The sequence below is a fragment of the Belliella pelovolcani genome (genome assembly GCF_900156785.1).
GTDB classification, from domain to species: Bacteria; Bacteroidota; Bacteroidia; order Cytophagales; family Cyclobacteriaceae; genus Belliella; species Belliella pelovolcani.
On record NZ_FTOP01000004.1, the window covers coordinates 115,343 to 173,013 of the forward strand.

General features: G+C 38.3%; 51 protein-coding genes (2 of these 51 running past the window's edge). 26 read left to right on the top strand and 25 right to left on the bottom strand.

The genetic code is table 11. From position 1 onward, the window contains the following. From BW935_RS06435 to BW935_RS06445, 3 genes are all read left to right on the top strand, one after another. Positions 1-274, top strand: partial view of a tetratricopeptide repeat protein gene (locus BW935_RS06435; protein ID WP_076499677.1) — the 3' end only. The gene continues 389 nt to the left of window position 1, outside the view; 274 of the gene's 663 nt are visible here — the last part of the coding sequence; the start codon falls outside the window, past its left edge; its stop codon occupies positions 272-274. 74 nt (positions 275-348) lie between these two features. Continuing rightward, complete coding sequence (gene trkA / locus BW935_RS06440) at positions 349-1,695, top strand: Trk system potassium transporter TrkA (RefSeq protein ID WP_076499679.1); 1,347 nt, start codon at positions 349-351, stop codon at positions 1,693-1,695. A 3-nt stretch (positions 1,696-1,698) separates the two neighbouring features. Continuing rightward, positions 1,699-3,150 carry a TrkH family potassium uptake protein gene (locus tag BW935_RS06445; RefSeq protein WP_076499681.1) on the top strand — a complete coding sequence of 484 codons (1,452 nt, stop codon included), beginning with the start codon at positions 1,699-1,701 and terminating at the stop codon, positions 3,148-3,150. On the opposite strand, the gene BW935_RS06450 is transcribed toward BW935_RS06445, so the two are convergent. From BW935_RS06450 to BW935_RS06460, 3 genes are all read right to left on the bottom strand, one after another. Continuing rightward, on the bottom strand, positions 3,147-5,078 hold the full coding sequence (locus BW935_RS06450; protein WP_076499683.1) for a sensor histidine kinase: 1,932 nt from the start codon (positions 5,076-5,078) through the stop codon (positions 3,147-3,149). The two genes, BW935_RS06445 and BW935_RS06450, sit on opposite strands and share 4 nt — an antisense overlap. Positions 5,079-5,144: 66 nt before the next feature. Continuing rightward, entirely contained in the window at positions 5,145-7,595 is a 2,451-nt protein-coding gene (locus BW935_RS06455) for a ligase-associated DNA damage response DEXH box helicase (RefSeq protein WP_076499685.1), read from the bottom strand. Then, complete coding sequence (locus BW935_RS06460) at positions 7,585-9,177, bottom strand: ATP-dependent DNA ligase (protein WP_076499687.1); 1,593 nt, start codon at positions 9,175-9,177, stop codon at positions 7,585-7,587. The genes BW935_RS06455 and BW935_RS06460 overlap by 11 nt, the downstream gene beginning before the upstream one ends. A gap of 123 nt (positions 9,178-9,300) precedes the next feature. Between BW935_RS06460 and BW935_RS06465 the strand changes: the two genes are divergently transcribed. Continuing rightward, positions 9,301-9,813, top strand: coding sequence for a hypothetical protein (locus tag BW935_RS06465; protein ID WP_076499689.1), 513 nt, complete (start codon positions 9,301-9,303; stop codon positions 9,811-9,813). A gap of 41 nt (positions 9,814-9,854) precedes the next feature. Here BW935_RS06465 and BW935_RS06470 read toward each other — a convergent pair whose 3' ends face one another. The 3 genes from BW935_RS06470 to BW935_RS06480 all read right to left on the bottom strand — a co-directional run bounded on the left by BW935_RS06470 (position 9,855) and on the right by BW935_RS06480 (position 13,332). Further along, positions 9,855-10,304 (bottom strand): hypothetical protein, encoded by a 450-nt coding sequence (locus tag BW935_RS06470; RefSeq protein ID WP_076499691.1) that lies wholly within the window; start codon positions 10,302-10,304, stop codon positions 9,855-9,857. A gap of 86 nt (positions 10,305-10,390) precedes the next feature. Next, positions 10,391-11,002 carry a hypothetical protein gene (locus BW935_RS06475; protein WP_076499693.1) on the bottom strand — a complete coding sequence of 204 codons (612 nt, stop codon included), beginning with the start codon at positions 11,000-11,002 and terminating at the stop codon, positions 10,391-10,393. 23 nt (positions 11,003-11,025) lie between these two features. After that, on the bottom strand, positions 11,026-13,332 hold the full coding sequence (locus BW935_RS06480; protein ID WP_076499695.1) for a TonB-dependent receptor: 2,307 nt from the start codon (positions 13,330-13,332) through the stop codon (positions 11,026-11,028). A gap of 256 nt (positions 13,333-13,588) precedes the next feature. Here BW935_RS06480 and BW935_RS06485 point away from each other — a divergent pair, with 256 nt between their 5' ends. After that, on the top strand, positions 13,589-14,815 hold the full coding sequence (locus BW935_RS06485) for a S8 family peptidase (RefSeq protein ID WP_076499697.1): 1,227 nt from the start codon (positions 13,589-13,591) through the stop codon (positions 14,813-14,815). 55 nt (positions 14,816-14,870) lie between these two features. Here BW935_RS06485 and BW935_RS06490 read toward each other — a convergent pair whose 3' ends face one another. Then, a complete protein-coding gene (locus tag BW935_RS06490) occupies positions 14,871-15,089 on the bottom strand; it encodes a DUF3820 family protein (RefSeq protein ID WP_076499699.1) in 219 nt (72 codons plus the stop codon). A gap of 68 nt (positions 15,090-15,157) precedes the next feature. Here BW935_RS06490 and BW935_RS06495 point away from each other — a divergent pair, with 68 nt between their 5' ends. Then, entirely contained in the window at positions 15,158-16,564 is a 1,407-nt protein-coding gene (locus BW935_RS06495; RefSeq protein ID WP_076499701.1) for an alpha/beta hydrolase family protein, read from the top strand. 124 nt (positions 16,565-16,688) lie between these two features. Here BW935_RS06495 and ggt read toward each other — a convergent pair whose 3' ends face one another. From ggt to BW935_RS06510, 3 genes are all read right to left on the bottom strand, one after another. Further along, entirely contained in the window at positions 16,689-18,389 is a 1,701-nt protein-coding gene (gene ggt, locus BW935_RS06500) for a gamma-glutamyltransferase (protein ID WP_076499703.1), read from the bottom strand. A gap of 1 nt (position 18,390) precedes the next feature. Then, positions 18,391-20,754 (bottom strand): S9 family peptidase, encoded by a 2,364-nt coding sequence (locus BW935_RS06505; protein ID WP_076499705.1) that lies wholly within the window; start codon positions 20,752-20,754, stop codon positions 18,391-18,393. An 87-nt stretch (positions 20,755-20,841) separates the two neighbouring features. Further along, on the bottom strand, positions 20,842-21,174 hold the full coding sequence (locus BW935_RS06510) for an Hpt domain-containing protein (protein WP_076499707.1): 333 nt from the start codon (positions 21,172-21,174) through the stop codon (positions 20,842-20,844). A gap of 107 nt (positions 21,175-21,281) precedes the next feature. On the opposite strand from BW935_RS06510, the gene BW935_RS06515 reads away from it, so the two are divergent. The 4 genes from BW935_RS06515 (at position 21,282) to BW935_RS06525 (ending at position 23,210) form a co-directional block, all read left to right on the top strand. Continuing rightward, positions 21,282-21,866, top strand: coding sequence for a rhomboid family intramembrane serine protease (locus tag BW935_RS06515; protein WP_084565849.1), 585 nt, complete (start codon positions 21,282-21,284; stop codon positions 21,864-21,866). Positions 21,867-21,935: 69 nt separating this feature from the next. Continuing rightward, positions 21,936-22,106: a hypothetical protein gene (locus BW935_RS18330; RefSeq protein WP_175606645.1), complete on the top strand. Its 171-nt coding sequence runs from the start codon at positions 21,936-21,938 to the stop codon at positions 22,104-22,106. Next, positions 22,090-22,548 carry a DUF2452 domain-containing protein gene (locus tag BW935_RS06520; RefSeq protein ID WP_076499709.1) on the top strand — a complete coding sequence of 153 codons (459 nt, stop codon included), beginning with the start codon at positions 22,090-22,092 and terminating at the stop codon, positions 22,546-22,548. The genes BW935_RS18330 and BW935_RS06520 overlap by 17 nt, the downstream gene beginning before the upstream one ends. Positions 22,549-22,559: 11 nt before the next feature. Then, positions 22,560-23,210 carry a DUF7255 family protein gene (locus BW935_RS06525; RefSeq protein ID WP_076499711.1) on the top strand — a complete coding sequence of 217 codons (651 nt, stop codon included), beginning with the start codon at positions 22,560-22,562 and terminating at the stop codon, positions 23,208-23,210. Positions 23,211-23,255: 45 nt separating this feature from the next. On the opposite strand, the gene BW935_RS06530 is transcribed toward BW935_RS06525, so the two are convergent. Continuing rightward, complete coding sequence (locus BW935_RS06530) at positions 23,256-23,873, bottom strand: deoxynucleoside kinase (protein WP_076499713.1); 618 nt, start codon at positions 23,871-23,873, stop codon at positions 23,256-23,258. Positions 23,874-23,940: 67 nt separating this feature from the next. Next, positions 23,941-24,831 (bottom strand): 3-hydroxybutyryl-CoA dehydrogenase, encoded by an 891-nt coding sequence (locus BW935_RS06535; RefSeq protein ID WP_076499715.1) that lies wholly within the window; start codon positions 24,829-24,831, stop codon positions 23,941-23,943. 154 nt (positions 24,832-24,985) lie between these two features. On the opposite strand from BW935_RS06535, the gene BW935_RS06540 reads away from it, so the two are divergent. After that, complete coding sequence (locus BW935_RS06540) at positions 24,986-25,813, top strand: CvfB family protein (protein WP_076499717.1); 828 nt, start codon at positions 24,986-24,988, stop codon at positions 25,811-25,813. On the opposite strand, the gene BW935_RS06545 is transcribed toward BW935_RS06540, so the two are convergent. Beyond that, positions 25,810-26,169, bottom strand: a complete 360-nt coding sequence (locus BW935_RS06545; RefSeq protein ID WP_076499719.1) for an arsenate reductase family protein — start codon at positions 26,167-26,169, stop codon at positions 25,810-25,812. The two genes, BW935_RS06540 and BW935_RS06545, sit on opposite strands and share 4 nt — an antisense overlap. A 107-nt stretch (positions 26,170-26,276) precedes the next feature. Between BW935_RS06545 and BW935_RS06550 the strand changes: the two genes are divergently transcribed. Both BW935_RS06550 and BW935_RS06555 read left to right on the top strand, forming a co-directional pair. Then, the gene (locus BW935_RS06550; RefSeq protein ID WP_076499721.1) at positions 26,277-26,765 is read left to right on the top strand and encodes a YkgJ family cysteine cluster protein; all 489 of its coding nucleotides are present in this window, start codon (positions 26,277-26,279) and stop codon (positions 26,763-26,765) included. Between the two features lie 48 nt (positions 26,766-26,813). Then, positions 26,814-27,743, top strand: a complete 930-nt coding sequence (locus BW935_RS06555; protein WP_076499723.1) for an ROK family protein — start codon at positions 26,814-26,816, stop codon at positions 27,741-27,743. 246 nt (positions 27,744-27,989) lie between these two features. Here BW935_RS06555 and BW935_RS06560 read toward each other — a convergent pair whose 3' ends face one another. After that, positions 27,990-28,382, bottom strand: a complete 393-nt coding sequence (locus BW935_RS06560) for a hypothetical protein (protein ID WP_076499725.1) — start codon at positions 28,380-28,382, stop codon at positions 27,990-27,992. Continuing rightward, on the bottom strand, positions 28,375-29,625 hold the full coding sequence (locus BW935_RS06565; RefSeq protein ID WP_076499727.1) for a sterol desaturase family protein: 1,251 nt from the start codon (positions 29,623-29,625) through the stop codon (positions 28,375-28,377). Before BW935_RS06565 ends, BW935_RS06560 begins: the two co-directional genes overlap by 8 nt. A 123-nt stretch (positions 29,626-29,748) precedes the next feature. Between BW935_RS06565 and BW935_RS06570 the strand changes: the two genes are divergently transcribed. The 4 genes from BW935_RS06570 to BW935_RS06585 are packed head-to-tail and all read left to right on the top strand — an operon-like array spanning position 29,749 to position 35,527. After that, entirely contained in the window at positions 29,749-30,252 is a 504-nt protein-coding gene (locus tag BW935_RS06570) for a DNA topoisomerase IV (protein WP_245802654.1), read from the top strand. A 31-nt stretch (positions 30,253-30,283) separates the two neighbouring features. Then, entirely contained in the window at positions 30,284-32,185 is a 1,902-nt protein-coding gene (locus BW935_RS06575; RefSeq protein ID WP_076499731.1) for a DNA topoisomerase IV subunit B, read from the top strand. Between the two features lie 27 nt (positions 32,186-32,212). Further along, entirely contained in the window at positions 32,213-34,825 is a 2,613-nt protein-coding gene (locus tag BW935_RS06580; protein WP_076499733.1) for a DNA gyrase/topoisomerase IV subunit A, read from the top strand. A 15-nt stretch (positions 34,826-34,840) separates the two neighbouring features. Continuing rightward, on the top strand, positions 34,841-35,527 hold the full coding sequence (locus BW935_RS06585) for a TrmH family RNA methyltransferase (protein WP_076499743.1): 687 nt from the start codon (positions 34,841-34,843) through the stop codon (positions 35,525-35,527). Positions 35,528-35,611: 84 nt separating this feature from the next. Here the strand turns inward: BW935_RS06585 and BW935_RS06590 are convergent, their stop codons facing one another. The 3 genes from BW935_RS06590 to BW935_RS06600 all read right to left on the bottom strand — a co-directional run bounded on the left by BW935_RS06590 (position 35,612) and on the right by BW935_RS06600 (position 38,944). Then, the gene (locus tag BW935_RS06590) at positions 35,612-37,486 is read right to left on the bottom strand and encodes a CocE/NonD family hydrolase (RefSeq protein WP_076499745.1); all 1,875 of its coding nucleotides are present in this window, start codon (positions 37,484-37,486) and stop codon (positions 35,612-35,614) included. A 79-nt stretch (positions 37,487-37,565) separates the two neighbouring features. After that, positions 37,566-38,174: a hypothetical protein gene (locus BW935_RS06595; protein ID WP_076499747.1), complete on the bottom strand. Its 609-nt coding sequence runs from the start codon at positions 38,172-38,174 to the stop codon at positions 37,566-37,568. A gap of 59 nt (positions 38,175-38,233) precedes the next feature. Beyond that, positions 38,234-38,944: a hypothetical protein gene (locus BW935_RS06600; protein ID WP_076499750.1), complete on the bottom strand. Its 711-nt coding sequence runs from the start codon at positions 38,942-38,944 to the stop codon at positions 38,234-38,236. A gap of 63 nt (positions 38,945-39,007) precedes the next feature. Here BW935_RS06600 and BW935_RS06605 point away from each other — a divergent pair, with 63 nt between their 5' ends. Further along, positions 39,008-39,532, top strand: a complete 525-nt coding sequence (locus BW935_RS06605) for a HEAT repeat domain-containing protein (protein ID WP_076499752.1) — start codon at positions 39,008-39,010, stop codon at positions 39,530-39,532. A gap of 59 nt (positions 39,533-39,591) precedes the next feature. Continuing rightward, positions 39,592-40,194 carry a hypothetical protein gene (locus tag BW935_RS06610; protein ID WP_245802655.1) on the top strand — a complete coding sequence of 201 codons (603 nt, stop codon included), beginning with the start codon at positions 39,592-39,594 and terminating at the stop codon, positions 40,192-40,194. Between the two features lie 34 nt (positions 40,195-40,228). On the opposite strand, the gene hrpB is transcribed toward BW935_RS06610, so the two are convergent. The 3 genes from hrpB to BW935_RS06625 form a co-directional block, all read right to left on the bottom strand. Continuing rightward, a complete protein-coding gene (gene hrpB, locus BW935_RS06615; protein ID WP_076499756.1) occupies positions 40,229-42,709 on the bottom strand; it encodes an ATP-dependent helicase HrpB in 2,481 nt (826 codons plus the stop codon). 84 nt (positions 42,710-42,793) lie between these two features. Beyond that, positions 42,794-43,294 carry a DUF2911 domain-containing protein gene (locus BW935_RS06620; RefSeq protein ID WP_076499758.1) on the bottom strand — a complete coding sequence of 167 codons (501 nt, stop codon included), beginning with the start codon at positions 43,292-43,294 and terminating at the stop codon, positions 42,794-42,796. Positions 43,295-43,338: 44 nt separating this feature from the next. Beyond that, positions 43,339-44,484 carry a Gfo/Idh/MocA family protein gene (locus BW935_RS06625; RefSeq protein WP_076499760.1) on the bottom strand — a complete coding sequence of 382 codons (1,146 nt, stop codon included), beginning with the start codon at positions 44,482-44,484 and terminating at the stop codon, positions 43,339-43,341. 205 nt (positions 44,485-44,689) lie between these two features. Between BW935_RS06625 and BW935_RS06630 the strand changes: the two genes are divergently transcribed. Together BW935_RS06630 and BW935_RS06635 are read left to right on the top strand one after the other, a co-directional pair. Next, positions 44,690-45,148, top strand: coding sequence for a (2Fe-2S)-binding protein (locus BW935_RS06630; protein ID WP_076499762.1), 459 nt, complete (start codon positions 44,690-44,692; stop codon positions 45,146-45,148). A 2-nt stretch (positions 45,149-45,150) separates the two neighbouring features. Further along, on the top strand, positions 45,151-47,313 hold the full coding sequence (locus BW935_RS06635) for a xanthine dehydrogenase family protein molybdopterin-binding subunit (RefSeq protein WP_076499764.1): 2,163 nt from the start codon (positions 45,151-45,153) through the stop codon (positions 47,311-47,313). A gap of 145 nt (positions 47,314-47,458) precedes the next feature. Here BW935_RS06635 and BW935_RS06640 read toward each other — a convergent pair whose 3' ends face one another. Beyond that, on the bottom strand, positions 47,459-47,809 hold the full coding sequence (locus BW935_RS06640; protein ID WP_076499766.1) for a hypothetical protein: 351 nt from the start codon (positions 47,807-47,809) through the stop codon (positions 47,459-47,461). A 207-nt stretch (positions 47,810-48,016) separates the two neighbouring features. Here BW935_RS06640 and BW935_RS06645 point away from each other — a divergent pair, with 207 nt between their 5' ends. After that, the gene (locus tag BW935_RS06645; protein ID WP_076499768.1) at positions 48,017-49,159 is read left to right on the top strand and encodes a cysteine desulfurase family protein; all 1,143 of its coding nucleotides are present in this window, start codon (positions 48,017-48,019) and stop codon (positions 49,157-49,159) included. 5 nt (positions 49,160-49,164) lie between these two features. Here BW935_RS06645 and BW935_RS06650 read toward each other — a convergent pair whose 3' ends face one another. Further along, positions 49,165-50,385 (bottom strand): serine hydrolase domain-containing protein, encoded by a 1,221-nt coding sequence (locus BW935_RS06650; protein ID WP_076499770.1) that lies wholly within the window; start codon positions 50,383-50,385, stop codon positions 49,165-49,167. 186 nt (positions 50,386-50,571) lie between these two features. On the opposite strand from BW935_RS06650, the gene BW935_RS06655 reads away from it, so the two are divergent. The 4 genes from BW935_RS06655 (at position 50,572) to BW935_RS06670 (ending at position 55,236) form a co-directional block, all read left to right on the top strand. Beyond that, positions 50,572-51,813: a protoporphyrinogen/coproporphyrinogen oxidase gene (locus tag BW935_RS06655; protein WP_076499772.1), complete on the top strand. Its 1,242-nt coding sequence runs from the start codon at positions 50,572-50,574 to the stop codon at positions 51,811-51,813. Between the two features lies 1 nt (position 51,814). Next, on the top strand, positions 51,815-53,197 hold the full coding sequence (locus BW935_RS06660; protein ID WP_076499774.1) for an NmrA family NAD(P)-binding protein: 1,383 nt from the start codon (positions 51,815-51,817) through the stop codon (positions 53,195-53,197). A 72-nt stretch (positions 53,198-53,269) separates the two neighbouring features. Beyond that, complete coding sequence (locus BW935_RS06665; RefSeq protein ID WP_076499777.1) at positions 53,270-54,226, top strand: aldo/keto reductase; 957 nt, start codon at positions 53,270-53,272, stop codon at positions 54,224-54,226. 77 nt (positions 54,227-54,303) lie between these two features. Beyond that, complete coding sequence (locus BW935_RS06670) at positions 54,304-55,236, top strand: YihY/virulence factor BrkB family protein (protein WP_076499780.1); 933 nt, start codon at positions 54,304-54,306, stop codon at positions 55,234-55,236. Between the two features lie 113 nt (positions 55,237-55,349). On the opposite strand, the gene BW935_RS06675 is transcribed toward BW935_RS06670, so the two are convergent. Beyond that, positions 55,350-57,083: a phospho-sugar mutase gene (locus tag BW935_RS06675; protein ID WP_076499781.1), complete on the bottom strand. Its 1,734-nt coding sequence runs from the start codon at positions 57,081-57,083 to the stop codon at positions 55,350-55,352. Positions 57,084-57,286: 203 nt separating this feature from the next. Continuing rightward, positions 57,287-57,671, bottom strand: the 3' portion of a protein-coding gene (hppD, locus tag BW935_RS06680; protein ID WP_076499783.1) for a 4-hydroxyphenylpyruvate dioxygenase. The gene runs 710 nt beyond the window's last position; 385 of the gene's 1,095 nt are visible here — the last part of the coding sequence; the start codon falls outside the window, past its right edge; it ends in the stop codon at positions 57,287-57,289.

Sequence of the window (57,671 nt, forward strand, 5' to 3'; positions counted from 1 at the left end):
TTACAGTAAAATCAATGGAGAAGACTACCCCATAGTCTGGGCATACCATTTCAATCGGGGCAATTGCCATCTCAAAACAGCTCAATATGAAAAAGCATTAGTGGATTACAATTATGCCCTTGAGCTAAGTCCTGATAATGGTGACATTCTTACCAATAGAGGTACGACCTTGTATCAATTAAATCAGAAGACTAAAGCATGTCAAGATTGGAAAGAAGCCATGAATTTTGGATCAAAAGCAGCTATTGATTATGTCAATCGTTACTGCCAATAGATTTTGACCTCAGTTTCATTCCAATTCATTGAAAGTTTCTACATTTGTCAATCATCAAGAGTTTTTCTCTAATTATGGGAATGAAAATAGTCATTGCTGGGGCGGGAGATATGGGTTACCATCTTGCCGAGCAATTAAGTTTTGATAACAAAGATATTGTGCTGATAGATACCGATAAGGATGTATTAGACAATGTAGCTTCACACCTCGATGTGCTTACCATAGTAGGCGACTCCACCTCAATAGAAGTACTAAAAAATGCTAATGTGCAAGACGCGGCTATGCTGATGGCTGTCACAACTTCTGAGAAAACTAATATTGTGACTGCGTCCTTAGCTAAGCAATTGGGTGCTAAGCGGGTAATAGCCCGAGTAAGAACACATGACTACCTGCTCCCAGAGCATGAAGTTTATTTCAATCAGATAGGCATTGATAATATTATTTCACCAACTATGCTTTGCTCATCAGAGATTAAAAGAATGCTCAAAAACTCTTCATTTACGGATGTTTTTGAGTTTGAGGAGGGCAAATTGAATGTGGTGGGGATTACCTTGGATCAATACAGCACCTTGGTCAATAAAAAAATCTCAGACATGAGCATGAATCCTGTATTTGAAGATATCAGGATCATCGCCATTGTAAGAGGGCAGATGACAATCATCCCAAGAGGAAATACGATTATCAGAAATAATGATCATGTATTTTTTATCTCCAACAAAAAAGCAGTAGAGTCTATCCTCGACCTTTTAGGGCAGAAGAAGGTGACTGTCAAAAATGTCATGATCATCGGAGGAGATGACATGGCATATGCCACAGCATTGAAATTAGAAAAGGAGTATAGAGTTACATTAATTCACAAGGATAAGGAGCGTTGTAAGTGGCTTTCAGAAAGACTAGATAACACATTGGTTATCAATGGAGACTATAAGAATATTGAACTATTGGTTGAAGAGGGATTGGAAGAGATGCAGGCTTTTATTTCCGTGACAGAATCATCAGAAACAAATATCATCACGAGTTTGACGGCTAAAAATCATGGTGTATATAAGGCTATTGCGCACGTTGATACAAGAGAATACATCCATATTTCGCACAGTATTGGCGTAGATTCATTGATCAATAAAAAGCTAGTGGCAGCTAATCAAATTACCAGATTCCTGAGAAAAGGTAATGTAGAAGCAGTTTCAGGAATCCATGGTGTTGACGCTGAGTTTATCCAATACGTCATTACCAAAAATAACAGGGTGACCAAAAAACCATTGAAGGACTTACACTTTCCAGACACAGCGATAGTGGCAGGAGTTATCCGAGGAGAGGAGGTTTACATACCTGATGGAGATTTTATACTTCAACTAGATGATAAAACGATTGTATTGGCTTTGCCTACTGCAAAATCTGCCTTAGAAAAGCTTTTCCATTAATTCATGATCCATTATAAAGCGATAGGGAAAATCATGGGCGCATTATTGATGCTTTTAGGAGCATTGATGATGCCAGGTGTAGGTTTTGCATTGTACTTTGGCAGTCATGACGAAATTGCCTTGTTATCATCCGCTTTTGTTGCATTTGCGATAGGAGGGACACTATATTTTTCCTTTTCTAAACAAGATCAGAACATTCGTAAGCGAGAAGGTTATATGATTGTGACGCTCAGTTGGATATTTATGTCCGTCTTTGGTATGCTACCTTATCTTTTTAGCGGTACCATTCCAGAGTTTCATAATGCAATTTTTGAGACCATTTCAGGTTTGACAACAACAGGAGCCACAATTCTGAATGACATTGAAAGTATGCCTGAAGGAATTCTTTTTTGGAGGAGCATGACGCAATGGATTGGAGGCTTAGGGATTATTGTATTGACCGTAGCCATTTTGCCACTATTAGGAATTGGTGGTATAGAGCTTTTTGTAGCTGAATCACCAGGCCCTACTTCCGATAAGTTACATCCAAGGATAAGAGAGACGGCCAAAAGACTATGGTTAGTCTATATAGGTCTAACTATAGCCGTGGGTATCTTATATTTTATGGGAGGAATGACCTTTTTTGATGCAGTCAATCACGCCTTGACAACAATGGCCACTGGTGGATTTTCAACCAAAAATGCCAGCATGGCCTATTATGATTCTGCTTTTATTCAGTATACAGCCATTGTGTTTATGTTTTTGGCAGGAACAAATTTCACAATCATCTATTTTGGTTTGATCGGTAAGTTTAAGAGGGTATGGAAATCTGATGAATTTAAGGCTTATGCCACTGCTGTGATATTTTTGGCTTTGACATTTGTTGTACCCATATTTTATTACAGTGGACAAGAATTCGAAAAATCTTTCCGTGACGGTTTGTTTCAAATTGTCTCCTTAATCACTACCACGGGGTATGTGACAGCAGATTATACAGCCTATCATCAAGGATTGACCCTGTTGTTCTTCATGATGCTATTTTTGGGCGGTTCTGCGGGTTCTACAAGTGGGGGAATCAAATTTGTGAGACATTTGACTTTTGTTAAAAACACATGGTTAGAATTTAAAAGGATAGTACACCCAAGAGCTGTTGTTCCACTCAAAATAAATGGAGATAGGGTAACTGGAAAGATCATCACGCACATCATGAATTTCTTATTGATATACCTGATGATTTTTGTACTGAGTAGTATTGTGATGGCCTTGATGGGATACGATATTTTGACTTCTTTTGGAGCAGTTGCCACTAGCTTGGGTAATGTAGGACCAGCAATTGGTCAAGTTGGACCAATGGATAATTTTGCATTCTTTGATCCTTCAGCCAAAATATTCTTAAGCTTTCTTATGCTACTTGGAAGATTGGAATTGTACACGATTCTGATTCTATTCACGCCATTCTTCTGGAGAGCTAATTAATCTGCCTTTGGAATGCTAAAATAGAAAGTAGATCCAGCACCATATTCGCTTTCCACCCAGATATCACCTTTATTGATCTGTACGAGTTCTTTGGTAAGTATCAATCCAATACCTGTACCTTTTTCCTGATGGGTACCAGGAGTAGTAAAAAACTCTGTACCAAAAAGTCTTGGGAGATTCTTGCGCATGATTCCAACGCCTTCATCTGTTACTTTAATCGTGATTTTACCTTCCTTCTCAAAAGCACTCACAATGATTTGATCGTTTTGCTTTGTGAATTTTAAGGCATTGGTGAGTAGGTTCCGAACAACAATGTCTATCATATTACGATCAGCCATAGCAGTTAAGTTTTCATCTACTTCATTGATCATGATCTGACCTTTGTAATAGCCAGAATGGTATAAAAATTCTATATTTTTCTGAATAAGATCATTTAGACGAAGCTGGGAATTATGTACCTCCAAACCTTGCATTTGGCTACGCGACCATGCCAGTATGTTTTCGAGCAATATGTTGTTATTCCCCAAATTTTGCGCAATGATCGGAATATAAGAGGAAAACTCCTCTTTGGTGAGGTCATCTTCTTGGATCAATTTGACAAGTCCACTTAAAGAATTTAGAGGGCCTTTGAGATCATGGGCAAGGATTGAGAAAATCTTATCTTTCACTTGATTGAGTCTCGCTAACTCATCTGCTTGCTGTTCGATCTTGGCTTTTTGCTCAGATAACAACCTTAGGCTGGTTTTTTCCTTTTTCAGAGATCTGTACACAACGAAATAGGCAATACTGATCATCAAAATCCCGATAAATAAACCAACTAGCAGATATGCTTTGAACCTTTCATTTTGTTGAATCAAAGTTTGCTGTCTGTTCAAAAACTCAATTTCATTCTTTTGATTTTTAATAGTAAGCCCTGCTAGATAAATTTTTGTCTTCTCAGCATTGATTATGTTACGCTCCGATTGAAGCAAATTCTGAAACTTAGCAGACATCAATGTATCGCCTCTGTTGAAGTAAACTTGATTCATCAGCTGATATATCTCAATCATCGATTCGGAATTTGGCTTCTCTTTATGAAATTCCTCTGCGATTTGTGCATAGCTAATTGCTTGATTGATATCACCTTTCTTGACATTTAATTCAACTAACTTTTCTAATGCGTGAATAGCTCTCACTTTATCGTAAGTTTTGCCATATTCATAAAGCATTAGAATGTCTTTTTCGGCATCAGCATAATTGCCCAAAGCCATTAATATATCCGCTTTGTTGAATCGAGATACGATCACTTGCCTTTTTTGCCCTAAGCCTTCCCTAATTTCAATGGCTTTATCAATTTTTTCTAAAGCTTCTCTATATCTACCCAATTCACTCAGTACCAAGCTCATTCCTGTATAGTTATAGCCAAGACCATTCAAATCATTGACTTCTAGGAACTTTTGCTCTGCTTGTAAGTAATACTCTAAGGATTCATCAAAATAATCCCTGTAAAAATACATTTGACCAATATTATTCAAGGAGTGTCCAATTTGGATACTCTCTCCTGATTGTAAACTTACTTCCAGCGCCTCCTCGTACATTTTTAGAGCTTCTTCCTGCAGATTCATGTTTCGGTAATACACCCCAAGGCGATTGATATTCTGTGCTAAAAGCTCCTTGTTATCAATTTTTTTGGCTAGCGTTATGGCTTCTTGATAATAAGTCTGTGCAGAATCAGAATAGTGAATTTCCATCAGCATAGAAGAAAGCAATTCTAACTTCAAACTTTCGTTTTCAGCTTGTCGATAAGCTTCGTAGAGCTGTGCAGCTTTTGCTTGGTGCTCTTCTATTTGATATGCTTTGAGCTCAAAAGAAAAAATAACACTAATTAAGAAAAAGACGGAAAAAGCGTTTTTCAGGTATTTAAGGTTATTATTAAAAGTGATTTTCATTGAATGCTGGATTGACACTTGAAAATTAATGGATTGATTCCTATAAAAAAAAGCAATGCTTAATATTTACTCAATTAATTTTGCTTTCATTTTGGCGATTCTATCTTCCAATGATTCAGAAGATAAACTAGCTCTCAATCGATCCACCATTATTGGGAATGAAAAAGGGGTAAACTGACCTGGGGCTTTTAAAATTATTTTTTGTTGATTGATCTTATTGATAGCCTGAAGAACCTTATCCTGTTCCATTTGCATATCTAGTACCTCCCTATGGGCTTGTTTCAAGAGCAGGTTATTTCTATCATATTCATCAAATACACCATACAAAATCCCTGAAGTCGCTTGCAGGTGCTTGAATTTCATAGGTTTTCCCGGAAATCCTTGAAAAACCAAACCTGCTATGGTAGCTACATCTCTGAATTTACGTTTAGCCATTTCACTCTCATTGATGCAATCAAATATATCTTCCTTAAGCCCAATGGTAGTGAAGATGTCTTCTTCTAAAATTTCTTCAATTGGGATAGGACTATCAGAAAGCAATTCAAAGCCATAATCATTCATGGCAATGCTAAAACTGATTGGATAACTGACACTGATCCTATAAGCTATCAGCGCTCCTAAAATCTCGTGTACCATCCTTCCTTCGAATGGATAGAAAAAGACATGATGTCCTTCTTTAGAAATATTCTTCTCGATCAAAAAAGTATCTCTATCTGGAATTAAAGAGAGTCTTTGCTGTAGTTCAAGGAGGGGAGCTAGAAATTTCACCTCCTCCGTTTCGAATTTTCCCTGATTGGTGGCCTCGAGTATTTCTCTTATTTTACCAGAGAGCTTAGAAGTCAAGGAAATACGCCCACCCATATAAGAGGGAATATTGTTACTTTTCTTGGATGAAAGCTGTACCAAAGCAACAGTATCTTTGATTTTAAGGAATTCCAGATTTCTGCCTGAGAAGAAAAATCGATCACCAGGCTTAAGCTTAGACATAAAATACTCCTCGATCATTCCCAGAAATGCGCCATTCTTGAACTTAACTTTGAGCATAGGGTCGGATACTATGGTTCCCATGGACAATCGATGTCGCATTGCCGTTCTTTTGTTGCTAACCTTGTAAATCCCATCTTCCATGATTTCGACTTTGGAGAATTCATCGTAACTCTGAAGACTCTCCCCACCTTGGGTGATAAATGTCAATAACCAATTGTAATCCACTTCACTCAAATTGGCAAAAGAATAAGTCGCTTTCAGATTTTGGAATAAATGATCTGGGTAAAAACCTTCGCCGACTGCCAAAGTAACCATAAACTGTATCAGCACATCATAAGTCAGAGTAGGGCAGTGGATGCTTTCCATTTCTCCAGCTTCCATCGCTTCTCGTAGCGCTGCTGCCTCGACCAGCTCCAACGAATTAGTTGGCACAAAATATATTTCTGAAGGTAATCCTGGTTGATGCCCTGATCTCCCTGCTCGCTGTACAAACCTTGCTACTCCTTTGGGACTACCGATTTGAATCACTGCGTCTACTGGTCTAAAATCCACCCCTAGATCCAAACTAGAGGTACATACGACCAATTTGAGCTTTCCGTGATGCAGGGCGTCTTCCACCCAAGTTCTGACAGCCATGTCCAAGGATCCATGATGAATGGCTACAAGACCTGCCCAATCAGGACGCTTCTCCATGATTTTTTGATACCAAATTTCTGTCTGTGCCCTGGTATTGGTGAATAGTAGGACAGAGGTTTTAGATTCAATGATAGGGAGCACCTTATCGATCAATTGTATTCCTAAGTGGCCCGACCAAGGGTATTTTTCCAATTCATCTGGATAAACCGTCAACATACCAATCTTTTTATCAATCTTAGCCTTGACCAAGTGAATGGGCTGTTGAGGCCCGAGCAATATTTTACACGCCTCCTCCATATTTCCGATAGTAGCTGATATACCCCAAATTTTGAGTGCATCTGAACGCATGTTTCGGATATGGCTAATGGCGAGTTGAACTTGTACGCCTCTCTTATTCCCCATTAGCTCATGCCATTCATCCACCACGATCACTTTGAGTGACTTGAAAAGCTTGCTGTTATCTTTCTGGGCCAAAAGGATATGTAAAGTCTCAGGCGTGGTGACTAGACATTCTGGAGGGTTTCTTTTTTGCGCTTGTTTGGTCTTTGAATCTGTATCACCATTGCGAACAGCTATCTGCCATGGCAGACCAATCACTTGACATACTTCTTGCATGGCCAATGCAATATCTTGGGCCAAAGCTCGAAGGGGAGAAATCCAGATGATTTGTAATCCGTTTTTCTGTGGTTTTTGCCAAGTATTAGGGTTGTTTTGTATGTATTCCAGAAGGACAGCAAACCACAAGGCAAAAGTCTTTCCGCTACCTGTAGGTGCATTGAGCAAACCAGATTTACCATCTAGGTAATCTTGCCAGCATGCTTCTTGGAATGGAAAAGGCTCCCATTGCTTTGTTTTAAAATAATCATGGGCTTCCTTGAGTCTCTTATCCTCCATAGAGCGAAAGTAGGGATTTTAAATCTTCCAATGTATTGGCCTCTGCAATTGGTTTATCCTTTCTCCATCGCTGAATCCGTGGAAATCTCAGGGCAATACCAGACTTATGCCTCGGGCTTACTTGAATACCTTCAAATGCAATTTCAAAAACTAACCCTGGTTTTACTGTCCGAACAGGCCCAAACCTCTCTAGGGTATTTTTCTTCACATATTGATCCACTTCCTTCATTTCTGCATCTGTCAAGCCAGAATAAGCTTTTGCAAAAGGGACAAGCTGATCTCCTTGCCATACGGCAAGCGTATAATCTGAATACAAATCCGCTCTTCTTCCGTGACCTTTTTGAGCATAGAGCATCACTCCATCAATGGTCAACGGTTCGACTTTCCATTTCCACCAATTGCCCCGTTTGCGACCTACTTCATAAGCTGAATCTTGATGCTTCAACATAAATCCCTCTGCCATGAACTTTCTTGCCTGCTGTTGGAGCTTTTGCAATTTATCCCATGAATTATCTTTCAAAATGATGGAAACATTGAAGTTAGAGTGGTCAATTTCGCTAAGGATTACTTCCAAAATCCTTCTCCTGACTTTGATAGGTAAGTGCCGGATATCCTTTCCTTGAAACTCCAATACATCATAAGCGATAAACCCCACTGGAGCATCCTGAAGTAATTTCTTACCCACTGATTTTCTTCCGATTCTGGTTTGTAAGACATTGAAAGGTAAGGGCGTTCCTGATTTCATGGCAATGATCTCTCCATCCAAAACAGTCCCACTAGGTAATTTTTGACTGATAGTCAATAATTCTGGGAATTTATCTGTAACAAGTTCTTCTCCTCTTGACCAAATATAAACCTCATTTTTCCTATGGATGATTTGACCTCTAATACCATCCCATTTCCATTCAATTTGCCAATCTTCTACATTGCCCAAATCCTTCAACTCACTCTCTAAAGGATGCGCTAAATAAAAAGGATAGGGCCTAGACAAATCATCTGCAAGGTCTGATTGTATAATCAATTCTTGAAAAGTAATCATGTTAGGATCCCAATTCCCCATGATTCTGTTTGCCACCTCAGTTTTTTCCATGCCAAAAGTACTCGCAACGGCTTGTGTTATTAAGTTTTGGCTCACACCAACTCTAAAGCCTCCTGTGATGATTTTATTAAATATAAAGCGTTGCCGTTGATTTAAGTTTTCCCAAGCGGCTATGATTTTCTTTTTCTTTTCTTCTTCTTCTAAATCTTTGAGCTCTTGCAAATAGTTGATCCATTCAGAAAGGCTCATATCTGATTCTGAACTAGGAGAGGGTAGCAGCAAAGCGATCGTCTCTGCAAGGTCACCCACAGTTTGATAAGATTCTTCAAAAAGCCATTCAGGAATTGCTGCTTGTTCCATGCACCAAGTTCTGAGTTGCTTGGTATTGACCTGTCTTTTGGGTCTTCTATGGGTAAAAAGTGCCAGAGTCCAGATCTTATCTTGATCAGGAGCCAATCTGAAATACGCCTCTAAAGCTTGTAACTTGTCAGAGGTTTTATTGGATTGATCCAGTCGGTAATAAAGATCTGCAAAAAGCTTCATTCAAAAAGGAATAGGAGTTTTGTGACTTAGTTCACATGTAGAATACAATTATTTCAATAAATTTAAATTTGAATTTAACTTAATACAAAATAAATGCGTTATTGAGTTAGAAACCCATAAGACATGAAAAAGTTAATACCCATCATCTTTATTTTGCCTTTGATATTTGCATGTAACAAAGACAAAGAAAATAGGTATACACGTAATTCCCTAGAATATAACCTCTATCAAGGGTCTGATTTTAATTACGAAGGAAAAGTTACCTTAAGAGAATTGGTATCTGGACAACTAGAAATGCACATAGAGCTGATAGGAGCAAAATCAACAGAAGATTATTTTTTTCCCGCACATCTTCACTTCAGTACTTATGATGGCCCAGATTCTCCTATTGCATTTCAGCTTAACCCTATCAATAATAAAGATCTAAAAAGCACAACTATTCTTGGTATGATGTCCAATGGACAAAACTTGGATTTTGAAGCTTTCAAGAATTTTGATGGGCATATCAAAATCCACTTAGCAGAAAGCGGTCCTGATTATAATGTCATTCTTGCAGCAGGTAATATAGGTCTTAACGATAATAGCCGTGAGTCCTTTGAAAGAGAAGCTATTTCAATTTGTCTTCCAACATATTAACTAAAAAGAGGTCATTTTTTAAGTGACCTCTATATTACTTTTTATCCTTCTTCAGATTCATCCATTACTTCTGGAGTAAGTAATCTACCCATTCTAGAAGAGATTTCAACAATTTCATCATACATTACCTGCTGATAGTTCTTGTGTTCTTCAGGCGTGAATTCTTTCATCGGGTTGTGCACATGATATTTGCGCTGATGCTCATCATCATGAGAATGTTCAAAGCCTGGAACTTCAATGATATCCTTATCCCATATCTTCAACTCTTCTTTCAGTTCAGCATAATCAATATTTGCTTCTTTTAACTGTTTTTCTAATTCCATCAATTCCTCTCGAATGTCTAAGGATTGTTGGTGAATCATATTAGCCTGAATCAGATTTTCGTCTGTAACTTCTTCATGGTCATGATCATGGCTTGATTTGGAATTACAAGCTATCGCCAATACGGCAAGGGAAAATAGTAGCGAGATTGATTTGATAAGTGTCTTCATGATTTTGGTTGATTTTAGCTTTAAAGATATAAAAAAAGACTGCTCTGATAAATAGAACAGTCTTTTTTGTAAAACACCTGTTTGAATTAATTTCCAGTGATGATAAGTGGGAAGATGATATCCAAATCAGTTTCTCCACCTGCATTCACAAAATTTTCAAAATTTGGATTATTGGCACCAGGGAAACCTTTGTTCAAATCATGTCTCAAAACAAGTCTAAATTGAGCATTATTTACTGCTGGTGATTCTGCCACAGTTACAAAGCCTCTCAAACCAATTGGATTTCCATCTCCATCTTCATCATCGTATACATACGTCAATACTGGAGTACCAACGAAAGCCGAACCTAAGAAATAGAACTGATGCTCGTCATCTTCTTCTAGAATTTCCTCTGTGATATCTTCATCCTCTATGCTATTGTACAGCTCAATTTCTAGAAGGTATCTTTTTCCAGCTTCCAATGTTATTGAACCAATTGTAGGACTTGATCCCAATTCAAGACCTTCAGGATCTGAGGCTAGAACATCAAAGGATGCACTTAATGCTGCACCTGATTCATCTACTTCTGTGAATGTTAATGTTACATCAGTAATTACTTCTTCTTCACTTTCAATTTCAGGATCGTCACTTGAACAAGCTACTGAAAATGTAATGATAGCGATCAATAGGAGGTTTCTTAACATGTCAATTGTTTTCATAATAGATAGTTTAAATGGATTGTTTAAAATTCATAATTTAGTTTCAATATCACGTTTCTACCCATTTCATGGGCGAAATATCTAAATCGATTCATATAGTCTTTGAACTCAGTGTCAAATAAGTTATTGACATGTAGCCCAATATTGAGATTGTTTTCTCCAACCTTGATGTTGTTTTGAAAACCAATATTCCAAAGATTATAAGCATCAGGAGCTGGAGCAAAATCAAAGTCAGGTTCTCTGTTTTGTTTAGCAACCAAAAGATTAGACAAAAATATTTTTGAATTGTATCCTGATTTAGAATTGATGAGATTGTATGAAATACCGCTCTCAAGTCTATCCGCTGGAATAAATGGCAAATAAGAATCATTGGAAACATCCCTAGCTCTTACAAGAGAGGCCTTGGTGAAAAGTTCTATTCCCAAATAAGACTTATACCTTGCACTGGCGTCAAATCCCCATAAGAAGGCATCAGTTTGCTGATATTCAAATACATTAAATGATCCTCTGAGTGAGACTAGTTGCTGATCAGTAGGGTTAAGATATATGTAGTTGTTGATCTGATTGGCATATCCTGTAATTTCAAAATTGACTTGATTATTGGAATAAGCCAGTGTGTTTACCCATTTAAAAGATTGCTCGCTGACAAAATCTGGATTTCCAATTTCTATGGCTGCCACACCATGGTGAAGCCCTTGACTAAATTGTTCATTGATATTTGGAGGTCTCCAAGCAGTTCCCAGGTTAGAGTTAAATACCCAAGACCTTCCTAAAGCGTAAACCCCACCTATAAAAGCGGAGAAGTTCTGAAACGTAAAATCTCGCTCTTCAAGTTCTCGGTTGATAAACCTCGCTGATTCTACATATCTATAATCATACCTCAGTCCTGCTTCAAGTTCCAAAGGTCCATTTGTAAACTTCTCAATAACAAAAATGCCTGCATTGATCAAATCAAAATTAGGAATCAAAGGAACCACACCAGTTCCTGGAATATTGGAATTAGCCTGCTGTAACAAACTCAAACCAACAGATCCATTCCAATTCCTTCTAGTTTTATGATTGAGACTAATATCAAGTGCGTTAGAAAAGAGTTCTAAATCTAAAGAAGGTCGATCATTGGCTTCACCTCTTCTGCGGTCATACTCTTGCCTATGATTCCGTTGAAATCCGTATTGAAGATTCAATTTTGAGCCATTTGCCAAGTGATAGTGAGCCTTAAGTTTAATCAATTGATGATCAACAGCCTGTCTTGGGTTCTGGATTTCATAAGTAAAATCAGATTCAGTGAAGGGTCTACCGTTGTTAATAATAGCCTCCAGATCACTCAAATTTCCCGTATGAGCATCCCTCAATATTCCAATATTGGTTTGAAAATGACTTAAATAAAGCTCTGTACCAAGTTTTGGTGTACTATACCCAATTGCTCCAGAAAAATTCAATTCACTTACACCAGTATTATTTTGATAGTAATTTGGGGATTGGATGTTACCGATTGTTTTCGATGAACCTTGAACTCTGTACCCTAGGCCTTTGATCTTTTCTGAACCTCCAGTAAATGATGCTGAACCATTGAACCCTCTTCCATTAGAGGAACCTATAAAATCTACTTCTCCTGATTTCTCTCCTTTGGTAGGTAAGGGAGCGGGATTCACAATAATAATACCTCCCATGGCTTCAGGTCCGAACCTAACTGTTTCTGCACCTTTGACAACTGCGATTTCTTTAGCAATAAATGGATCTAATTCGGGCGCATGCTCCGTACCCCATTGTTGTCCTTCTAGTTTAACTCCATTATTTAGGATGATTATTCTATTAGAATGAAGGCCATGAATAACTGGCTTGGCTATATTGGATCCTGATGAAAAAGTATTTACACCAGGGATTCTTTTTAAGGCATTTCCAAGATTTTCACCTTTTGAAGCTTTCAATTCATCTCCTCTGAGAGTATTCACAGAACTTGTAGTAATCAGTGCTTCATGGTGTCCATGGATCTCTACACCTTCCAATTGAATATCTTCTGCATGTAACCTAACTGTAAGATTTGTATTTGAATTGATGTTTACAACTTCAAAATAATCCTCATGTCCCAAGTAGCTAACTTTTAATGTAAACGTACCTGAACATATATTATCAATTCTAAAATTTCCATTGAGATCACTGATGCTCCCTCTTTCTAGCTCTTGAATCCAAATATATGCAGCCTCTATGGCTTCATTATTTTCCTCATGCAATATTTTTCCTCTCAAAGAGTAACTGCAGACTTGTCCTAAGGCCAAGGAAGCAGTTAGTAATAGAGATAAAAAGAAGAAAAGGAAAAGGTACTTTTTCATAAATGTAACAGAGTTGCAAAAATAAAAAGAAAAATTTAAACCAGCTATTAATAATGCAACTTTGTATCACTTGACACATAGCATGATAAAAAATTGTATAAGGTCAAAACCCCCTAAATCAGGATAAAATTGGTATAAACGATAAAAATTATTGAAAATATTTTACTGAATGTGAAAACTTTAAAAATAAAATATTTATGTTAGAATGTTGAATAAGTCGTTCAACACGTTTATTAACCATTAATCATTATTATTTATGTTTACAAAAATCTACAAATCCATTTGCAAACCGGCTGGTATAGCAGCAATAGGCTTGAGCATGCTGACATTCTCTTGTCAAACTGATTTAGAGAATCCTAATTTGGATAACCAACTTGAAATATTGGATTTTCAGCGTGGTCAGATCATTCCTGGTAAATACATTGTAGTTTTAAATTCCAACAGTGTTAATTTCAGAAAAAGTGGTTCGTACGAGGAAAATGCTGCATTAGCAAGAAAAAATGCTACATCAATTTTATCAAAATATAGAATTGCTGAAGAAAAATTGGATTTAGCATTTGGAACTGTGTTAGATGGATTCTCAGTAGAATTATCAGATGCTGAATTTGACTTGTTGTCAAAAGATCCAGCAGTGGCGTACATTGAGCCTGATCAGATTGTCTCTATCGCACAAGGTCGTCCTGGCGGAGGCGGAGGAGGTGGAGGATCTACTCCTTCGCAAGTTATACCATACGGTATTACTAGAGTGAAAGGTGGCCAGACTTACTCAGGTAGCAAAAAAGCATGGGTAATTGATACCGGAATTCAATTAAATCACCCAGATTTAAATGTGGATCAAAGCATAGGATTCTCTGCGTTTACTAGAGGTAAGGATGCAAGCTTTGATGACGGAAATGGTCACGGAACTCACGTAGCTGGAACGATTGCGGCAATTGATAATGATTTTGGAGTAGTTGGTGTTGCTGCTGGTGCAACAGTTGTTTCTATTAAAGTATTAGACTCAAGAGGATCAGGCTCAAATTCAGGCGTGATAGCTGGTGTTGATTTTGTTGGAGCAAATGCTAACAATGGTGATGTTGCTAACATGAGTCTAGGTGGAGGTGCTTCTACAGCATTGGATAATGCTGTACTTGCGGCAGCTAGTAAAGGAATCGTTTTTGTAATTGCGGCAGGAAATTCAGGTGCTAATGCAAATAACTTCTCTCCAGCTAGAGTGAATGGAAACAACATATATACTATTTCTGCAATGAATAGCTCTGATGTTTGGGCTTCATTTTCCAATTTTGCAAATCCACCTATAGATTACTGTGCTCCTGGCGTGGGTGTAAACTCTACTTGGATAAGTAGCGGCTACAGGTCAATCAGCGGTACATCCATGGCTGCACCACACGCAGCCGGTGTTTTGATGTGGGGTGCTCCAAAAACAGATGGATTTGTAATCGGCGATCCTGATGGAAATCCAGATCCGATTATTACAAGATAAAAAGTTTTCAAATGATCCTTTTATAAATCAAAAGCCTGACCGATCGGTCAGGCTTTTATTGTTTTAACTTTTTAAGTTGTTGCAAAATATCCTCTAATCCATTGAGCCTGATTTCATAGAGCGTGTGCAGCCACATACCAAGTTTGCCCTCAGGAAATCCTTGCCCATACATCCATACAAGGTAATGTTCGGGAATATCACAGAGCAATTTCCCTTTGTACTTACCAAAAGGCATTCTTTTGGTCACCAAATCCATCAATATTTCCTTATCCATCGCTCAAAAATAGGAATCCAGTCTGGAATATCAATTTTCTAGTTTATCTTGTTGAAAAATTAAAACCTATGAAAAACGCACTCTTTTCAATTTTGCTTTTTGCTTTATGTATTCAAAATATTCATGCACAGTCCATTGAGGGTTCATGGCAAGGCGAATTAGCCGTAATGGGACAGAAGATTCCATTGATTGTTCATTTTTCTGAAAAAGAGGGTGAATGGTCAGGAAAAATGGATAGCCCAAACCAAGGTGCTATGGGCATTGCGATGCGAAAAGTACTTTTTGATGGCACTATGCTTAGCTTTGAAATGAGTATGGGAAATGCATCTTATGAGGGGTTACTTTTAGGAGAACAAATCAAAGGCAATTTTTCCCAGTCAGGCATGTCTATTCCATTGGATTTTACAAAAGCAAAAGATGGCGAACTAAAAAGTGCTCAGCCGAACAGACCTCAAAATCCCCAAGAACCTTTTGAATATGAAATCCAAGAACTGAGCTTCGAAAATTCCGAAGCTGGAATTCTCTTGAAAGGTACGCTAACTAAACCTGCCGGGAATGGTCCTTTTCCAACTGTAGTTTTGATCAGTGGCTCAGGGCCCCACAATAGAGACCATGAAATCATGGGGCATAGGCCATTTTGGGTGATGGCTGATTATCTGACAAATAGGGGTATTGCAGTACTTAGGTATGATGAAAGAGGAGTAGGGGAGTCCAAAGGAGTCTATACTGACGCCACCACAATTGATTTGATGACAGACGTATCAGCTGCTTTAGATTTTCTAAAATCTCAGGATTATGTAGACTCAAAAAGACTCGGAGTCATCGGTCACAGTGAAGGTGGCTTAATTTCTTGGATGCTTGGTGCAGAATATGAAGGGCTAGATTTCTTAATTACCATGGCCCCACCAGTAATACCAATCACGGAGTTGATGGATAAGCAAACAGAAGCTATCACAAGAGTTTCAGGCGCCAATGAAATGATAGTCAAAGCAGCTGTAGAAAGGAATAGAGAAGTCTATCAAGTTGTTGTCGAAAGCAATAATATAGACGAAATCAAACCTAAATTAAAAGAGCTTTTTGAATCACAACTCAAAAGCATGGGAATCCCTGAATCTATGATGGACGCCCAACTCAAACAATTGCAACAAGCATATGAATCCCAGCTCGATACATGGATGATTAACTTTTTGAAAATGAAGCCGGCTGATTATATTCATCGAATTGATATTCCAGTATTTGCAGCATTTGGTTCAAAAGACTTGCAAGTTGATGCTGCTCAAAATGGTAATGAATTGATAGCATTGTTTAGCGATAAACCAGAACTCCTCGAGGTCAAGGTTTATGAAAATCAGAATCACCTTTTTCAAACTGCGCAAACAGGTGCTGTGGATGAATATGCAAAGATTGAAGAATCTATCAGCTACCTACTGCTAGAAGATATAGTCAAGTTTATTGAATCAATAGGTTCAAACTAAAAGTCATTATGTATTTGAAATGGAGGATATCAAGCCACCAAGTATAAACGCAAGTCAAAAAGAAAGAGCCTCGATAGGTCGGAACTATCGAGGCTCTTTTGAATTTTAGGGATTTGCAGCAGCATTAAAACCCTACCGCAGTATCATCACCTCTAGGGTCTGCACCACCTTCTAATTTCCCATCTTTCAATTTTAAAATAGCATCTACTTTGCCAATGATAGGTGAGGGGGATTCATTGATGAGATACCCTTTTGCTTTTAGTTTTTCAAGTGTCTCAGAAGTGAATACATCTTTTTCAAAGCGGATTTCGTCAGGAAGCCATTGATGATGAAAACGTGGAGCATTGACGGCTTCCTGCATGGTCATATCAAATTCAACCACATTGAGAATGGTCTGTACCACTGAAGTAATGATGGTAGAGCCTCCAGGCGTACCTACTATCATCAATATATCTCCATCTTTTACCACTAAGGTAGGCGTCATCGAACTCAGCATACGCTTACCAGGCTCAATTTGATTGGCTTCAGCACCGATCAAACCAAACATATTTGGTACTCCCGCTTTAGCAGAGAAGTCATCCATTTCATTGTTGAAAAAGAAACCTAGCTCTTCACTATAAAGTTTGGATCCAAAAGCACCATTCAAAGTAGTCGTAATTGCCAATGCATTTCCATATTGATCCATGATAGAGTAGTGGGTGGTCTCATCGCTTTCTTGGAATTGTATTTGTCCTTGTGAAACTTCTGAAGACAAAGTTGCCTTATCCCAATTGAAGCTTTCCATCCTCTTTCGTAAGTAGGCTTTATCCATCAATTGAGCTATAGGAACTGTCACAAAATCAGGATCACCTAAGTAATAATTCCTATCGGCATAAGCCCTTCTTTCAGCTTCTACCAATACTTGTATGTATTCAGGAGAGTTGTGCCCTAAGCTTTTCAAATCATGATCTTCTATCATCCCCATGATTTGAGCAATGGTGATCCCACCACTGCTCGGAGGTGCCATGGAGATGATTTGATGACCTCGGTAATCGAATTCAATGGGTTCCCTCCATTGAGCTTCATAGTTAGCTAGATCTTCTAGAGTAATGATTCCTCCATGACCTTGGATATAGTCCACGATCTTTTGTGCTGTCTCCCCTTTATAAAATTCGTCTCTGCCATTGGCTGCAATTCTTTTCAGGGTATTGGCAAGCGCTAGGTATTTAATTGTGTCTCCTTCCTGATACGCCTGGGCAAACATGGATGCTGACCCATTTACTTCCTCGATGATACTTCTATTACCCTTCAAACTTCTAGCTTGTTTGGAGGTGACGACTACGCCTTTTTCTGCCAATGTGATCACAGGAGCAAGAATATCTGCAACAGGAAGTGATCCAAATTTGCGATGCACTTCAAAAATTCCTGCTATAGTACCTGGAACACCAACTGCTAGTGCTCCTGTTGTACTTAAACGGGGAATCACTTCTCCATGCTCGTCCAAATACATATCACGTGTTGCTGCCAATGGAGCCTTTTCTCTGTAATCAATAGACCCTATGGCCCCATCAGCAGTTCTATAAACCATGAATCCGCCCCCTCCTAAATTACCTGCAAAAGGGAATGCGATTGCCAAAGCCAATTCAGTTGCCATCATGGCATCAAAAGCATTACCACCTTGCTGCATGATAGAGAGCCCAATTTCTGAAGCTTCCTTTCTAGCAGATACGACCATAGCATGTTCGGCAATCAATCCTCTTTTTGAGGATTCTTTTTGCTCTGCTTTGCAAGAAACAAATAATATGCAGCTAACTAGAAAATACCGGATCAATGGAGTTGTTTTCATATTACCTTACCAACGTATCATTGAATAACTTTAATATTCTCTTGTATTCATCTGTCCAGCTACTAGGCTCTACAAAACCGTGATCTTCGACTGGATAAACTGCCATTTCCCAATTGTCTTTGCCTAATTCAATCAGTCGTTGTGCCAATCTCACCACATCTTGGAAGTGAACGTTGGTATCAATCATTCCGTGAGCAATTAGCAAGTTACCTTTCAGACCTTCAGCAAAGTAAATAGGAGAAGACCTTCTGTAGGCAATAGGATCATTGAATGGTTCATTGAGAATATTGGATGTATAACCATGATTATAATGCGCCCAATCTGTTACAGAACGAAGTGCGGCACCTGAGGTGAAAGTATCAGAAGCATTAAACAAAGCCATTAAAGTGATGAATCCACCATAACTACCTCCATAAATACCAATTTTACCTGGTTGAACACCATGCTCCGAAATCAAATAATTAGCTCCATCTACCTGATCAGAAAGATCCTTTCCTCCCATATGTCTATAAATACCTGTTCTCCAATCTCTACCATAACCGGCAGATCCTCTGTAATCTATATCCAAGACGGTATAACCCAAGTCTGTCAAAAGATTATGGAACATGAATTCTCTAAAATAACTAGACCACCATTTGTGAACATTCTGAAGATAACCTGCTCCATGAACAAAAATTACAGCAGCACCATTACTTTTAGCAGGATCTGGCTTGTAAAGTCTTGCAGGAACAGAGGCACCATCCTGAGCTGTAAAATTCACCAATTGTGGATCTCGCCAATCATAAGCCTTAAACTCCTCGGTCAATCCAGAGGTCAATTGCTTTGGTTCAGCTTTTGCATTATTTGGCTTGAGGTATAATTCCCATGGCTTATTGCTATAGGAATAAAGGATGGCTATGTTTTTTTCATCAGGAGAAAGAGAAACGTCATTATTTCCTGTCATGCTGGTCAATTTTTCCATTTTACCTCCCATCAATGGCATCTTATAGAAATGTCTTTCTCCTGGATGCACCTCTGAAGTAGTCAGATACCATGATTTCATATCCTTAGATATAAAAGGACTAAATACTTCATATTGACCACTGGTTAAAGCTTTTTTGGTTCCAGTAGTAACATCTAATAGATAGAGATGTGAGTAACCAGTCTCTTCTGACTGAAAGTAAATATGTTTATTGTCTGGCAACCATCCCAAAGTTCCTCCTCCAAAGGATGATCCAATTCCAGGGCCGGCGACCCATGCTTCATCACGTTGCCTGTCTAAATTCTTCAGATCTCCGGTCGCAAGGTCCAAAAGAGCAATCCAACGATCTTTGTTATCCGAGGATCGGATATTCACTATAGCTCTTTTTCCATCATTAGAGAAGACAGGAGATCCCACAGTAACTATTCTTTCAGAAGCTTCCCATTCCTTTTCTGGGTAATCTTTCACATAATCTGGTAGATCTTTGATCCCTGGTAAGCTGGAAGTACTTACTGTTATAACTTTTTTGTTCTCAATATCATAGATTCCCAATTGAACTTTGGTAGGTTCATCCCCGACTTTCGAACGTGTATTGATATCAGTGGTATATCCTGAAATATGGGTATAGTCTGGAACAGCTGTTCGCTTATTTTCGGATCTAGTAATCAATGAAAAAGTTGCAAATTTCTCATCTGGACTCAATTGTAAACCAGTCATCTGACCACTGCCAAGATAATGTACAAACTCATCTTCTGTAGCAGTAGCTTCTCTATATGCTCTTGAAGCTTCTCTTTTTTCGTCTCGTTCTCTGACTACTTGTAGCAGTTCAAGGTTATCTTTTTTCAACCAATCATCTCTATCATTTAATTTTCCACCATCACGAGATTGAGGTTTACTTCCAGTTCTGATGTTAGTCTTTCGCTCTAATGCATTTGTTTTGAGGTCCAAAACATACAAATTACCAGACATTTCAAAACTGATGCGATCTTGATTAGCAAGGAAACTTGGTGTGCCTACTCTGTCTCCAATTTCAAGTACTTTTTTCTTAGAATTAGATGCCACATCATAAATCATGATCGAGCCATTTTCTACAAAAACTTTCTTGGTCTGTGCTAGATTACTATTGGCAAATCGGAAAATAAAATTTCTTTGTTCTGCCAAACTGACCTTTTCAATTTTATCGGGCGCATTGATATTGATCTTGTAAAGCGAATCTGCTGGATTACCCTCTGGGTTGTAATTAAAAAATATGGTTTTCCCCTGATCGTCCCATCTAATGCTCGATGGGAAATTCCCAATCCACTTGGGATCTTGCATGATTTTTTCGACACTCAACTGAGTCTGAGCAAATCCATTCAGGCAACCTATGAAGATTCCTAAAATTAATAAAGTTGTTTTCCTCATGATAGATAATTGCTTTTTTTTCAATAATAAGCAATCAAGAGGAATAATCTTCCAAAAATGTATGGATGGTTTATAGATTACAAGAGTTTAGAGTTTCTCTAAAAAGTCTTTTAATTCCTGCTCAATGGTGATAATCTGGGATTTCAATAAATCATATTTACTCCTAGAGTTTTCCAGATCGGCTTCAATGGCTTCCAATAATTTTCTTGTTTCTAAAGCGCCTACATAGCTCATACTTGGTTTGGCTTTGTGACATCTCTTTTTGACCGTAGCATAGTCGTCTTGAGCATAAAATTGATCTAATTCCTTCAAATCATGTAGGTTAGTCTCTAAGATAATTTCGATCATCTCTTTGATCATCTCCTTGTCATCATCTCCAAAATACTGAAAAATGGTTTGTGGGTTTACGATTTGGTACATACAGTTTAGGGCAGTTAAAACATTGAAAATTAAATCTGTGTTAAATATGCTAATAATTCAATAAGAGCAAGTCGAAATTTATAATAATTTTTCCAAAATTAAATCTAATGGCCTCCTACAAGTTTATAAATAGTCAGAGGATCAATAAAAGCCTCATAGTTCCTTCAAGATTAGGTTTCTTGATGTTTTTGGTCTTTTTGATAGAAATAAGCTTCAATTTTAGACTCAACTTCCTGGGGATTTTGCCATTAAGTATTCCTCATATTTTCGGGGTACTATTTGCTCCGCTGATTCATGGTGGATTTTTACATTTAATTTCTAATCTAGTTCCTTTCTTTATTCTTAGCTTCCTGCTTTACTATTTCTATGATCGCGTGGCGGATCATGTTTTGCTGAATGTTTATCTAGTTACCAATTTAGTTGTTTGGATGGCAGGAAGACCTTATTTCCATATAGGTTCTAGTGGTCTTGTTTACGGGTTATTGTTTTTTTTGATTTCTATGGGAATATTTCGGGCTACTTTCCAGTCTGTTCTCATTGCTATTTCGATTTTTATCATTTATGGAAGTATTATATATGGCGTCCTTCCTTCTAATGGTCGTATTTCTTGGGAGTCTCACCTGGCAGGTGCTTGCGTAGGTGTTGTAAGTGCATTTTATAATAGCAGGAAAGTACGATTGAGTAGTTTTTAATCTATGATTGATCACTTATTTTTACAATTCATTTAAACCTTGCATTGATAAACCTGTTAATTTTAACAAATGAATAAGAACAAGCTCATCTTTCTTGTTTTGGCAGTAATATTTTTACTTGCCATGTTTTGGATAGGATACGATATCTCTACCCGCACGACATTTCCAGGATCGAAGGGAAACCTCAAAGAAAGAATAGCTCCGAGCGATAGCCTTAAAATAGATGACAAAGAAAAATAAGATCGATATAGATCAAATTGACCTGGAAAGGATGAAAGAGTTGACGACTGAAAATCCAGGTTTATTACCATATGCGCATACTTCTGGAGGAGCCATCATCAAACCCGAAGATAAAGGCAAAATCACTGGAAGGGCTGTAGCAGCCATGCATTCTCAGACGGATATGCAAATGACTCAGATCTATCAACAGATGCAGCTTCTGGCAGACCAAGCCAAGAAAATTCAGAAAAGGGTAGAGGTCTCCGAGAGAATTTATAATGCAAGAATCAGCTTCGAGCCTTTGATCAATCATATTTACTATCTCTATCAGAAAGAGGATGGTACGGATTTTTTAAGTATGATCGCACCTGATGAATGGGGGAGAAAGAAAGGTTTTGCTAGCTTTGTGGCTGAAATCAAACTTCTCGCTGACCATACCTGGGATGTGCTTAGCGAAGGATAAATTCAAATACAGTGCACCAACTCAAAGTCCAAAACCTTTACAGCATACTCAAAGATTCTGAACATTTTTTAGAACCTGAGTTCCTATTGGATGTCAATCCTGCATATATAAATGGTAAAGGAGAACAGCTATTACAGGAAGTTTTATCAGTATTGGATGGTAATGCAAAAAAGCTTCCATTACTTGAGCATCTTAAGTTTGATTTCAAAATCAATCGATACGTATTCATTTATGATGATCAAGTTCACTTTAATAGATATAGATTAAACTCCTTAAAGACAGACCTTTATAATTCATTTACCTTTCCTTGGGTAGATGGGTATAAGAGGCTTTGTAGAACTTTTGAGAAAGAATGTCTAAAGGCTGGACTTCAAGAAAGAATCTGGATTGGGCCACCTTTTGCCACGCAACTTTTTGGCTCATCTGAGGAACCAGGAGATTTGTCTGGAAGTGGTTCAGCTGGATGGAGACTCAATGCATACAATGATGCACAGTATGATTTGATCAGTAGACTACATGGCTACAAACTAATAAGAATTCCCATGTATGAAAATATCATGACAGGAGGGAGTTTGAAAAAAATTGACGACTTGCTACTCAACCCTAAGGAAGAAACTTTTCAAGCCATCAAAAATTGGTTCTTCAGAAAATTAGAACAATGAGGGTTATTGATTGTCACATGACAATCAATAACCCTCAAACATACATCAAGAGAAAAGTCCATGTATTTCTCTATCTACTTTTTCTACGATCTCAGAAAAATGCTCAGGGTAGGCCACAAAGTCCATATCATTGACATCAACAATCAATAACTTCCCTTTGTCATAACCAGAGATCCAATCTTCATAATGGGAGTTAAGATTTTTGAGGTAATCAATTCTTATGGCATTTTCATAATCACGTCCACGCTTCTCGATTTGACCGACGAGTTTGGGAATATCTGCCTTGAGATAAATCAACAAATCAGGGGCCTGCACAAATTCAATCATGGAATGGAACAGATTCAAATAGTTGTCATAATCTCTTTGGCTGATAAGGTTTGATTTATGCAAATTTGCCGCAAAAATGTAAGCATCTTCGTAAATTGTCCTGTCTTGAATCACTGATTCAGCGTTTTGCCTGATTTTATTGATTTGATTGAATCGACTATTCAGGAAATAAACTTGAAGATGAAAAGACCATCTTTTCATATCCTCATAAAAATCAGCCAAGTAGGGATTGTTTTCCACTGCCTCAAATTCCGCCTTCCAACCGTAATGTTTGGCTAATTTTTCTGTCAAAGTGGTCTTACCACTTCCAATATTTCCTGATACTGCTATGTGCATTATTGATTCAATAAAAGGAGGAAAGAGCTTAATCACTTTCCTCCTGATGTAAATTCTTAAGATTAAATTATTTTTTAAACTGAGTAGATACAGTGATATCCTTGCTTCCTGGAGTATATTTATAGAAGCCTTCTCCTGTTTTAGCTCCTTTGTATCCAGCCTGAACCATATTGACGAGTAAAGGACAAGGGGCATATTTAGGATTACCAAATCCATCGTGAAGTACTCTCAAAATAGAAAGACATACATCTAATCCAATGAAGTCCGCTAATTGCAGGGGGCCCATTGGATGTGCCATACCAAGCTTCATTACCGTATCGATTTCCTCAACTCCTGCTACCCCTTCGAAAAGTGTATAAATAGCCTCGTTGATCATCGGCATCAAAATTCTATTGGCTACAAAACCAGGATAATCATTGACTTCTACAGGTACTTTTTGAAGGTTGCTGGAGAGCTCCATGATCTGATTGGTAACCTCGTCTGATGTGGCATAGCCTCGGATCACTTCTATCAATTTCATCACAGGCACTGGATTCATAAAGTGCATCCCTATCACCTTATCAGGTCTACCAGTCACTGAACCGATTTTAGTGATAGAAATAGAGCTGGTATTAGATGCCAATATGGTATGAGCTGGACAGATTTGATCCAACTCTTTGAAAATGTTCAATTTGATGTCAACATTTTCTGTAGCTGCTTCTACTACCAAATCAGCTGCTTTGACTCCATCTGATACTGCTGTGAAGGTGCTAATGTTACCAAGAGCTTTCGCTTTATCTTCTTCAGTAAGTAATCCTTTGCTTACTTGTCGATCTAGGTTTTTGCCAATGGTAGCCAAAGCTTTATCCAAGGCACCTTGATTGATATCGATTAGGGCAACTTGGTAACCAAATTGCGCAAAAACATGTGCAATTCCGTTCCCCATGGTTCCAGAACCGATTACTGCTATATTTTTCATAAATTCTTTGGGTTTATATGATTTGATTAGCTTAACAATGTAAATCAAAAATTGTCTCCTCTCGAGAGGAAATAATCATTTTCAACTTCCAAATCTAATCTGATTAGGCACTTTTTCCAATTTCTACTTCAAGTAATTTAATTACCTTTGAACCATGAAAGAATTGGGAAAAATCAATAGTCTGCTGATCAATAGGTTTACTGCTAATGGAGCGTATTTGGCTTTGCAAGAAGGTGGAGAGGTACTTCTACCCAAAAGTTACCTCCCTGAAGAAATAAAGGAAGGTCAGGAGATTGAAGTTTTTGTATATACAGATAGTGAAGATAGACCCGTTGCGGTCACTACCCCTCCAGTCGCTTTATTAGATGAATTTGCTGTAATGGAAGCAAAGGAAATCACAAGATTTGGAGCTTTCATGGATTGGGGATTGCCCAAGGACCTTTTTGTACCAAAGTCTGAGATGCACAAAGAAATGCAGGTGGGAGAGAAGTATCTTGTCCGTGTTTGTGTCGATTTCAAAACAGATAGATTGATTGGTGTATCCAAGTACCAAGACTTTTTGATTGAAGATACTCGTGGATTCGAAGAAGGCCAAGAAGTTGAGGCTTTGATTTTTGAAGAAACAGATTTAGGATATAAAGCATTAATTGAAAATAGCTTCGAAGCACTGTTATATAAAAATGAAGTATTCGAAACCATTCAGGTTGGAGATAAAGTAAAGGCTAGTATCAAAAAGAAAAGAGATGACGGCAAATTAGACCTGATTCTAGGCTCTTTGGGTAGGCAAAAATATGAAGAAGGGGCTGAAAAAATCCTTACCGTTTTAAAAGCGAAGAAATTTTTGCCCCTTCATGATAAATCATCCCCTGAGTCCATCAAAGAGTTGTTGGGAATGAGTAAAAAGCACTTTAAACAATCAATTGGTCAACTTTACAAAGCCAAAACAATCAGGATTACTAATAAAGGTATTGAACTCGTCTAGTTCAATTGCAGAATTGCATTTGGCGTGGTACAAAGCACCGCTTTGTTTCTCTTAATGGCAATTGGAGCTTTGATAAGATGCGGATACTTTACCAATATTTGTAACCAACTTTCATCATCCCAATTCTTGCCTGCAATGTGATTTTGATAATCAGGATGTGCTCTATTCAACAAGTCTTTTGGTCTTAGCTTAAGTAAATCCAAAATGGACCTCCATCCAGTGGTTGTAATTCTCTCTTTATCAATATTGATTTCATTCACATGATTAGAAATAGAATGTGCAAAAGCCCTCACTTGCTTGTCAACAGAATGGCTTGGATTGTAGTAGAAGAATAACTCGTTTGGATGCATTTTCATAGTTTTTTGGGTTTAGTGAGTTTTAATATAGTGCAATACAGATAAAATTCCAAATAAAAACCTGTTGAATATTTGAATTCAAAACTATTCATAAGCGAAGTATTAATATGGATTTAGAAAGTTTCAAAATAAAAAGTAAGGCTGAATTTGCACATCATAAAAAGACCAAAGAAAGGCTCAAGAAGATTAAGCCCAAGGTACTTGATCAAATGTTCGAAGAGGCACATGAGGAAAAATTCTCAAAGCTTGATTGTCTCAGTTGTGCCAATTGCTGCAAAACCACTAGCCCTATATTTTTACAAACTGATATTGATAGGCTTGCTAAAGTTTTCAAAATGAAATCATCAGAATTTATTGATCAATATCTTTTTAGAGATGAAGAAGGTGATTACGTGCTGCATAGTTCTCCTTGTCCATTTTTGAATGATGACAATACTTGCTTCGTCTATGAAGTCCGTCCAAAAGCTTGCAGAGAGTATCCACATACAAATCGGAAAAACATGCATGGCATTCTTAATTTGACATTAAACAATACTTTGGTTTGTCCGGCAGTTCATGAAATTTTTCAAGACTTTGGAAAAGATTCTAGGAAGTAAGGGATAGACTTTACTATTTTAGTGCCTTAAACCTATTGAAGAAAAACTATGAATAACAATGAAGAACATTTTTTGGGAGTGGATGTAGGAGGCACTCATCTCAAGATTGGTTTGGTAAATAGAAGGGGAGAGATAGTCTCCTTCGACAAAGAAGATACCACGCCATACAGAGATGACCCTAGAGGTTTTAATGCATGTTTTATTGAAGGTGTTGGCAAGTATCTCCGAAAATATCCACAAGTGAATAAAGTCGGAATAGGGCTACCTGGCTTGATTTCGAAGGATAGAACCACAACACTAGAAATCCCAGCCATTCCAGCGCTAAATGGTTTCAATTTGAAGCAAGGGCTTTTGGATGCTTACCCTGAGAAGAAGTTTTATTTAGAAAATGATGCCGCAGCAGCTGCTTTGGGTGAGTTTCGATACGGGAAAGGTAATCCTTCTCCTAATTTCCTATTTATTACTATGGGAACAGGTATCGGTAGTGCGATGATCATGGACGGCAAGGTATTCAAAGGCTCTAGAGGTAATGCCATGGAAATGGGCCATATGCTTTCGAGAGGAAATGAAGCACTAGAGCGCATCATTGGTAGAGATGGTATTCTAAGGATTATGGATAGGATGATTCGAGCATACCCAGATTTAGCGGGGAAGGAGTTGATCGGTCAAGAATTGGGTACACACTTATTGGTAGATACTGCAAAAAATGGCAATCAAGTTTCCATTATGGTCTTCGAGGAAGTGGCTAGAGTTCTTGGAGAGGCTATTGTATCAGCTATAAGAATATTGGATGTTACAGAAGTGTACTTCGGAGGGGGAATATCAGCAGGATTGGAATTTATGATGCCTGCATTGGATAAGACTGTGAGACAGTTTTTGACAAAGTACTATGTAGAGGACTTAAAACTTATCAAAGCCAGTTTGGAAAATAATGCTGGTACATTAGGAGCTGCTGCGCTTTGTTTTATAGAAGATTAATAACCCTATTTTAAAAAAATAAATTTATGGAACTTTGCTAGAGACATTAAATCCCAATATTAATTGATATTGGATACTTGTGGATATTAACCATTAGCAACCGAAAATACCAATTAATTGAAGTTAAAAGCAAAGAAGCATATAACAGATTTAAAAAAATATTAATCCCCATGGAAAGAGCATTTCATGGGGATTTTCATTTATTTGATCTTTTTTAATTTCTCAATTTAATACGAAATAAAACCATCAAGGATCCAATCTACTAATGGTAACTTCACTCACTTTATTGATCGCGTTGAGTCGAAACATGACTTTGAGTGGTGCTATTTCGGAATCATAATTGTCACAGTTTTCACTTGGCTCAAGAAAGTAAAAAAAGTAGCTCTGACTTTTATCTACCAACATCACTCGGTCAGGTCTACCAAATGTTTTGATTAAATTTTGATTGTTTACACCCAAGAAATCATTCTTGATACGCTGAATCTCTTCAAGCTCTTGGATCCTCAAGCCATTACAACCATAGCGGTCATTTTTCCAGTTTTGAAGATTTAAGGTTTCCACATCCAGCTTACCAGAGCAAGCGGAGAATAGTATCATCAAGAAAAGGCTATATATCAAGTAAACGGAAGATCTATGCATGTTGAGATTGATTTTTGACTATTTGTTGAAATTGCTTGACAGCAGTTCCATTTTTCCAAAGCCAAAAGTACGAGCTCAAAAGGTACATAGAAAGGGAGATTAGAATTATATTTTCTGCTAACAGTTCTCTTGCGATCCACCAAATCGTTACACTCAACAAGGCAATTCGGATGATTTCCTGGACATGATACCAGCGACTTTGTTCGAAGATAGCAGAGAAACTCACCGTACTCCAAATAATCATTGCCGATAAACCTACCTTGAGCACCCAATCGAAGTCCCCTAAATTAAATAGAAAAAAAGCTGTAATCACCATTAGCATTACATATTGATAAAACACATAGTAATTTAGTGGTTGAGGGACTGTTGTATCAAACTTTTTATACTCCCTTGGTACCTCCTTTACAGTACGATAGCCGCCAAGGTATTCAGGTAGCCATCCAGGTTTATTAAATAGGTATCTGAGTTTATCGGACCATTTAGGGATTTGCCTCAATTCATTTTTCATATTGGCATAATGAGACAAGTTTACCCATACAGGATTCCAGCTATTGACAGGTGTAGTAATGCCATAGGTTGGTCTCTCTTCTTCTTCTTTGAATGTCCCAAACCATTTATCGAAGATGATAAAAGTTCCTCCGTGATTTTTATCAATATATTTAGGATTACGCCCATGATGAACGCGGTGATGGGAAGGAGTATTCATGAATTTTTCCAAAAAACCCATGCGATCAATCGCTTCTGTATGAATCCAAAACTGATAGAGCAAGTTGAGACCTGACACCAATACCAAAGCCACTGGATCAAAACCAGTGATTGCTAATGGTAGGTAAAACATAAAAGTCCAAATGGTCTGGGTCGAACTTTGTCTCAAAGCTACAGATAAATTATATTCTTCTGAAGAATGATGTACTACATGTCCCCCCCAGAAAAGATTGATCTCGTGTGACATTCTGTGAGCCCAGTAATAACAAAAATCATAGAGAAAAAATAACAATAGGAAAGTCCAGAGATTGCTAGGGATATCCAGAATCGCAAATTTTTCAAAAAAGAAAGTATACACGCCGATGGAAAGGACTTTAAGAAATACACCTGTCACTTGAGAAACAACACCCAAATTGATATTGGTAATTGCATCATTCATGCGGTAACTTGGATTCTTTTGAAATCTCAATACGATCAACTCTACAGCCATCAAAAGAAAATACATTGGAATGGCTATGACTACAGGACTCAGATTCATCTTATGCTCAGTATTTTGGGGTTTATTTGAGTAGAAAACTACTTATAAAAACTGAATAAACGAAAAATCTGTTTCGATTTTGCTAAGCATAAATCTTTATATTAGCGCCTTAAATAAATTCACATGATGTATTATAGATTCGGAAAAGTATTTCACTTTCTCACCGTTTTGATTTTCGTTTTTGTATTTCTTTATATCTATGCAGCACTGACAGATATTGTGGCTTACCAATTAGATGATTCAGGTGGCTTTGACAAAAGTATTGGGAAAGAGACTTTTTTCTATACCGGTATTGTCGCTTTCATTGTACTCAATGTGCTATTGGTGGTGCCAGCAAAAATGATTGAGAATCAAAGTATTTCAAGTCTAAAACGAATTTTTCCAAAAGGAAAATTACTAAGTGATTATATGATTGCTTGGATGTATAGTTTTGTTGGGATTATCAATGTTTCTTTGATAATCATGACCTTTTTTGTTCACAGTATCAACAACCAAAACGAGATAAGTGCAGGAGAATTCAGTTTCTTCTTTTATCTTATTCCAGTTTTATTTGTGATTTGGATAGGAGCCTTGTTTTGGATTCTCATTCAAAAATTCAAAGAAGTACAAGCTTCAAATAAAATTTAGTAATAATCCATCATAAAGTCATCAAAATCAAATGGCAGAAAACGTTCAATATACAGAAGACAGTATCAAATCCTTAGATTGGAGAGAACATATTAGGTTGCGTCCTGGTATGTATATCGGAAAGCTAGGAGATGGTAGTGCCCAAGATGATGGTATCTATGTATTGGTAAAGGAAATTCTTGACAACAGTATCGATGAGCACATGATGGGCTATGGTAGGACCATCGACATCAAGATATCCGAGCATAGGGTAGAAGTAAGAGATTATGGACGAGGTATTCCTTTGGGCAAGGTCATCGATTGTGTTTCCAAAATCAATACAGGGGGGAAATACGATTCTGGTGCTTTTCAAAAGTCAGTTGGTCTCAATGGAGTAGGTACCAAAGCAGTCAATGCCCTATCTGAGTACTTTAAAGTTCAATCTTACAGAGATGGTGAAACCAAGGTAGCGGAGTTTGAAAAGGGTGTTTTGGTCAATGATCAAGCTGTGACCAAAAGTTCTGATAGGAATGGTACAAAAATCATCTTTTCACCAGATGGATCAGTTTTCAAAAATTACCACTTCATTCCAGAGTATCTCGAGAATCAAATCTGGAATTATGCTTTTTTGAATGCTGGACTGACGATCAATTACAATGGTAAAAAATTCTATTCTGAAAAAGGCCTGTATGATTTACTTCAGAGAAAAGTAGATGAAGAAAGTGCACGCTATCCTATCATCCACTTGAAAGGAAACGACATCGAAGTAGCCATTACTCATAGTAATCAATATGGTGAAGAATATTATTCCTTTGTCAATGGACAGTTTACCACTCAAGGAGGTACGCATCTGGCTGCATTTAGAGAAGCCATTGTCAAAACAGTCAGAGAGTTTTATAAAAAAGACTACGATGCTTCTGATATCAGACAAAGTGTAGTTGCGGCGATTGCCGTACGGGTGCAAGAGCCAGTATTCGAATCACAGACTAAGACCAAGCTAGGATCTCAAACAACTGGACCTGATGGTCCAACTTTGAGAACTTTTGTAAATGACTTTTTGAAAGTCGAGTTGGATAATTACCTGCACAAAAATCCAGCTGTTGCAGATGCATTATTGAAACGAATCTTGCAATCAGAAAGAGAGCGAAAAGAAATCTCAGGCATCAAAAAACTAGCAAACGAAAGGGCCAAAAAGGCGAACCTACACAATAAGAAACTCAGGGATTGTCGTGTGCATTATGATGATGCCAAAGGAGACGAAGAGAAGAAAAACAATACCATGCTGTTCATCACAGAAGGAGATTCCGCTTCAGGTTCTATTACCAAGTCACGTGATGTACAGACACAAGCGGTGTTTTCTCTTAGAGGAAAGCCCCTAAACTGTTTTGGCATGACCAAAAAGGTGGTTTACGAGAATGAAGAATTCAACCTTCTTCAGCACGCCTTGAATATTGAGGATGGAGTTGAAAATCTCAGGTACAGAAAGATTGTGATTGCTACTGATGCGGATGTAGATGGAATGCATATTCGTTTGCTGGTCATGACTTACTTCTTACAATTCTTTCCTGATTTGGTAAAGAATGGACACCTCTATATTCTGGATACTCCTTTGTTCAGAGTAAGAAACAAAAAAGAAACAATCTACTGCTATACTGATGAAGAGCGCCAAAGGGCTATTCATAAATTAGGAAAAACCGCTGAAATCACACGTTTCAAAGGGCTGGGTGAAATCTCACCTGGTGAATTTGGGACATTCATAGGTGAAGACATCCGTCTTGAGCCCATTATTTTGAATAAGGAAACCAAAATTGCTGATCTATTAGGTTTCTATATGGGAAAAAATACGCCAGATAGACAAAATTTTATCATCGACAACTTGAAGATCGAAAAGGACATCGTCCACGATGACCCTGCCAAGAAAGCTGAGGAAGAAGATGAAAATGAAGCAGCCTAATCGTATTTTGAATAAGGAAAAATAAGCATGAGCGATCATATCAACGATACACCAGAAGAAAACGAGGAATCACTTCATGAATCCATCCCTGTCACGGGAATGTACAAAGAGTGGTTCTTAGATTACGCCTCCTATGTAATTCTCGAAAGGGCAGTCCCCGCCATAGAAGATGGATTGAAGCCAGTACAGCGTAGAATCTTGCACGCCATGAAAGAAATGGACGATGGAAGGTTCAATAAAGTCGCCAATATCATTGGTCAATCAATGCAGTATCACCCACACGGTGACCAGTCTATTGGTGATGCAATAGTGAATCTGGGTCAAAAAGACCTGCTTATCGAAACTCAAGGTAACTGGGGAGATATACGTACTGGTGATGGTGCTGCTGCATCTAGATACATAGAGGCTAGACTTTCTAAGTTTGCGCTTGAAGTAGTATTCAATCCGCAGACTACCGAATGGCAACTTTCATACGACGGCAGGAAAAAAGAACCCGTCACACTTCCTGTTAAATTTCCACTATTGCTTGCGCAAGGTGTTGAAGGGATTGCGGTAGGTTTGTCAACAAAAATTCTTCCTCACAACTTCATTGAATTAATTCACGGGTCTATTGCTATCCTTCAAGGAGAGCGAACCAACATCCTGCCTGACTTCCCAACTGGGGGTATGGCGGACTTTTCAGAATATAATGAAGGTCTTAGAGGAGGGAAAATTAAAGTTAGAGCAAGGATTGAAGAGGGAGACAACAAAACGCTGTTAATCAAAGATATACCATTCGGAACAACTACCAACTCCCTGATTGATTCAATTATCAAAGCCAATGATAAAGGCAAGATCAAAATCAAAAAGGTAGTAGACAATACAGCAGCAGATGTTGAAATAGCTATTCAGCTAGCGCCTGGTCAATCACCAGATATGACCATTGATGCGCTGTATGCATTTACGGATTGTGAAGTCAGTATTTCGCCAAATGCATGTGTCATCATAGCAGATAAGCCGGTATTCCTATCTGTAAACGACATCTTAGAATACAATACCAAGCAGACCAAAGCGCTTCTCAAAAAAGAGCTCGAAATCCGTAAGGCCGAGTTGATGGAGAAGTTACTTTTCTCCTCTCTTGAGAAAATATTCATCGAAAACCGAATCTACCGAGACATTGAGGAATGTGAAACATGGGATGCTGTAATTGAGACAATTGATAGGGGGTTAGATCCTTTCAAACCAGAATTCTACAGAGAAATTACAACCGAAGATATTGTAAGGCTGACAGAGATCAAGATCAAGAGAATTTCCAAGTTTGATGCCTTCAAAGCAGATGAACTGATGCGTAAGCTTCAGGAAGAGCTCAAAGAGGTCAATTACAATCTCAAACACCTGACGGAATATGCCATCAAATATTACGAAAACTTATTGACCAAATACGGAAAGGGTAGAGAGCGTAAAACAGAAATCAGAACTTTTGACCAAATTGAAGCTACGGTAGTTGCTGCAAACAACGCTAAGCTTTATGTCAACAGGGCTGATGGATTTGTGGGCTATGGATTGAAAAAAGACGAATTTGTTTGTGACTGTTCTGACTTAGATGATGTGATTGTCATCCGGAGAGATGGCAAGTGTGTAGTTACAAGAATTCAAGAAAAAGGCTTCGTTGGTAAAGACATTCTTTATGTAGGGATATTCCGCAAAGGAGACGAGCGAATGGTTTACAACCTGATTTACCTTGATGGAGGCTCAGGAAGGGCCATGGTGAAGCGATTCCAAGTCTTAGCAGTGACGCGAGATAGGGAATATGAATTGACCAAAGGTACAAAAGGATCAAAAGTCCTCTATATGACAGCTAACCCAAATGGGGAAGCAGAAATTGTCACAGTCTATTTAACTCAAGGAGCAAAAGCTAGAGTGAAAGTTTTTGATTTTGACTTTAGCACAATAGAGATCAAAGGTAGGGGAGCAGGTGGTAATATCCTGACCAAATACCCTATCAGAAAAGTTCAATTAAAAATGGAGGGGGTTTCTACACTTGGAGGTCTTGATATTTATTATGACCCTGCAATTGGTAGATTGAATACAGACCAAAGAGGAAATTTGGTTGGTAACTTCTTAGGTGATGATAAAATTCTAGTTTGCTACAAAAATGGTGAATATGAATTGACCACCTTTGAGTTAACCAATAGATATGAAGCTCAAAATGTACTGTTGATTGAGAAGTTTGATGCACAGAAAGTTATATCTGCTATCTATTTTGATGGAGGAAGTAAGACATTCTTTGTCAAGAGATTCATGATAGAGACTTCCACGATCAACAAGAAATTCAACTTCATTTCAGACCATAGACAGTCTTATCTCAAGATCGTCTCTACGCACAAGCAGCCACAAGTCAAAGCAACTTTGCAGAAAGGCAAGGATAAAGAGGCTGTGGAGTACGATTTAGATATGTTGATTGATGTGAAAGGTTGGAAAGCCGTTGGAAATAAGCTTTCTTCTCATCAAGTGATAGATTTAGAGTTGATCGAGCCAGTCAAGTCGGTTTCAAACAAAAAAAATGATGATAATGCTCCTGATGATGATTCAATTGAAGTAGGATCGACCATTGATCTAAAGGTGAATAATGATGACGAAGAGCAACTTGGCCTTTTCTAAAGAATTGAAAAAAGAATGGATCAAAAAGAGAAGGAGTTTTTGAAATACCTATCAGGTTATATCACAGCCCATAAATTGGCAATGATGGAGCAGGTGATGGCCAAAAGAACTAGGTATTTTACAGTGGTCCTTGAAGATATCTACAAGCCCCATAATGCATCAGCCGTTCTCAGGACGGCTGATTGCTTTGGTATACAAGATGTCCATATCATTGAGAAAAAGAATCAATACAAAATTAATCCTTATGTCACGCGTGGTGCTGCCCAATGGGTAGATATTCACAAATACTTTACACCAGAGGGCTCAGCAATAGCATCATGTTTTGGCCAATTAAGACAGGCTGGATATAAAATCTACGCCACCAGTCCAAGACCAGAAAGCATCTCTATCCATGAGTTACCAGCAGATCACAAAACAGCATTGGTCTTCGGCAACGAACATGAAGGAGTAAGTGAAGAAGTCATTGCTAATGCTGATGGGCTTGTTCACATACCGATGAACGGTTTTACTGAAAGCTTTAACATATCTGTTTCTGCTTCTATTTTTCTTTTTGATTTACAACGAAAAGCAGCAGCAATAAATATCCCTGATTTTTACATTTCAGAAAGTGAAAAAGAAATCTTGAGATCTAAGTGGTATCGCGAAATCGTAAAAAACTCAGAAATCCACGAGAAGAATTTTTTTAAAGCTTACGAGGAATAAAGTTATGATTAATCCATGTAAGAACTAACAAAAAGGGCCATTCAATAAGCGAATGACCTTTTTTGTTTGTAGTCCTTTATCCAACTATCGCTTCACAATTGGTAAGCTGATACTGCTTGGATATCTGCTAGAGTGATGAATGTTATTTGTAGCTACTATGCCTTCTGTCTCATCATAGGTATTGCCACCTGTATTCATGTTACGATCAAACCTCGGGAAATTAGAGGAAGATACTTCAATTCTAATTCTATGCCCTTTTTCAAAGTAATTGGATGTAGACATTGGGGTCATATTGACTTCATAGACTTTGCCTTTTTCCATAAAAACCTCCTTTTCGTAGCCTTCTCTATACCTCACCCTTTGGATCGTTTCATCTAGGTTATAGGCTTTGCCATCTGGATATACATCGATTAACTTGATTGTAAGATCCGTATCCTTCACATCAGTGGATAAAAATAACTTAGCCTCAATAAAACCACTGATTTCCACGCCTTCAGCCAACGGTTCAGTGGTATAAACCAAGATATCTTCTCTCAACTCCATTTCTTGCTGATCAAAAGATCCACCTTGAACAGCATTGCCTGTACAGCATACATTTCCTCCATATGATGTCACTGGGTACATTGGATCATATTGGAAAGTGTCTGGGTTATCTCTGCCCGGTTTTTTGGTCGTCAAGACACCGTTACCAAGCCTGGTATTTGCCTTGCCTTTGCTGTCTAGATAATATGTGACCATTTGAGCCTCTTTTGGAGGCCAAGTATCAGAAGATTGCCATTTATTTGATCCCATGGTGAAGTATCTTACTTTCGGCATTTCCTCTTTGATTTGATTGGCTTCTTCCTTGAGCCAGAAATCAAACCAAGCATAGGTCAGTTCATTATAGTTCAATCTAGCATCGCCAACTGATCTTTCGCCCACTACGGTATTTTCAGAAGCTCTGGTAAATGCACAATGTAGGGTAGGAGCGATGACCAGGTATTGGTTATCTCTGATTTTAGGATCTTTTGCATTATTTCGGATATGATTATACATCGCTAAGTTTGGGCTACTAGCTACATCATACCATGATACAAACCAGAATCCAGGTTTTTCGAAAGGCATATCATCGTGGAATAAACCACCTTCATACCATTTTGGATCATTTGGCTTACGGGTGATCATTTCTTCATAGATACCTCTAGGTCCGTTGACATTCTTGATGATATCTTGAATCGGCAAATGACTCAATCCTTCTTTCCAATCAACTCTAGGATATCGTGGTGCCATGTCATAAAATCTCTGCAAGCGTTGCAAATCCTCCTGTTGAATTCCTTCGGGTAGTCTTGGAGCCATAGGATCATGCTGCGTACTGTACAACCAAGTCGTGAAAAGCATCTGTCCAGCACCACCTCGGTACCAATTGCCTTGCTCGTAATAATCACCAATTCTTCCAACGCCTGCGCCATATCCCTGAGGAATTAAGACCGCGTGAGCTGGGTGATCCAGTGCTGCAACAGCCATTTGCCATTCAGCAGTAGAAGAACAACCGATAGTACCTATCTTTCCATTACTCCAAGGCTGTGAGGACATCCATTCCATAGCATCATAGCCATCAGTCAGTGGGGTACCTAAAATATCCCACTCACCCTCAGAGAAAAAACGACCTCTTTCATTTTGAACTACATATGCATAGCCTCTTTTGACCGCTTCCAAGGCTGTTTGCATGGTTCTAGTCACTAATTCACCATCTCGATAGGAATTGAAATTGTATGGGGTACGCGAAAAAATGATAGGAACGGGCTCGTCTCCTTTGGGTCTGTAGATATCTGTTGCCAACCTGACACCATCTCGCATTGGCATCATTACTTTTTGATCAATGACCGCAACCTCGTCTAATTGATCTAAAATAGACTTTTCTTGTGCTGAGCTTACTCCCCACATAAACAGGAGTAGCAGTAGTAAGTGCAATTTTCTCATAGGTATGATTTGGATTATTTTCAATACCTAAAATAGAGCTTTATTCCTGAAAAGTAGAATTTAATTTTATAAATGGGTTTTAATTCCTTTTAATTTTCTCCTTGAGCCCTTCAAAAAATGGCGTTCTATTTTTTTTCCTTTTGGCTCTTGCTTTTTGCCTCCGCTTTTTGTCTTGAGTTTTACTTTTAACTAAAACAGTTCTCGCCGAAATTCCAACTTGTCCTCTAAAAAACTCTTCCCTTCCTGACATGTTAAAATTAGGCTTGTAGTCCAGTGAAATCGTAGTGTTGAGCACAGTCATTTCTATTCCTGCAATCAAATCTATTCCATTGGTCGCATTACCGTAGGTCGTTATGATTTCCATTGTTGCAGGGTTTTTCACCTGACTTTCCTCCCAACCAAATGAATAGCCCAAACCATAATAATAATTGAAACGCTTAGAGATAATTGGCTTGTGTTGCTCGAGGAGCAAATGCATCGTTGTATTTCGACTGAAATCTGATTGAATGATTCCCTCTAGGGTCGTATGTTTCAAAATACGCTGCTTCGCTGTAAGCCCTAAGGTTCGACTGTAATCATTAGATCCTAATCTCAAACCAGCTGCTGTTCCATAGCGTTGCGCTTGAACATCAGTCAATGTGAATAGTATCAAGAAAAATGGAATCAGGAGTATAAGGTGATTTTTCAAAGGCTTAGTCTAAATTAATGATATTTAATAAATTAAAAGGATCAAAAAACATTCCAATATTACCAATCTTCTTCCTCTTCGTCTATCTGCTCACTATCATTTGAAGAAAAATACCCAGCCAATATTTCTCTTCCTTGTTCAGTCACCTTAACTTCAGCCTTCAATAAAAACTCATTAGTTTCCATCAATGCTTCATAAGTTGGATTTTGGATATGTTTTGGGATTTTGAATATCCTAGAATCTTGTTTTTCAAATGGAATGCCTACTTTGCCTCCGTATAAATACGGAATCAACGTTTCCGAGCAACTAATTCCGATCCTATCTATTCTGAATTCTTCAAAATGCTCTCTCAGTCGCTCATTTATGTCATCAAAGAAATCTAAAGTCTCTTGCAACCTAACTCTAGATCCTGCTCGAGACTTACCTTTTGTTTTCAAATGTTTGATTTGACTTTTTCCCTGTTTTTTTCTAACCATATAAGCACGAAAAACTTTATGCCTTTCATTTACAAAATTTTCAAAAAATCCAACCGAACCAATTCCCGATCTTATCATGATTAAGACATAATTGAGAAATTCCTGTTCTTGAATCACATTTTTCTTAGCATCAAAATTTATATTCAAAGGAAGCCTGATTTTGATACAATTTTCACCTGAATCTGTATAGCTAATCTGATGTTTCTTTTGACTATATTCGAAACTTAGTCCACTATTTAGGAGAGAATCAAACAACTTTTTAAATGCTTCTTTTTCAAATAAATAAGTCTTCATTTACTTTTTTTTTATGTTTCCTCCTTGTAGATGGTCTTATATTTGATACTAAAGTAAAAAACCATGGAAAATAAAATACAATATCTGCTTGATAAAATGTGTGATAAGTCTGAAGAAGAGGCTTACGCTTATGCTGATCAACTTGCAGAAATAGGAACGGAAGAAGTGCTAGATAGTTTGATCGATGTATTGAACAGTGAAAATATTGACAATGCTTATTTAGCGGCCAGAGCTTTGAGTAAGATCGAAAATAACAATAAGGCTCTTGAACCACTACTAGAGAAAATTCACGATCATGCAAATAAAAATAGAAATGGACTCTTTGTCCAAGCGCTTGAAGGGTTTGATTTGAGTGACAAATTTGTTGATGTTCTCAGGATATATCTTTTCGGAAACTTCAAATCATCGAATTTGGCTAAAACCTACCTGGATCATGTAGAGTTTGATTTGAGCCCGAGGACGATTAAGAAAGCAGAAAAGCACTGGAGCCATTTTCAGAACAACTCCGATCAGGAAAGTGATGATTATGCCATCAAAAAAGCAGAGGTTGAAACTATATTGAATGAAATAAAACAATTATTTCTTTAAATATAAACAACAAATTAAGGGAAATACAGGTTATAATAGGGATGATAGTATCAAAAGAAATGAAAACGGCATACCAAGATTTTTTGGAAGATTTTGGGTTCAATCTAGATCCAACGATTCTTCATTATGTCAAATTATTTGATGAAGGCAAACAGGTCGTCTTCTTTCATCATATCTCAAATTCAGATTCTAACTGCATTGAGGTTCAGCTTGGCATTAGAATCGACGCAGTAGAAGATATCATCAATCAGTTCTTGCCATCATTGGGTGATTTTAGTGAAAGAAGTACAACATTGATCATGCCCATCGATCAGATCAATGCCAACATGCAAAGACGGTACTTCATTGAAGAAGAAAAAGAAGTGCCTGAAGTCCTTAAAAAAATTGAAAGTCATTTGATAAATGATGGTTTTAGGTGGCTAGATAGGTATTCAGACCCAATAATTCTTGAGGATTATTTTAATAATAATCCAGATCAAGAATTTATCACTCAGAACTTCACTTATCGATCTGCTCGAGCTATTACGCTGTGTAAATTATATAATCCGAATAACTACGAGGAAAAGAAAAAGGCTTATTTGGACAAACTAGAGGAAATGATGGTCACTCCATTTACGCTGGCAAGCTTTCTTAACCTGCTAAACTATCTAGAGAACAACTAAAAAAAGGATCGAGTCACATCGATCCTTTTTTAATTCACTTCTTTATCACACCTCTTACAGCCTCAGCTTCCAAAGGATTGTCAGGCCAAGCGTGCTTTGGATATCTCCTTTTCAATTCTTTCTTTACTTCAAAGTAAGCATGATGCCAAAAGCTATTTAAGTCAGCCGTCACTTGCACTGGTTTGAATCCAGGGGAAAGTAAGTGAAGAATGATGCTTGTCTGGCCATCATTGATTTTGGGAGTATACACCCAGCCAAAGACTTCTTGTAGCCTCACGGCCAATACCGGCGCATCTCCGTGAGGTGAATAATTTAGCATCAAGCTACTTCCACTCGGAACAGTGATTCTAACTGGCGCAAGTGTTTCAAATTTTGTCCATTGCTTATAACTTATACTATTTTTTAAAATTTCTACTAAATCCAGCTTTTTGAAATCCTCCGGTTTTTTGATCCCTGAAAAATAAGATCCAAACAGTTCTTTATTTCGTTCAATAATAGCTGATGTAGACCAATCAGGCCATTTCTCGTATGGTCTCCAAAGTTTTATACAAGCCATTCTAGCTTGTAAAGCTTTGACTTGCTCATTGATGTCCAGCAGTTTTTCTCCTTCCTTGTTGAGTGCATGGCTCAAGGCAAGGTACAAATCTTCTTTTGTGAGGTCATCGATTGGCGTTGACTTTAATACTATGCTTCCAATACTCAAGTCATTGCTAGCAATCAGGCCGCCCTTTCTACTATCCCATACCACTCTTCTTTTGGTTTTTAAGAAGGAGCGAAGGTCTTTAGGGTTCAATGGGGAAGCAAGAAATATCTTGCCCATGCCATCCCTAGCGTCTATATGTGATACAGCAAGCCATGAATCATGCGCCAAGTCATCTTTGTGTGAAATCATGGCCAACTTGCCATTAGCCAGCTGAAATTGGGCATTATTTCCTGGCCGAGCACAAGCAATTCGCTCCGGATAAGCCAAAGCGATCAAAGCCCCAGTTTCAAATGGATCTACAAAATCATTCTCAACTGCTGCTCCAAATATCCTTCTGTAATTTGCAGCAATTTTCTCCACTTTATTGAATCCTTTAACTGATAATTTTTCTTTTCGGGTACGGCGCAAAGCTTCTATACGCAAATTGATATCTACCCCTGAATCAGGAGCTAAAGGATCTTTTTCTTCTAATAACCCAGCAATATCAGTGGCCAATGCAAGTTTGGATTCTTCCTCGGCGATGACCAGCATGTGTGCAATCCTCGGATGGGCTGGTATGGCATGGATTTGCTTACCATGTGCTGTGATTTTACCGTCTTCTATGGCACTGAGCTGGGTCAAGATTTCGAAAGCCTGCGAAATGGTACCTGATGGAGGAGGAGTAAGCCAAGTCATTTCTCTGATGTCTTTGACACCCCATTCTAACATGTCAAGCACCAAAAAAGCTAGATCTGCTTCTAATATCTCAGGAGTCCGAAACTCCTGAAGCTTTGCTTGGGTAGCTTTGGACCATAATCTATAACACACGCCAGCTTGCAATCTACCAGCTCTTCCAGCTCTTTGATCTGCTGAATCTTTGGCAATCCTGATAGTCTCCAACCTACTCAAACCTGAATTTGGATCAAACTTTGATGTTTTACCATATCCAGAATCTATCACTATAGTAATTCCCTCAATCGTCAAGCTGGTCTCAGCGATAGAAGTGGACAGGACAACTTTTCTTTTGCCATGTCTATTGGGCATGATAGCCTGATATTGGGCAGTATGGGAGAGTTGGCCATAAAGTGGATGGATAGAAAAATCAGGTAATTGCTTCCTTAAAATAGCTTCTGCTTTTTTGATTTCTCCTTGCCCTGGCAAGAATACAAGAATATCTCCTGTATGCTTTTTACTTGCATCAATAGTAGCTTTGGCTACCATCTCAGGCATCAACCAAGGATCTATATCTCCTGCATAATAAATATCAACTGGAAACATTCTCCCTTGACTGGAAATCACTGGTGCTTGAAGTAAGTGGGATAGCTGTGGCATATCCAAAGTCGCTGACATCACCAAAATCCTCAAGTCAGGTCTCAATACTTGCTGTGCTTCTCTACAAAGCGCCATCGCTACATCAGCATGAATGTTTCTTTCATGAAATTCATCAAAAATAACCATCCCAACATCTTCGAGGGCATTGTCAGCATGTAGCATTCTCGTCAAAATCCCTTCAGTTAGGACTTCTAATTTGGTTTTAGAGGAAACTTTAGACTCAAATCTGATTCGATAGCCTATAGTTTCTCCAAGGTTTTCACCAAGGAGTTCAGCCATTCGCTGAGCGATAGACTTTGTGGCTAGGCGTCTGGGCTCAAGCATTAGAATTTTCTTTCCTTTTAGAAAATCGGACTCAAGCAAAGCCAAAGGCAATAAGGTGCTCTTTCCAGCTCCTGGTGGTGCCTGGACGATTACTGTATTTTTATGGGCTAATGTTTCCTGTACTTCTGAGATAATCTCACGAACAGGCAAATCAATGCGGAATGAATCAAAAGTCAAAATCTACTTTATTTTTGAGATTCAAAGGTAAAAAAAATACCACCGCGCTAGCAGTGGTATTTTCAAAATTATAAGGTAAGTGACTTATTCTACTTTTGCAGCAGCTCTACCATATTCCCATCTAATCTCAAAACCTGAAGAAGTGACTTCATAAACCAATCGCTCTTCCATGGAAGACCCTTGTCCAGAAGGTACTGTCACTCTCAAAGCATCCTGTGATTGATCATAGGTATAAGCACCCCATTGCTTGGCAACTTTATTGAAGATGAAAGTTGATTCCATCTCACCTGGGATGACAAAGAAGCTGTATTTCCCAGCAGGAAGGTCTTTTCCTTGTACTTTGACATCCTTGCTAAACTCTATGGTGGTGGCATCATTAGCTCCAGCTCTCCATACTTGACCTAGTGGAACTAGATCACCCCAAATCGTTCTACCTTTCACGGCTGGACTAGAATAATTGATAGTGATCTTGGTGCCATTAATTTCTCCCTCAGCTGTTTTTGCTGGACTCGGCTTTTCATCTTGTGCTTGAGCTACAAGCCCAAAAGCCATCAAAATAATTAAAATCAAACTGCTCTTTTTCATTTCGTTTTCAATTTTGGATTGTTAAATTTTTACTTTTAAATAAATCAAACTTTAACCCACCTTTGTTCTTTATGGCTCTCAATGATTCTTTCACAAATAATCAATTCGCGAAGTCCATCTTCAAAGGTAGGGAAACTTGGCTGAACAGGCTGCTTTCCTTCTCTCACGGCAGCATAGACTTCTTTAAACATTTGCTTGGAAGTATCAGGAAAGCCTTCATTGTGTCCGCCAGGAAAACTGATTAAACCAGCTGCCTCCGGTGAAAATAAAGCTGGATCTTTCATCAAGTGTTGATTAGCTGTTTCTCTCTTGCCAATCCACATTTCATTAGGACGTTCTGAGCACCATTCAAAATTTGCTTTTGAACCCGCTATCTCAATATTCAATCTGTTTTTGCGTCCAGCATTTACTTGGGAAACAGTCACCGAGCCCTTGTTACCATTATCAAACCTGAGCATCACTGTTGCATGATCCTCAGTAGTGATAGGTACTTCCTCATAATCGGAGGCATTGAGCATTTTCCCAGAATATGTTTCTATGGCTTTCAAAGGTTTTAACCTAGTTTTGTGCACAGTTGAAAAGTCAGCCATCACTTCGGTGATTTTCAATCCCGAAATGTACTCTGTGATATCCAAAAGGTGAGATCCAATATCTGCAATGGCCCTAGAGTCTCCTGACTTATCTGGCTCAAGCCTCCAATTATAATCCGTCTGAAGGAATAACCAATCTTGCAAATAGGAACCCATGACACTGTAGATGTCTCCCAAATCACCATTTTCACGCATGGTCTTCATTTGTCTAACCATTGGGTAATACCTAAGATTGAAATGTACTGCATTGACTAGGCCTTTTTCTTTAGCCAATGCAACTAGTTCCTCAGCTTCTTCGATTTTGGTAGCGAGTGGTTTTTCGCAGACCACATGCTTACCTGCCAAAAGCGCTGCTTTGGATTGTGAAAAATGCAGGAAATTTGGCGTACAGATATGTACCACATCAATCTCAGGATTTTGAAGCATAGCTTCGAAAGTAAAAGCTTCTGGAATGCCCAATAAAGTGGCTTTTTCCCTTGCCAACTCAATATTGACCTCACAAAGTGCCACAACTTCAATATTTGGAATTCTTCTTAATGCTTCCAGATGTGCCGGGCCAATAAAACCCGTTCCAACAATTGCTGCTTTTATTTTTTTCATAATAGGTTTGGTAGTTTTTGATTCAAAAAATAAATATAGTGCTTTAAAAGCTTTTTAAAAACCATTAGTACGAGCCTGGGTGAAAACCATATCCATTTATATCCATTAATGGCAGTTTGTCAAATTATCTATCGAAAAAATACCCAAGCATTTATGCATTTATGATTTTATGTTTAAATTATACTCTAAATAAATAATTTCTATCATGGCAAATTATAATCTACGCATAAACGGTAAAAATTACGAAGTAGATGTAGAAGACGACACGCCACTTCTGTGGGTTTTAAGAGATCATCTAGGCTTAGTAGGTACCAAATATTCCTGTGGGATCGCCCAATGTGGAGCTTGCACAGTACATATCAATGGAGAGGCTACTTTCTCTTGTACTATGCCTATATCTAGTGTTGGAACAGATAAAGTCACTACCATAGAAGGATTATCTGATAATGGTGACCACCCTGTTCAAAAGGCATGGAAGGAAGTGGACGTGGCACAGTGTGGATACTGTCAAGCAGGTCAAATTATGAATGCAGCTGCATTTTTGAAAAAGAACCCTAAGCCAAGCTTGGAAGAAATAGACAATGCGATGAATCGAAATATCTGTCGCTGCGGAACCTATCACAAAATCAGAGAAGCAGTAGCTTTGGCTGCTAAAACCAAATAATTATGGCTGATATCACTAAAACAAATAGACGGGATTTCTTGAAAATCGCGGCAACTGCTACAGGAGGTCTTTTTATTGGCTTTTATTGGTCTAGTTGTGACTCTCCAAAAATGAAAGTACTCTCAACTGAGGAAGTTTTGAGTAAAGCACATAATTTCAATAGTTTTCTATCCATCTCTCCAGATGGAGATGTGGTGATCTATTCTCCTAATCCAGAATTGGGTCAAAATATCAAAACATCTTTTCCTATGGTCGTAGCTGAGGAACTTGATGCTGATTGGTCAAAAGTACGCGTATTACAAGCTCCATTGGATAATGATAAATTTGATCGACAGCTTACTGGAGGTTCGGGTGCTATGCCTCATTCATGGGAAAGATTGAGAAAAGCAGGTGCCACAGCGAGACACCTTTTGTTGACAGCAGCTGCTAATCAGCTAGAAGTGGATATGGCTTCATTATCCACCGAAAAAGGAATGATTTACCATAAAGCTAGTGGAAAAAAGCTGACATATGGAGAAGTGGTCATGGCGGCCTCGGAATTAGAGGCACCAGAAGAAGTATTGCTTAAAGATCCAAAGGATTTTACCATCATAGGTACTCCCATCAAAAATGTAGACAATGATGATATGTTTACAGGAAAGCCTCTTTTTGGTTTGGATTTTTACAGAGAAGGGATGCTTCACGCCATGATTCAAAGGCCTCCTTTTGGAATGAAAATCAAATCTGTAGATGATGCATCAGCTAGGAGTGTCTCCGGAGTGACAGACGTCATCCAATATGATAATTTTGTGGCAATCGTAGGTACTTCTACTTGGCCATTGATGAAGGCAAAGCGTAGATTAAAAGTAGAATACGAATCAGATGGAAATGTAGAAAGTACTTTTGATCATGATAAAATCATGAAGGAATTACTAGATTCCAAAGATGCAAGAGTCATGCGACAGGATGGTAATGTGGACGAGGCATTTAAAAATGCAGCAAAAGTAATCACAAGTGAATATCAGTGTCCATTCTTGCCGCATGCACCCATGGAACCGATGAATTTCTTTGCGCATGTCAAGGGAGAAGAAGTGGAGCTAATTGGCCCTACACAGACTCCCGATGCAGCAAGAATGCAGACAGCTCAACTATTGGGAATTCCTAAAGAAAACATCACCGTGGATATCACTAGACTTGGTGGTGGTTTTGGTAGAAGATTGAGAGCAGACTATGTTTTGGATGCAGTAGAAGTCTCAAGAAGAGTCAATGCACCTGTAAAAGTGACTTGGACTAGAGAGGATGATATGACCGGAGGAGCATACAGACCTGCTGTAAGGTACAGGTTCTCTGCCGCGCTAGATGCGGCAGGAAATATGATTGGATTTAAGTTAAGAGGAGTAGGGCTCAATGCTGGTAACTCCGTCAGACAAGATAATTTCCCTTCTGGTGCCGTACCAAACCTTCTGATCGAGAATATCAATTACAACTCCTCTGTGACTACCAATGCATGGAGAGCACCTATTACCAACTTCCTAGCCTATGCGGAGCAATCTTTTCTGGACGAAGTAGCTTTAGAAGCACAGAAAGACCCTGTGAAGTTTAGACTAGATTTATTAGAACAAGCTAAGAGTTCACCAACTGGATCAGTTAATTATGATGTTGATCGTATGATCGGTGTTATCAAAGATGCTGCTGAACGATCCAATTGGGGTAAGGATAGCAATGTGAAGCAAGGATTTTCTGTCTATTTCTCACACAGATCCTATGTTGCTCAAGTGGCTAATATTGAAATGATCAATAATCAGCCCGTATTGAAAAAGATAGTAGCCTCAACAGATTGTGGCATTGTGGTCAATCCTACAGGAGCCAATCATCAGGTAAGGGGAGGTATAGTAGATGGTATGGGGCATGCGATGTTTGGTAACTTGGTATTTGAGAATGGTCTTCCAAAGCAGAAGAATTTCGACTCCTATAGATTGATCAGGATGAAAGAAGTGCCTGAAATAGATGTTAATTATGTTGACAGTGGTTATGACCCGACTGGACTTGGCGAACCAGCCTTACCTCCGACAGGTGGCGCAATTGCCAATGCTATCTTTGCTGCAACTGGAAGGAGATTGAGAAGTCAACCATTTATAGAACAAAAAGAGTTTTCTGATTTGAATCTAGAGATCAGAAGGGGGTAGGTGAGATTTGAGATGTTTTGTCAGGCACGGCGGATAAGGATAGAGATAAAAGACTCAAGATTCAAGAAATGAAGACTTTATTTTGATGATTTTAATAGCCCCGTGTGAAACTCGGGGTTATTTGTATTTTACAGTATAATGCATCTCAAATTTCGTCCATTCCTCTTTCTGGAAAATATGGTCCGGTGAGCTTAAGTTCTTTCATGTCTTCCGATAACTCAAAGTCAACCTTAATTTCATCTAGATTGGTATCATGAATATTCAGACATGCATTGAAGTGTACCAAGTCAAAATCTAAGGTAAAAAAACCTTTCAACTCAGAAATAAAATTTATTTCACCTTTCAAAGCCACATTTTCAGTGACTGCACCTTCTCTTTTGAAATAATAGGAAAGGAAAATCCCGAGTTCTTTCCGTTCCTTTTCCAAAATATCTTTAATAAGAGTTTCTAGTGAGGATTGCTTCTGATTTATTTTAAAAAACCAAGTTTCTTGCATGATTTGGGTTTGGTTTGATTTTGTTTCTCTATATGAAATATGATAGAAATATAGTAGTAATAGAATTGAAATAATATTTAGAAAGTAGGCTTTACCATTTCAAAAGACAATTTTATTTACGAAGATTCTATAACTTGTTTTTAATGAAGTTCAACTAATAGCATATATACCAATAACCAATCCACTATTAGCCATTAACCTATTCAAATGAATTACCCAATTTACCTAGATCATAATGCCACTACGCCAGTAGCTCCAGTAATATTAGAGGCCATGCTTCCTTATTTTTCTACTCACTTTGGTAATGCTGCTAGCAAAAATCACCCCTTTGGCTGGATGGCTGAAAACGCAGTAGAAGAGGCTAGAGAAAAACTTGCTCATCTAATCCAAGCAAAACCCAAGGAGCTGATTTTTACTTCAGGTGCTACAGAGGCAATTAACTTAGCTATCAAGGGTACATTTGATCATTATCAAGGTGAGCAGCAACATTATATTTCTTGTGTCACTGAGCACAAAGCAGTCTTAGATACCTTAAGTAGCATTGCTAAAAAGGGAGCAGAAGTTTCGCTATTACCTGTAAATCCTACTGGTAAAATAGATCTCGAACAGCTAGAAGCAAGCATCACACCCACGACAAAAATGATCTGCTTGATGTGGGCAAACAATGAAACTGGTCTGATACATCCAATAGAAGAAATTGCAGCTATTGCTGAGAGGCACAATGTCATTTTTTTTACTGATGCAGTTCAAGCCATAGGGAAAATCCCAGTCAACTCAAGTGGAATCCATCTAATGGCCTTGTCTGCGCATAAGTTTTATGGACCAAAAGGAGTTGGGGCTTTGTTTATCAGACATAACCACACCTTTCCAAAGCCTCAACCATTGATAGAGGGAGGTGGTCATGAAAAGGGATTCAGAAGCGGTACATTGAATGTTCCTGGCATCATAGGGCTAGGAATGGCAGCAGAAATTGCTAAAGATCATATTGACTTATATTCAAATCAGATAGAAAAGCTCCGATATGAGCTTGAATCAGGCATTCTTGCACTAGAGGGAACAGTTTTAAATGCTAGTCAAGAAAATAGGCTTCCACATGTCACCAATATTTCATTTGAAGGCGTAGAAGGAGAAGATTTACTTCGAGAAATCAATCGATTCGTGGCTGTCAGCTCTGGGTCAGCGTGTAGCAGCATAACCCCAAAACCATCCCATGTACTTGATGCAATGGGAATTGAGGCAGATTTAGCAAGAGCTTCAATTCGATTTAGTCTTGGGATAAGTACCACGCATGAGGAGATAGAGCAAACAATCACAGTAGTCAGAGCAGTCCTAAGTAGACTAAGAAGTTAGCCGAATTATTTACCAATGGCTTTCAATACCTTTTCTACCAATTCAGATTTTTTACTATTCTCAATCCAACGAGTTACGATGACCAAATCATTGTCTGGATCTACATAGATCATGTTGGTTCCAGCACCTAAGTGGAAGAAGGCTGTGGAAGGTGCAGCTGGAATTTCTTTTTTGTCCGTATTGAGAAAATAATTCATGAAGCCATAATTGGTCTGAACAGAAGTTGGACTGAGGGACTTTTCTATCCAAGATTCTGAGATGATTTGCTCACCATTCCATTTTCCTTTGTTCATGGTCAAATAGCCAAATCTGGCTTGATCATAAGCAGATATGAATAAGCCACCTCCCCAATGTGAGCCACCCGAAACAGATTGCATGATTTGACCATCAATGATGACAAAAGAATTTTCATAACCAGTCCATCTCCAAGTTGGACTAGCACCGATCTTATCCATGACCATTTCCTTGAAAACAATCGGTAGGGGTTTTCTCCATACATTCATAGCCGCTAGTGCCAATACATTCACCCTAGTATCATTGTATTTATAAACAGACCCAGGCTCATTTCTTTCTCTATTGATCCAAGTAGCAGAATTCCCCTGTGGACGATCGCCCCAGTCTGGTTTGCCCCAAAGTGATCCTTCCCAGTCAGAAGTTTGTCTCAATAGATGCTCCCAGGTGATTTTCTTATTGTGATCAGTACCAAACAAGTCAAAAACATCTTCATCATTCAAATGATCTGACTTGTTCATTAACATTTTGTAAGGATCATAAGGTATAATGGGTGCCATATAAGGATAAACCAAATCTTTTTCTGAACGAATCAAACCTTGATCTACAGCGAGCCCAACCGTAGTAGATAGTACACTCTTGGCTACACTAAATGTCAAATCAACCCTGCCAGGTTCACCCCATTCGGCGATAATATATCCTTTAAAAATTACTAATCCCGTCGCAGGGCCTCGATCTTTCATCGGGCCTACAGGAAAACCAAAAGGCTCTCTACCAAAAGCACTTAGGTAATGAGCCACTTTCAAGTTTTGATCAGCAGAACTTTCGGTCGCGATAGCAAAATCTACCGCGTCTTGTAGTAGTTTGCTATCTACTTTTAATGTAGAAGGGTCTTTCTTATCCCAAGTACCCAAACTTGGAAAATACCTTGACTGAGCAATCAGAGAATTGATAATTAAGAAGAAAACAAAGAAATATGAGATACAGGCTTTCATGGGGTGATTATTTATTTAAGTTGAAAATTAAGTGCTTTGATTTTCTCATCAAAGAAAATTTATTTGAATGAAATAGTCTTCTTTTAAAAGGAAGTTGCATGATTACACCATCAAAATTCTTAATTTAGACCTAAACAATTTGGTTTGAATTTGGTCTATTTGTTAAGCAACAGCACAAAGTAACACATGAATGTAATTGTAATTGGAGCGGGAATATCGGGACTTATTGCCGCATATGAGTTAGAAAGATCTGAAGTCAAGCCTGTTCTACTAGAGGCAACAGACAAAATAGGAGGAAGGGTAATCACAGATGAGAAAAATGGATTTTTGTTGGATAGGGGATTCCAGGTTTTATTGACAGCATATCCTGAAGCAAAAAGATACTTAGATTATGAAGCGCTAAACCTCAAGCGTTTCTCTCCAGGAGCAATCATCATGAAACCAGGAAATTCCTTCGCGATTCATGATCCTTTGAGAGATCCTGCAAAACTTTTTGGGATGATTTTCTCTAAAGTTGGTAGTCTGACAGATAAAATCAGAATTTATAAACTCAACAAAGATTTAGCAAAAAAGTCAATTGAAGAGATATTTGAAACACCATCCAAGTCTACTTTAAATTTTTTGAAAGATTATGGTTTTTCAGATACAATAATTGACAATTTCTTTAAGCCCTTTTTCAGGGGAATATTCCTTGAAAACGAATTAAGTACCTCTTCACGCATGTTTCAGTTTGTTTTCAAGATGTTTGGAGAAGGGTATGCTGCAGTTCCTGAAAAGGGTATGGGAGAGATCACTAAACAGCTCAGCCAAAAGTTACATCAGACCACTATCAAACTGAATTCCCCTGTCAAATCAGTCATGGGACAAGAAGTTACTCTTGAAAATGGGGAAGTTCTTAAGGCAGACAAAGTTATCATTGCTTGCAGACCTGACAGAATTATTCCACAGTTGGAAGGCCAAATCAAGCCTTTCAGATCAGTGTACAATGTTTATTTTTCCCTAGAGAAGTCCTTTTTGATACAACCTATGATCGCATTGATACCTGATGATAACTATTTGATTAACAATATTGTATTTATGACTGATGTAAGTAAAGCTTATAGTCAAAATGGTAAAGCATTACTGTCTGTCTCTGTGACCAAATCAATCAAAGATCCTAGTAATTTAGCGAAATTGATCAGTATAGAATTAGAAGCCCTGAGCGGAATCAAGGCAGAATATTTCAAGCATATCAAAACTTACCAGATTTTAGATGCACTACCAGATGTAGATGATATGAAATCAAGCCTTCCTTTTACCAACGCAAAACTGAATGACCATGTGTTTTTGGCTGGAGACTACCTACTCAATGGCTCTATCAATGCTGCAATGACTTCTGGTAGAAAAGCAGCGGAAGCACTTTTACTCAGCACACAAAAACCGATGTAAAATGAAAAAGACCATCGCAATAGCAGGAGCAGCAGGATACATTGGGCGATGGTTTATAGATCGCTTCAAAGATAAGTACCATATCATAGCGCTAAGTAGGGGAGTTGCACTTAACAACCCAGATCCGCAAGTAGAATGGCGCTCAGTGGAATTATATTCTATTACCTCTACTATTGAAGCATTGAAGGGGGTGGATTATGCTATTTATTTAATTCATTCTATGTCTGCTTCTACTAGGCTAAATCAGGGTAGTTTTGAAGATACAGATTTGCTTTTGGCAGATAATTTTGCTCGTGCTGCAAAGGCCAACAACATCAAACAGATCATTTACATGGGGGGAATTCTGCCCAAAGAAGTAGAAGATCAAAAAATCTCAAAGCACCTGAGGAGTAGGCTTGAAGTTGAAAAAACCTTAGGAAGTTCGGGAACTCCAGTGACAGCGCTAAGAGCAGGAATCATAGTGGGTCCTGGAGGCTCTTCATTTCAAATGATCTACCATTTGGTTGACAAGCTTCCTGTAATGATCTGTCCACAATGGACTTTGTCCAATACCCAAGCCATTTCTTTACGTGACACGCTGACCATCATGGATACCTGTATCGGTAACGAAGAAGCTTTTGGTAAGGTCTATGAAATAGGTAATCCTGAGATCCTTACGTATAAAAGTATGCTGGAAACTACTGCCAGGAAGATGGGCAAAAAACGGTTGATAAAATCAGTTCCAGTTTTCTCAGTTGGTTTCTCCAAGCTTTGGGTGAGCTACTTTGGTAAAAGCCCCAAAAAACTTGTTTACCCCTTAGTTGACAGCTTAAAACATACACTTACTGTTAATCCAGACCTAGTTTTTGAATTGAGAACTATTGATTATTTGTCTTACGAAGAAAGTGTGTCCATAGCCATAGATCCTAATAATCATCTTCCTAAATTACCAAAATTCAAAAGACTACAAGCGGTAAAGAATACAGTAAGAAGTATACAAAGACTGCCAAATACCAGGCATAAGAGCGCACTTTGGGTGGCAAACAGGTACAAAGTGTGGCTACCTTTCTTCTTTAGATCGATTATCAAAGCAAGAGAGAATCAAAGAGGCGATATAGGTTTTCATTTATTAAATATGGAAAAACCCTTACTCCAATTGACTTGGATTCCAGATAGGAGTGATCTTAAGCGACAGCTGTTTTATATCACAGGCGGTTCGCTTGTTAAACGCTTCGATTATGGCTGGCTAGAGTTTCGAGAGGTATTGGATGGTGAATTTATGATTTCGGCCATACATGAATTCGTACCCCGACTACCCTGGTATATTTATGTCAATACACAAGCACATGCACACTTGATTGTCATGAATAATTTTGCCAAATACCTCAAGCGCTTTCAAGATTAAATTGTACAAGTGGTTGGTCTGTGGCCATTCTGAATTCGTATCTTTATCTAAGAATTAATCTGAAGTACTTTTATGAAAACATTAACATTCAATAATGGCGATCAACTACCAATTTTAGGTTTGGGTACTTGGAAATCCAAACCTGGAGAAGTCTTTCAAGCTGTCTTATGGGCACTTGAAGCTGGCTATAGACATATTGATTGCGCTGCAATATACAACAATGAAAAAGAAGTTGGAGATGCATTGGCAAGAGCCATTGCAGATGGAATAGTAAAAAGAGAAGACTTGTTTGTCACTTCCAAACTATGGAATGATTGCCATAGATTAGAAGATGTCAGAAAGGGCTTAAGCAAGACCTTAATGGATTTAAAATTGGATTACTTAGATCTCTATTTGATACATTGGCCTATAAGTTTTAAAAAGGGTGTTGGCTTTGCGGAAAGTAGAGAGCAATTTTATACATATTCTGATGTACCTCTAGCTCAGACTTGGCAAGGCATGCAGCAAGTTAAATCGGAAGGACTTGTCAGACATATTGGTGTTTCCAACTTTAATATTTCCAAGCTGGAAGAGTTATTCGCTGTAGGTGGACAAGGTCCTGAGATGAATCAAGTAGAAATGCATCCTTATCTCCGTCAAGATAAGTTGGTCGAGTATTGTAGAGGTAAAGAAATGCTGATGACAGCATATTCCCCTTTGGGTTCTGGTGATCGCTCTACTTCCATCAAAAAGTCCGACGAGCCTAATCTATTTGAAGACCCTATTGTAAAGCAAATAGCAGATCAATATGATGTCAGCCCTGCTCAAGTTTTGATTGCTTTTTCAATTCATAGAGATATCGCGGTGATTCCAAAGTCAGTCAATAAAGAAAGAATCAATCAAAATTTTCAATCAGCCACAATTCAGTTTAAATCACCCGATTTAGATTTACTACTTGGAATCAAAAATCAATATAGGTTCATAGACGGAAGCTTTTTCACGGGTTCTAAGAGTCCATATAGTCTGAGAGACTTGTGGGAAGAAGTATAGTAGCATATTAAGGACCAGGGAAATTAATTCTTGGTCCTTTTTGTTAAAAGACTTAGTTGACAAAAAATAAAATTTGTATGATCAAGAGAATTAAGAAACTCACATTTTTTCAAATCATCATAGACAGTGTTAAAGACTTTGGCTCTAGTGATTCGATGAGCTTCGCAGCAAGCACGGCCTTTTATACGATCTTCAGTATGCCAGCTTTGTTAATCATCATTTTGAATATTGGTACAGCATTTTATCAAGAGTCAGAGGTAAAGGAAGAGATCATTATACAAGTAAGACAGCTGGCAGGAGAGGAAAGTGCTCAGACCTTGGCTGATATCATGGCTAATTTCACAATTCAGGCAGATGGCGTTTTTTCCAACTTCTTTGCGATCGGTATTCTCGCTTTTAGTGCTACCACTGTTTTTGTAAGTCTTCAAAACGCCATCAACCATATTTGGCATATCAAGGCAAAACCTGAAAAAGGCTTCCTAAAGTTTGTGATCAATAGGTTATTAAGCTTTTCAATGGTTGCGTCGATTGGATTTATCTTACTGGTTTCCTTGATCATGGATGCGCTTTTGATAGTTATCTTCAATTGGTTTTCTGACTTTTTTGAATCTATGGCCTTCTTACTGGCATCTGTTGGGCATTTGATTATTGGGCAAGGCATATTGGTGGTGATATTTGCTTTGATGTTCAAGATACTACCAGATGCCAAAGTAAGGTGGAGAGATACTTGGCTAGGAGCATTCATCACAATGCTTTTGTTTGTGTTAGGTAAATATATGATCGGTCTGTATCTAGGAAATTCAGATCTTGGATCAGCCTATGGCACTGCTGGCTCATTGGTAATCCTTTTGATCTGGGTATATTATTCTGTTGTCATATTTCTTTTCGGGGGGCAGATCACCTATTACATCGCTGAGAAAGTAGGGAAAGGAGTTATTCCTCTAGCGCAAGCTGTAAAAGTGGAATTACGGGAAATAGAAGAAATGAAGTCTGAAAAAGAGGAAAAATAAGGCTGAAAAGAAATACCAGCCCTTGCTAGTTTTTAAAACTATTTCATCCTTGATATTATCAAACAAAATAAAGCCAACATCATGAATTGATGTTGGCTTTATTAATTGTCAAATTATCCAAAAAAGCTCTTCAGGCCTTCAATCTTATGATCCAAGGAAGCCTCAACCGCACGATATGCTGCTCTATTTGGAAGTTTTTCATGGACAGAGAAGTAGTATTTGATCTTAGGCTCAGTACCCGAAGGTCGGGCAGAAATCTTACTTCCATCAGCTAGATAAAACTGCATTACATTAGACTTAGCCAAATGTAAAGTTTGCTCCGTCCCATTGACCATATCATAGACCTTACTTTCTTTTACGTCTACGACTTTGGTTACTTGTATACCGTTTATTTCTTTAGGTAGGTTAGCACGGTATCCAGCCATCAGGTTTTGAATTTGCTCAGCACCATCCTTACCTTTCTTGGTGACTGAGATCAAGTGTTCCTTGTAGAAATCATGCTGCATATAAATCTCAGCTAAGACATCTTGAACAGTCTGACCTTTAGACTTATAATATGCGATGATTTCTGCTACTATTGAGCAAGCGGATACGCCATCTTTGTCCCTGACAAAATCACCCACTAGATAGCCATAACTTTCTTCACCACCTCCTATGTAGGTTTGCTTACCTTCTTGAGCTAGGATTACTTCTGCGATATTTTTGAACCCTGTCAAAACCGAATAACAAGTCACGCCAAAAGATTTACAGATTTCATCTATCAATTCTGTGGTCACGATGGTGTTCACCATGAATTCCTTACCGGTGAGTTTGCCATGCTCTCGCCATTTACTGAGTAGGTAGTAGGTGATCAAAGATCCTGTTTGATTTCCATTCAATAACTCAAAGTTGCCATTTTCATCAGGAACACAAGCGGCATATCGGTCTCCATCTGGGTCACATGCTAACACTAACTCAGCATTTACCTCCTTTCCCAATGCCAAGGCCATGGTCAGAGCTTCAGCTTCTTCTGGATTAGGATAGATGACTGTTGGAAAAGTACCATCAGGCTTTGCTTGTTCTTTGACAACATGAATGTTTTCAAAACCAAAGACTTTTAATGCAGCTGGAACCATCTTACCTGAGGCTCCATGTATCGGAGAGAAGACAATTGGCATGTTTCTCTGAAGCATAACAGCGTTCGGAGATAGACTGAGTTTCTTGACTTCATTGAGATAGATCAAGTCAAAATCCTCTTCAATATATTCGATCAAGCTGTCATTTTTATCCCAATTGACGTCATCTACTGAAGTGATTTTCTGTACTTCTGTGATGATATTGATATCATGTGGCGCAACTACCTGACCGCCATCTTCCCAATATGCCTTGTAGCCATTGTATTCTTTGGGGTTGTGAGAAGCTGTTACCATTACACCGCTTTTGCATCCAAAATATCTGATAGCAAAAGATAGCATGGGAGTAGGGCGCATCTCCTTGAAGTATTTCACATTGATCCCATTAGCAGTGAAAACATTGGCCGTGGTATCTGCAAATAGCGTATTGTTGATTCTACAATCATGGGTGATCGCTACCGATATGCTTTCATTGGGGAAGCATTTCAGAAGGTAATTAGCCAAACCTTGAGTGGCCATGGCTACTGTGTAGACATTCATCCTATTGGAACCTACACCCATGATTCCTCTTAAGCCGCCAGTACCAAACTCTAGGTCACGGTAGAAAGAATCAATCAATTCTGACTTGTCAGTTGAATCGAGAAGTGATTGAATTTCTGCTTTACTTTTTTCATCGATGTTACTCTTCAGCCAAGACGTTGCTTTGGCTATAATCATTGGATCTACATTGGTCATTTTATAAAAAGTTTGAATGAATATTCAAGTTATAAATTATGGGTTTAAAGTGAAAGAATTGAATAGAATTAGTTGTTGAAAGGAGGAGGTGGAAAGATGAAGGATGAAAAATTGCGGGATGTAAGAATATGTAATATTTAATTTTAGTCGAAAAAAATGCATACTATACTCCGAGAAAATTAATCCTCGGAGTATAGTATGCTTTATAAATTCCCTCTTAATTCTTGCTCTCTTTCTATGGCTTCGAAAAGCGCTTTGAAATTCCCTTTTCCAAATGATTTGGCACCTTTTCTTTGGATGATCTCATAAAATAGTGTAGGTCTATCTTGCACTGGCTTGGTGAAGATCTGCAACAAATAGCCTTCATCATCTCTATCTACTAGGATATTGAGATCTTTGAGTGGTTGAAGGTCTTCATCGATTTTTCCAACCCTATCTAGCAGATCATCATAGTAGGTAGAAGGAACTTCAAGGAATTCTACACCTCTTTTTCTCAATTCCGAAACAGTGTGAACAATGTCATCTGTAGCGATTGCCATGTGCTGTACACCTGCTCCGTTATAGAAATCTAAATATTCTTCAATTTGA

Coding starts and splice junctions, on each gene's coding strand:
- trkA (WP_076499679.1), top strand. CDS start 349: ATGGGAATGAAAATAGTCATTGCTGGGGCGGGAGATATGGGTTACCAT.
- BW935_RS06445 (WP_076499681.1), top strand. CDS start 1,699: ATGATCCATTATAAAGCGATAGGGAAAATCATGGGCGCATTATTGATG.
- BW935_RS06450 (WP_076499683.1), bottom strand. CDS start 5,078: ATGAAAATCACTTTTAATAATAACCTTAAATACCTGAAAAACGCTTTT.
- BW935_RS06455 (WP_076499685.1), bottom strand. CDS start 7,595: ATGGAGGATAAGAGACTCAAGGAAGCCCATGATTATTTTAAAACAAAG.
- BW935_RS06460 (WP_076499687.1), bottom strand. CDS start 9,177: ATGAAGCTTTTTGCAGATCTTTATTACCGACTGGATCAATCCAATAAA.
- BW935_RS06465 (WP_076499689.1), top strand. CDS start 9,301: ATGAAAAAGTTAATACCCATCATCTTTATTTTGCCTTTGATATTTGCA.
- BW935_RS06470 (WP_076499691.1), bottom strand. CDS start 10,304: ATGAAGACACTTATCAAATCAATCTCGCTACTATTTTCCCTTGCCGTA.
- BW935_RS06475 (WP_076499693.1), bottom strand. CDS start 11,002: ATGAAAACAATTGACATGTTAAGAAACCTCCTATTGATCGCTATCATT.
- BW935_RS06480 (WP_076499695.1), bottom strand. CDS start 13,332: ATGAAAAAGTACCTTTTCCTTTTCTTCTTTTTATCTCTATTACTAACT.
- BW935_RS06485 (WP_076499697.1), top strand. CDS start 13,589: ATGTTTACAAAAATCTACAAATCCATTTGCAAACCGGCTGGTATAGCA.
- BW935_RS06490 (WP_076499699.1), bottom strand. CDS start 15,089: ATGGATAAGGAAATATTGATGGATTTGGTGACCAAAAGAATGCCTTTT.
- BW935_RS06495 (WP_076499701.1), top strand. CDS start 15,158: ATGAAAAACGCACTCTTTTCAATTTTGCTTTTTGCTTTATGTATTCAA.
- ggt (WP_076499703.1), bottom strand. CDS start 18,389: ATGAAAACAACTCCATTGATCCGGTATTTTCTAGTTAGCTGCATATTA.
- BW935_RS06505 (WP_076499705.1), bottom strand. CDS start 20,754: ATGAGGAAAACAACTTTATTAATTTTAGGAATCTTCATAGGTTGCCTG.
- BW935_RS06510 (WP_076499707.1), bottom strand. CDS start 21,174: ATGTACCAAATCGTAAACCCACAAACCATTTTTCAGTATTTTGGAGAT.
- BW935_RS06515 (WP_084565849.1), top strand. CDS start 21,282: ATGGCCTCCTACAAGTTTATAAATAGTCAGAGGATCAATAAAAGCCTC.
- BW935_RS18330 (WP_175606645.1), top strand. CDS start 21,936: ATGAATAAGAACAAGCTCATCTTTCTTGTTTTGGCAGTAATATTTTTA.
- BW935_RS06520 (WP_076499709.1), top strand. CDS start 22,090: ATGACAAAGAAAAATAAGATCGATATAGATCAAATTGACCTGGAAAGG.
- BW935_RS06530 (WP_076499713.1), bottom strand. CDS start 23,873: ATGCACATAGCAGTATCAGGAAATATTGGAAGTGGTAAGACCACTTTG.
- BW935_RS06535 (WP_076499715.1), bottom strand. CDS start 24,831: ATGAAAAATATAGCAGTAATCGGTTCTGGAACCATGGGGAACGGAATT.
- BW935_RS06540 (WP_076499717.1), top strand. CDS start 24,986: ATGAAAGAATTGGGAAAAATCAATAGTCTGCTGATCAATAGGTTTACT.
- BW935_RS06545 (WP_076499719.1), bottom strand. CDS start 26,169: ATGAAAATGCATCCAAACGAGTTATTCTTCTACTACAATCCAAGCCAT.
- BW935_RS06550 (WP_076499721.1), top strand. CDS start 26,277: ATGGATTTAGAAAGTTTCAAAATAAAAAGTAAGGCTGAATTTGCACAT.
- BW935_RS06555 (WP_076499723.1), top strand. CDS start 26,814: ATGAATAACAATGAAGAACATTTTTTGGGAGTGGATGTAGGAGGCACT.
- BW935_RS06560 (WP_076499725.1), bottom strand. CDS start 28,382: ATGCATAGATCTTCCGTTTACTTGATATATAGCCTTTTCTTGATGATA.
- BW935_RS06565 (WP_076499727.1), bottom strand. CDS start 29,625: ATGAATCTGAGTCCTGTAGTCATAGCCATTCCAATGTATTTTCTTTTG.
- BW935_RS06570 (WP_245802654.1), top strand. CDS start 29,749: ATGATGTATTATAGATTCGGAAAAGTATTTCACTTTCTCACCGTTTTG.
- BW935_RS06575 (WP_076499731.1), top strand. CDS start 30,284: ATGGCAGAAAACGTTCAATATACAGAAGACAGTATCAAATCCTTAGAT.
- BW935_RS06580 (WP_076499733.1), top strand. CDS start 32,213: ATGAGCGATCATATCAACGATACACCAGAAGAAAACGAGGAATCACTT.
- BW935_RS06585 (WP_076499743.1), top strand. CDS start 34,841: ATGGATCAAAAAGAGAAGGAGTTTTTGAAATACCTATCAGGTTATATC.
- BW935_RS06590 (WP_076499745.1), bottom strand. CDS start 37,486: ATGAGAAAATTGCACTTACTACTGCTACTCCTGTTTATGTGGGGAGTA.
- BW935_RS06600 (WP_076499750.1), bottom strand. CDS start 38,944: ATGAAGACTTATTTATTTGAAAAAGAAGCATTTAAAAAGTTGTTTGAT.
- BW935_RS06605 (WP_076499752.1), top strand. CDS start 39,008: ATGGAAAATAAAATACAATATCTGCTTGATAAAATGTGTGATAAGTCT.
- BW935_RS06610 (WP_245802655.1), top strand. CDS start 39,592: ATGAAAACGGCATACCAAGATTTTTTGGAAGATTTTGGGTTCAATCTA.
- BW935_RS06620 (WP_076499758.1), bottom strand. CDS start 43,294: ATGAAAAAGAGCAGTTTGATTTTAATTATTTTGATGGCTTTTGGGCTT.
- BW935_RS06625 (WP_076499760.1), bottom strand. CDS start 44,484: ATGAAAAAAATAAAAGCAGCAATTGTTGGAACGGGTTTTATTGGCCCG.
- BW935_RS06630 (WP_076499762.1), top strand. CDS start 44,690: ATGGCAAATTATAATCTACGCATAAACGGTAAAAATTACGAAGTAGAT.
- BW935_RS06635 (WP_076499764.1), top strand. CDS start 45,151: ATGGCTGATATCACTAAAACAAATAGACGGGATTTCTTGAAAATCGCG.
- BW935_RS06640 (WP_076499766.1), bottom strand. CDS start 47,809: ATGCAAGAAACTTGGTTTTTTAAAATAAATCAGAAGCAATCCTCACTA.
- BW935_RS06645 (WP_076499768.1), top strand. CDS start 48,017: ATGAATTACCCAATTTACCTAGATCATAATGCCACTACGCCAGTAGCT.
- BW935_RS06650 (WP_076499770.1), bottom strand. CDS start 50,385: ATGAAAGCCTGTATCTCATATTTCTTTGTTTTCTTCTTAATTATCAAT.
- BW935_RS06655 (WP_076499772.1), top strand. CDS start 50,572: ATGAATGTAATTGTAATTGGAGCGGGAATATCGGGACTTATTGCCGCA.
- BW935_RS06660 (WP_076499774.1), top strand. CDS start 51,815: ATGAAAAAGACCATCGCAATAGCAGGAGCAGCAGGATACATTGGGCGA.
- BW935_RS06665 (WP_076499777.1), top strand. CDS start 53,270: ATGAAAACATTAACATTCAATAATGGCGATCAACTACCAATTTTAGGT.
- BW935_RS06670 (WP_076499780.1), top strand. CDS start 54,304: ATGATCAAGAGAATTAAGAAACTCACATTTTTTCAAATCATCATAGAC.
- BW935_RS06675 (WP_076499781.1), bottom strand. CDS start 57,083: ATGACCAATGTAGATCCAATGATTATAGCCAAAGCAACGTCTTGGCTG.